The organism is Stenotrophomonas sp. 62841_Sma (genome assembly GCF_056482945.1).
In genome coordinates this window covers 1,491,466-1,548,794 of the sequence record NZ_CM151224.1, presented here as the reverse complement: position 1 = coordinate 1,548,794, position 57,329 = coordinate 1,491,466, and the positions used below count along the sequence as shown (strand labels likewise).

Here is a 57,329-nt window from a genome sequence, read left to right as displayed (position 1 = left end):
ATCGATGGTGGCATCGTCGTAACCCCGCTCGCGCACCAGCGCGCGCACGCTGTCACGCGCTTCGGCCACGCGCTCGGCCGCCGGCACCGGGTGTTCCAGCCCCTCGCGCAGCGCGCGCCGGGTGGCGAAGTACAGGTCGGCCAGCAGCCGGTCCTTCCATGCATTCCACAGCTTGGGGCTGGTGCCGGCGATGTCGGCGCAGGTCAGCAGGTAAAGGTAGTCCAGGCGGTCGCGGCTGCCGACCAGGGTGGCGAAGCGATGGATCACTTCCGGATCGGCGATGTCCTGCTTCTGCGCGGTCACCGACATGCGCAGGTGCTGTTCGACCAGCCACGCCACCAGTTCGGTATCGGACGTGCTCAGCGCATGCGCCTGGCAGAACGCGCGCGCGTCCACCGCGCCCAGCTCCGAATGGTCGCCGCCACGGCCCTTGGCGATGTCATGGAACAGGCCGGCCAGCAGCAGCAGTTCGGGCTTGCGCAGGCGCGGCCACACTTCGTGCGCGATCGAGAAGCGCTCGTCGGCGCGACTGCTGGCAAACAGGCCGATATTGCGCAGGACCATCAGCGTGTGCTGGTCGACGGTGTAGACATGGAACAGATCGAACTGCATGCGCCCGCTGACCTGGGCAAAAGCGGGAATCCACTGGCCAAGCACGCCCAGCCGTGCCATGCGCGAGAGCGTATCGACCGGGCGCTGGCCGCGCAGCAGCGCCAGGAACTGCTCGCGTGCATCGGCATCAGCCTGGTCGTAGGCCGGCAGCAGTGGCAGCGCTTCGGCCAGCGCACGCGCGGTCAGCGAATGCAGGCCGCGCACCTGCGGGTTGTTGGCCCAGCTGGCAAACAGCGCGAACACCTGGCCGATGTCGCCGCGCGGCCAGTCGGCTTCGTTGGCCGCCAGGTAACCACGGCGCAGGGAAAAACCCACGGTCAGCGGCTCCGGCTGCGCCTCGCCATCGAACTGTTCCTCGAAGCGCTGCAGCAGGCGGTCGCTGATCCGGCGCACGACCAGCGCGGCGCGGTAGAAGCCCTGCATCATCTTCTCGACACCGAGGTTCTCGGCATCGTCTTCAAAGCCCAGGCGTGCCGCCAGGGTCTTCTGGTAATCAAAACGCAGGCGCTCTTCCGGGCGACGCGCGACAAGATGCAGGCCAAAGCGCAGCCGCGCCAGCACCGCACGTTCGCGCTTCAGTGCTGCCGCTTCGTCTGCGCCCAGATGGCCGAGCCCGACCAGCGCCTCCAGGTCACGCACGCCGAACGCACGCAGTGCCATCCAGCCCAGCGTGTTGAGATCGCGCAGCCCACCGGGGCCATCCTTCAAATCCGGCTCCAGGTTGTCGGCGGTGTCGCCGAAGCGCTGGTGTCGGTTGCGCAGCTCTTCCAGCTTGGCCAGGAAGAAGGTGCGCGCCGGCCACAGTTCACGATCGTCGACGGCCTCGCGCAGCGCGCGGCGCGCCACATCATCGGCCAGGATCGGGCGCGCCTCGATCAGCGCGGTCAGCACGGTCTGGTCCGCTGCCGCCTCGCGGCACTGCGATGCAGAACGCACCGCATGGCTGACGGCCAATCCGCAGTCCCACAGCAGCGCGAACAGGCGCGCCAGCGCCGCCTCATGGGCCAGCTGTGCCGGCGGATCGCCGAACACCAGCAGGTCGATGTCCGAACGCGGAAACAGTTCACCGCGGCCATAGCCGCCGACCGCGAACAGCGACAGCCCGCTGTCGGCCGGCAGGCAGCGCTGCCAGGCCAGGCGGATCAGATGGTCGGCAGCGCGCGCCCGCAGCGCCAGCAGGCGCTCGATGTTGTCGCCCTGGTCGAAGCGGCGGTACAGGCGCGCGTCGGCCTGCTGCAGCGCCTGGCGCGCGGCAGCAGCCCAGTCCGGGTCGTTGAGCGACGCGGCCGGCGTGTCCAGCAGCGAACTCGCCGGCAGCATCCTCAGGAGACCTGCGACTCGCCCGGCGACAGGGTCAGCACGTCCACGCCGGTCTCGGTGACCGCGATCATGTGCTCCCACTGTGCCGACAGCTTGCGGTCCTTGGTCACCACGGTCCAGCCATCCGGCAGCACCTTGTTGTAGCGGGTGCCCTCGTTGATCATCGGCTCGATGGTGAAGGTCATGCCAGGCTGCAGCACCAGGCCCTGGCCCGGGCGGCCGTAATGCACCACCTGCGGCTCATCGTGGTAGACCTTGCCGATGCCGTGGCCGCAGTACTCGCGCACCACGCTGAAACGCTCGCCTTCGGCATAGCTCTGGATGGCATGGCCAATGTCGCCCAGGGTCGCGCCCGGACGCACCGCGCGGATGCCGCGCCACATGGCTTCGTAGGTGGTTTCCACCAGGCGGCGGGCCATCACCGACGGGGTGCCGACGAAGTACATGCGGCTGGTGTCGCCGTGCCAGCCATCCTTGATGACGGTGACGTCGATGTTGATGATGTCGCCATCCTTGAGCACCTTCCCTTCGCTGGGGATGCCATGGCAGATGACGTTGTTGACCGAGGTGCACACGGTCTTCGGGAAGCCGCGGTAGCCGACGTTGGCCGGAACGGCGCCCTGCACGTTCACGATGTGGTCGTGGCAGATGCGGTCCAGTTCCTCGGTGGTGACACCGGGCTTGACGTGGGGGGTGACGATGTCGAGCACTTCGCTGGCCATGCGGCCGGCGATTCGCATCATCTCGATTTCCTGCGGGGTTTTCAGATTCACGCTCATGGCCCCCATTATCGCCGATCCGGCCGCAATCTGAACGAACGCCACCCAACTGGCGATCCGGGCCATGCACGGTTCCGGCAAGGAAAGTGAAAGCGTGATCGTCGCCACCCTTTCGCCTCACTGTTTATCACGGAATACAGACACTTACGCCACCTAAGCTGGGGTCACCGTCGCCGAAGCGGTGCCGAACGTGCCGCCTTCGCCTTGTTCAACGGACCTTCGGGTCAGGGAGGTTGTCCATGCGATCCGCGCTTCGTTCCCCGCTTGCCTGGGCCCTGGCCGGGGTCCTGCTGTCCGGCCCGGCCCTGGCCGCAGACACCACCACCTTCAATGTCACCCTGGTGGTGACCAAGGCCTGCACGATCACGGCTGCTGCCGCCACCAACGTTGACTTCGGCACGGCGGCCTCGACCACCGCGACCCCCACCCTGGGTCAGGGCACGGTGACCGCCCAGTGCTCGGCACTGACCCCGTACACGATTTCACTGAATGCGGGTGCCAATGCCAGCACCGCCAATGACGTCACCACTCGCCGGATGAAGAACACCAACGCCGCGGTGACCGCCAACAACTACGTCGGCTACCAGCTCTACCAGGACGCCGCGCACACCCTGGTCTGGGGTGCCACCTCCGGCACCAACACCCAGGCTGGCATCGGCACCGGCCTGGCCGTGCCCTACATCGTCTACGGCCAGATCCTGAACCTGAGCACCAACAACCCGGCGACCGGCAACTACCTGGATACGGTTACCGCCACGATCACCTATTGATGGAGCACGCCCGCATGGCCGGACCCCGCCCGTGGCGCGCCACCGGCGTGGCGCTGCTCGTCCTGAGCCTGGTATTCGCCGCCCCGGTCGAAGCCACCAGCCTGCAGGTCGCCCCGACCAGCCTGCAGCTGGAAGCGCGCCAGCGTGCCGGCGAGCTTTGGCTGACCAACAGTGGCACCTCGCCGGTGAAGCTGCAGGTTCGGGTGTTCCGCTGGGTGCAGCAGGACGGCCAGGAGCAACTGTTGCCCACCGATGAACTGGTGGTCACCCCGCCGATGCAGGAACTGGCTGCCGGGCAGCAGCAACTGGTCCGGGTGATGCGTCCGGACAGGACGCCACCGCCGGCACAGCAGTACTACAGGCTGATTGTCGACGAGGTGCCCGACCTGGCCACCCGCGCCGACGGCATGCAGTTCGTGCTGCGCTATTCGATACCGGTGTTCGTGCAGCCCGCCGCCGGCAAGCTTGCGCCGCAGCTGCAGGCCCGCCTGGTGCAGTTGCCCGATGGCCGCAACGGCGTCGAGGTGGCCAACGCAGGCAACAGCTATGCGCAGATCGCCGATCTTGCGCTGGGCAGCCCCACGCGCCCACGCATCGTGCATCCCGGACTGCTGGGTTACGTGCTGCCCGGGCAGGTGATGCGCTGGCCGATCGAGCGCACGGCGATCGACCGCGACAACGACCAGATCACGGCCAAGCTCAATGGCGAGTCGGAACAGACGCCGCTGTCGCCCCCATCGGCTCGCTGAGGCGTTGATGGGCGCGCTGCTTGCTGCCCTGGCTCCTGCGGCGACCCAAGCCGCCGATGTGTCCGGTGCAGCGGCTACCGCCACCGCCGATGTATCAGGCATCTCCGTCGATGCGATGCTGCCACCGCCCACACCGTTGACCGCCAACCAGACGCTGTACCTGGACGTTTCGCTCAACAGCACCCCACGCGGACTGCTGCCTTTCATCGAGAACCGTGGCCGCCTGCAGGCCAGCCCCGACGTACTGCGCCAGCTCGGCTTCAACGCCCACGGCGATGCACCGGTGTACCTGGACCAGATCAGCGGCGCGGTGGTGCGCTATGACGCACGCCTGCAGACCCTGGCGCTGGACGTGCCACTGGACCAGCTGACCCTGCCAACCACCGTGCTCAGCCGCCCGCAGACACGCGCGCCCGCAGGCAGTGCCTCACCCGGACTGCTGCTCAACTACGACGTGTATGGCAGCCGGGTGGATACGCTGGGCAACCTCAGCCTGAGCTCCGAACTGCGCCTGTTCGGCGTCGGCAACGGCACCTTCGAAAACACCGCGGTCAGCAGGCGCTACCAGCAGCCTGGCGACCGTCGCTGGCGTGGTGAGAGCGTGCGCCTGGATACGCGCTGGAGCCTGGATTTCCCCGACCAGGCGATGACGCTGGAGGTCGGCGATTTCTACAGCGGCTTCGTCGACTGGACCCGTCCGGTGCGCCTGGGTGGCCTGCAGATCGGTCGCAACTACGGCCTGCAGCCCTATCGCGTGCTGACCCCCACGCCCAGTTTCCTCGGCCAGGCGGTGGTGCCGTCCACGGTCGAGCTGTACGTCGATGGCCTGCGCCAGTACAGCGGCCAGGTCCCGGTCGGCCCGTTCCAGCTGGCCGCACAGCCGGGGATCAGCGGCACCGGCAGCGCACAGGTGGTGGTGACCGATGCGTTCGGCCGCATGCAGACCCTGGATTTCAGCTTCTATGGCACCCAGCAGCTGCTGGCCAAGGGCCTGTCGGACTGGTCCGCCGGCATCGGCCACCTGCGTGAGGACTTCGGCCAACGCTCCTTCGCCTACGACGACCGCACCGTGGCCAGTGCCAGCTGGCGCGGTGGCATCAGTGACACGTTCACCGGCGAGGCTCATGCCGAAGGCGGTGGTGGCCTGGCCCAGGCCGGCATCGGCGGCTGGTGGCTGCTGGGTGGCGCGGGCGTGTTCAACGCCGCCTATGCGCACAGTGACTATCACGGCCTGCAGGGCGGGCAATGGGCACTGGGCTACAGCTGGAACAACCGCCGACTCAACGTCAATCTGCGCACCGTGCGCAGCCATGGTGATTACCGCGACCTGGGCGCACTGCAGGGCAACCTGCCGCCGAGCATCAGCGAACAGGCCACGGTCGGCGCCGACCTGCTGCGGCTGGGCACGCTCAGCGCCAGCTACCTGCGCCTGCGCTACCCCGATGGCGAAGACAACCGCTACGCCAGCCTGTTCTGGTCGCGGACCTGGAGCCAGCGCTGGTCAGCCTACCTCTCGGTGAACCAGAACCTGGACCAGAGTGATGACCGCAGCATCTATCTGTCGGTAACCGCCAGCCTGGGCAACAACCGCCAGGCCAGCCTGTCCAGCCAGCGCAATGGCGACAGCCAGACCTGGGTGGCCGACGTCACCCAGCCGGTGCCCGGCGATGGCAGTGCAGGCGGCATCGGTTGGCGCGCGCAGGTGCGCCACGGCGAGGACGGCAGTGGCGGCCTGGCCGAAGTCGGCATCCTCAATGACGTCGGCCGCTACTCCTTCGGGGCCTCGCGCCAGGGCGGGCTCAACTATGCCTACGGCAGCGCCAGTGGCAGCCTGGTCTGGATGGGCGGGCACGCGTTCGCCACCCGCGAGGTCTCCGATGCATTCGCGGTGATCAGCACCAATGGTGTCGGTGGCGTGCCGGTACGGCTGGAGAACCGCCTGATCGGCGTCACCGATGATCGTGGCCTGTTGCTGGTCAGCCCGCTGCTGTCCTGGCAGCGCAACCGGGTCTCGATCGACACCCTGGACCTGCCCGAGGACATGCGTGCCGACCGCATCGAGGACTGGGTGACGCCGCGCCAGCGCGCTGGGACCCACGTGACATTCCAGTTGCGCTCGCGGCCCTCTCTGAGCCTGACGCTGCAGAGCATGGACGGGCAGCCGCTGGAAGTGGGCAGCGAAGTGCAGTTGCCCGGCGGACGCCAGGCCACGGTGGGCTATGACGGCCTGCTGTATCTGGAAGACGTCGCTGCCGGCAGCGTGCTGTACATCACCACCAGCCGCGGCCAGTGCCGGGTGAAGGTACCCGAGCCGCCCAAGGTAGTGGCGTCCGGCGCCCGGCCGAAGCCGGCACCGCTGCCGTGCATCCCGGAGGTGGCGCCATGAGAGTGCTGCTGCTCGGCATGCTGCTGTTCGCCGGCCTGCTCGCGGCACTACCGGCCCAGGCGACAGCGGTCTGCACGGCAACCGCGAACCCGACCCTGCCGTTCGGCAACATCAACAGCAACGCTCCCGGCCCTACGGCGGCGACGCTGAACATCACGGTGACCTGCACCACCGCCGCACTGAGCCTGCTGGCCACCACCGGCGTCCGCGTCTGCGTGGGTGTCGGCGCAGGCAGTGGCGGCGGCAGCAGCTCCACCTTCCGCACGATGTCCACCTCCACCAGCGACACCATGAATTTCCAGCTCTACAACAACGCCAGCTACGGCCAGGTCACCGGCCTGGTGCCACGCGGCACGCCGCCGGCGCAGGAACTGACCATGAGCTACAACGTGCCGCTGCTGACCGGCGGCAGCGGTGCGCAGTCCGTGCAGCTGTTCGCGCAGATCCCCGCCAACCAGATCCTCGCTTCGGGTGCTTACAGCAGCACCTTCAGTGGCGCCAACGTGGTGCTCACCTGGGCCTGGAACGAAGTCCTGCTCGGCAACGCCACCGTGCCGGCCGCCTGCAACGGCGGCGCAACCGGCACCAACAGCGCCAGTGCGGCCTTCAGCTTCACTGCCACTGCCAACGTGCTGCCGCAATGCGGCAGCTACGTCACCACCAACATGGACTTCGGCAACGTCACCGGCAGCATTCCCGCCAACATCGACCGGACCGCCACGCTCACGCTGACCTGCCTGAAGAACACCGCCTACCAGATCAGCCTCAACAACGGCCAGAACAACCCCGCCGCCTCCACCACCCGGCGCATGGCCACCACCATTGGCAGCGGCACCTACTACCTCCCCTATGAGCTGTACCGCGACGCCGCGCGCAGCCTGCGCTGGGGCAATACCCTCAACGTCGATACCGTTGGCGGCACCGGAAGTGGCAGCGCGCAGCAGCTGACCATCCATGGCCGGGTGCCGCCGGTCACCGGCCAGCCCCCGGCCGGTACCTACAACGATCTGGTGCAGGTGACGATCACTTACTGACCTGTGTGCCGACCAACGGTCGGCATCCACCGGGATGGATTGGAATGGCCGGCACCCACCGGCGTGGGTTTGGAATCGTCGGCATCCACCGGGATGGGTTCCGGTAGATCCACGCCGTGCGTGGATGCGCGCATCCCTCCTGCGCCAGGACCAGTCGACTGGCAGTCGAGCCTACAGATTCGGCCGATCCGGCCGATACCGCGCAACGGGTCCTACAGTACGGTGGATGGCAGGTGGTTCGCGCACTTCTGATCGGGGCGATGCTGGTCGCCAGTACGCCCGCGTGGGCCGATCCCGGCAGCACCTCCCTGCAGATCCGGCTGACTGTGGTCGAGGGCTGCAGCAGTGATGCCGGCAACACCCGATGCACGGCACCGCACCGGCGCAGCGACGCGCCCGAGCTTCCGCAACAGATCCGCGACCTCGCGCCGCCGGCCGACAGCGACGACGCGGCGCCTGCCGTGACCCTCATCTACTGATGCGCATCCTGCTGAGCCTGCTGGCACTGCTGCTGGCACTGCCCGCTGCGGCGCTGGACCTGGTGCCCACCACCCTGCAGCTGCCCGCCGAAGGGGGGCACGGCGAGCTGTGGCTGTACAACCCCGGGCCCGGCCGCTGGCAGGGCGAGGTCCGGATCCTGGCTTGGGAACAGCAGGTCGATGCGGAAAAGCTGCGGCCCAGCGACCAGATCCTGGCCAGCCCCTCCCGGCTCGACCTCCCGCCCGGCACCCGTCAACGCATCTGGCTGCTGCCTCGGGAGACGTCGCCCGTTGCCGTCGAGCAGGCCTACCGGGTGATCCTGAGCCCCAGCGGACCGGGCCTGCCACGCTACTCGCTGCCCTTGTTCCGGGGGCATGCGACGCCCCTGGCGCGGCCGGACCTGCATGCCGGGATCGAGCCCGGCACGTCGCAGCCTCTTCTGCGACTGCGCAACGCAGGTTCCGTTCACGCCCGCCTGCACGATCTTGCGTTCGTCGCCGGCGATGGACGCCGCACCCTGCTGCTGCCGGGACTGGCCGGCTACCTGCTGGCGGGCCGGGAACGCCGCTGGGCCCTCCCCGTCCATGCCGACGGCTATGCCGGTGGCCATTTCCAGGCCCGGCTGCAGGACGGCCGCGTGGTCGATCTGACCGCGCCGGCCCCGGCAATTGCAGCGAGCGCCCCCAGCGGGCTATAATCGACCGGATTCCTGCCGCCTGCGTGCGCGGGAGACCGTCCACACCGGACGTCACCGGTGAATCCACACCTGCTGCCCCCATCCGTGCCGGGGTGCTCCGCAAGGAGTTCGGCCACGGAGGCAACAGGGAAGCCCAACCCCGGAACCATCCGCGCTTCCACGCGTCCCGCATACCTATCCCGCGGGCGGAATCGCCGGTTCCATATCAGGAGTATTGCAATGCCCCAGGTCACCATGCGTCAGATGCTGGAAGCCGGCGTCCACTTCGGCCACCAGACCCGCTACTGGAACCCGAAGATGGCTCCGTACATCTTCGGCGCCCGCGGCAAGATCCACATCATCAACCTGGAAAAGACCGTCCCGCTGTTCAACGATGCGATGAACTTCATCTCGTCGGTTGCCCAGAAGCGCGGCACCGTCCTGTTCCTGGGCACCAAGCGCAGCGCCCGCGAAACCATCAAGGAAGAAGCCGAGCGTTGTGGCATGCCGTTCATGAACCAGCGTTGGCTGGGCGGCACCCTGACCAACTTCCGTACCGTCAAGCAGTCGGTTGCCCGCCTGAAGGAACTGGAAGCAGGTGAAACCGACGGCACCTTCGAGAAGCTGGTCAAGCACGAAGTGCTGGGCCTGCGTCGCGAGCGCGACAAGCTGGAAGCCTCGCTGGGCGGCATCAAGGACATGAACCGTCTGCCGGACGCCATCTTCGTGATCGACATCGGCCACGAAGACATCGCGATCAAGGAAGCCAAGAAGCTGGGCATCCCGGTCATCGCCGTGGTCGACACCAACTACAACCCGGAACTGGTGGACTACGCCATCCCGGGCAACGACGACGCCATCCGCGCTGTGCAGCTGTACGCCCGCGCCGCTGCCGACGCCGTGCTGGAAGGCAAGGCTGCTGCGCCGCACGCTGCTTCGGTGCGTGAGGAAGAGTTCGCCGAAGCTGCTGCTGAAGGCGAAGAGAAGCCGGCCCGCCGCGCTCCGGCCAAGAAGGCTGCCAAGAAGGGCGACGACGCCCAGGCCTGATCCAGGCCCCGGGGTGGACGCCCGGCGTCCACCCTCCCTGCGCGCAGCCTTTGGCGCGTGACAGGACCGTGTCACACGGGCCGGCCACCATGCCGGCCCAACCCCTTTCTTTCGTGAGGTAATCCCGTGGAAATCACTGCTTCCCTGGTCAAGGAACTGCGCGAGCGCACCGGCGCCGGCATGATGGAATGCAAGAAGGCTCTCACCGAAGCCAACGGCGACATCAACGCTGCTGCTGAAGCCATGCGCAAGTCCGGCGCTGCCAAGGCCGACAAGAAGGCTGACCGCGTGGCCGCCGAAGGCCGTCTGGGCCTGGCCCAGGATGGCGGCAAGGCCGTGCTGGTCGAAGTCAACTCGGAAACCGACTTCGTCGCCAACGATGACAACTTCAAGTCCTTCGTCAATGCCGTCGCCGCTGCCGCCCTGGCATCGGGCGCCAACGACGTCGAAGCCGTGAAGGCTGCCAAGCTGGCCGATGGCCGCACCGTTGAAGAAGCCCGCGCCACCGCCGTGCAGACCCTGGGTGAAAACATCCAGATCCGTCGCATGGTGAAGGTTGATGGCAACAACACCATCGGCGCCTACGTCCACACCAACGGCAAGGTTGGCGTGCTGGTCGACCTGGTCGGCGGCGACGTCGAGCTGGCCCGTGGCCTGGCCATGCACGTGGCAGCCCTGAAGCCGCCGCACAACAAGGCTGCGGACGTCCCGGCCGAGTTCGTCGAGAAGGAAAAGGAAATCGAGCTGGCCAAGATGTCCGAAAAGGACAAGGCCAAGCCGGCCGAGATCCTGGAAAAGATCATCAGCGGCAAGATCAACAAGATCGTCAGCGACGTGACCCTGTACGGCCAGACCTACGTGCTGGGCGACACCACCGTCGAGCAGGTGGTCAAGGCCGCTGGCGCCGACGTGGCTGGCTTCAAGCTGCTGATCGTCGGCGAAGGCATCGAGAAGGTGGTGGAAGACTACGCCGCTGAAGTTGCCAAGGCGATGCAGGTCTGATTCCAGCCTTCCGGCTGTGAAGCGACCAGAAGGAGCCGCGGGAAACCGCGGCTCTTTTTTTATGTATGGGCCAAGGGATGAACCCATGCCCCATCGGCCGGTGCGCACCGTTGGTGCGCACAACCGGCACCTTTGCGTTGCGCGCGAATCAAGCCGATACTCGGCGCAGGGAATCCACAGTCACATAGCAGGAACGAAAATCGCGGACTGTGATGCATTCCTAGGTATTCTTGTCCCAATGGAATTGAACGACCCGACATGCCTCCCGAGCTGACAGCTGCCCTGGCGCTCTGCCGCAACCTGCCCTCGCCACCCGGTATTGCCCTGCGCATCATCGAGCTGGCCCAGGACCCGGAAGCGGATATCGCCACCGCCGCCGACATCATCGCCATCGACATGGCGCTGAGCGCTCGCATGCTGCGCATCGCCAATTCGCCGCTGTACGCCAGCCGCCGCCGCATCGAGAACCTCGGCCAGGCGCTGACCATGCTCGGCCTGAATGCCACGATCAGCCTCGCCCTCGGCTTCACCGTCACCCAGGGCCTGACCGGTGGCGGCGGTGCCGACCACGACCTGCGCCAGCGCGCGTGGAAGCGCAGCATTCTCAGCGCCCTGGCCGCCAGCCAGCTGGGCCAGGCGCGCGGCCTGCGCCGGCTGGAGGAACTGATGCTGGCCGGGCTGCTGCAGGACCTGGGCGTGCTGTGCTTGGCCCAGGCCGAATCGGAGCGCTACCTGCCACTGCTGCGCGAAGCCCGTGACAATACCGATCTGGTCGCACGCGAGCGCGAGGAACTGGGCTGCAGCCACGCCGATGTCGGCGCCTGGGTGGCCGAACAGTGGGGCCTGCCGCGCTACCTGGTGGAGAGCATCAGCCACAGCGAGGACGACGACGCTGCCGATTCGCCGTTCCAGGCCTGCGTGCAGCTGTCCGGCGCTGTCGCCGACATCTGGCTGGACGAAGACGCCGATGCCGCCCGCGAACGCGCCCTGCACCAGGTGCATGACCGGCTGGAACTCGACAGCGCCCGTTTCGACCAGGTGCTGACCCGCATCAGCGATGCCCTGCCGGATATCGCCAGCCTGTTCGAGGCCGGCCTGAACTCGCCCTCGCGGGTCCGGGAGCTGATCGACCACGCGCAGGAACTGGCCACCCTGCGCAACCTGCGCGAGCTGCAGGATGCCGATCAGGCACGCCGCCGCGCCGACGAATTCGAGGCGCGGGCCAAGCGCTTGGCCGACCAGGCCCACCGCGACGCCCTGACCGGCGTGCTCAACCGCCGCCAGCTGGAGGCGGTGCTGGAACAGGAGTTCCTGCGCGCCGGGCGCCAGGGCTGGCCGCTGTCGGTGGCCTTCATCGACCTGGACGACTTCAAGAAGATCAATGATGCCCACGGCCACCTGACCGGCGACGAGGTGCTGCGCGCCTTTGCCGGCAAGCTGCAGGGCCAGCTGCGCAACAGCGACACCGTGGCCCGCTTCGGTGGCGAGGAATTCGTCGCGCTGCTGCCCAACACCAGTGAATCGGTGGCGCTGGACGTGATCCGGCGTGTGCTGGCCAACATCGTCGCCACGCCGATGGCCGAGCTGGAGGGAGGCCCGCTGTTCGTCACCTTCTCCGCCGGCGTGGCCACCCAGGGCGGCTACGAACGCTTTGCCGACGTGCAGGACCTGCTGCGCGCAGCCGACGATGTGCTGTACCGCTCGAAGAACCTGGGCCGCAACCGGGTGATCGCCCGCTCCCCCGGCGCCCTCGGCCACGACGAGCTTTCAGCCACCGCCGGCGCCGAGCTGGGCTGAACGGGACGCCCCGCGTGAGCGGGGCGGACGGCAGGATTTCGCGCCGCAGTGCACAAAACACTTTGGCCCAACGCCGCATGCGCGTAGAATCGCCCGCGATTTCCACGCACCCGAGGTCCCCATGTCCAAGCTCGCCTATCGTCGCATCCTTCTGAAACTGTCCGGGGAGGCGCTGATGGGAGATGAGGACTACGGCATCGACCCGAAGATCATCAATCGCCTGGCCCGTGAGGTCATCGAAGCCCAGCAGGCCGGTGCCGAAGTGGCGCTGGTGATCGGCGGCGGCAACATCTTCCGCGGCGCCGGCCTGGCCGCTGGCGGCATGGACCGGGTCACCGGCGACCAGATGGGCATGCTGGCCACGGTCATCAACGCCCTGGCCATGCAGGACGCCCTGGAAAAGCTGGGCGCCAAGGCCCGCGTGATGAGCGCGATCAAGATCAACGACGTGTGCGAGGACTACATCCGCCGCCGCGCCATCCGCCACCTGGAAAAGGGCCGCCTGGTGATTTTCGCCGCCGGCGTCGGCAGCCCGTTCTTCACCACCGACTCCGGCGCCGCGCTGCGTGCGATCGAGATCGGTGCCGACCTGCTGCTGAAGGCCACCAAGGTCGATGGCGTGTACGACAAGGACCCGAACAAGCACAGCGACGCGGTCCGTTTCGACAGCCTGAGCTACGACGAAGTGATCCGCCGCGGCCTGGAAGTGATGGATACCGCGGCCTTCGCACTGGCCCGCGACAGCGACCTGCCGATGCGCGTGTTCGACATGGGCCAGCCGGGCGAGCTGCTGAAGATCCTCAGCGGCGAGAACATCGGCACCCTGGTCCAGGGCCGCGACCCGGCCTGAGCCTGAGCGCCAGGCGAGCTCCGGGCCGATTCTGGCCCGGCAGCGTCCCGTATTCGCCTATAATCGCCCGATTCCAGTTACACCCAGGACCGGGCGATGCTCAACGACATCAAGAACAACGCGCAGACGCGCATGGCCAAGAGCATCGACGCTCTGAAGCACACCCTCACCTCGATCCGCACCGGCCGCGCCACCCCGGCCCTGCTGGACCGCGTCACGGTCAGCGCCTATGGCAACGCCAGCACCCCGCTGAACCAGGTCGCATCGATCTCCAACGCCGACGCCCACTCGCTGCTGGTCACGCCGTTCGACAAGAGCATGATCAAGGAGATCGAAAAGGGTCTCTACAACGCCGAGTTCACCCCGAACACCCTGGGCACCGCGATCCGCATCAACATGCCGCCGCCGACCGAAGAGCGCCGCAAGGAGCTGGCCAAGCAGGTGCAGAAGGAAGGCGAAGGCGCCAAGATCGCGATCCGCAACATCCGTCAGGACGCGAACAAGGAAATCGCCAAGCTGGTCAAGGACAAGGCGATCAGCGAAGACGAGAAGAAGCGCGGTGAGGACGACATCCAGAAGTTGACCGACACCAACATCAAGGACGTCGACAAGGTCGTTGCCGACAAGGAAAAAGAACTGCTGTCGGTCTGAAGTCGATGCCTTCAGTCCCGCCTCCGTTGCCGGCCGCCCTGCCCCGCCACATTGCCATCATCATGGATGGCAATGGACGCTGGGCACAGCAGCGCCGTCGTCCGCGCGTGATCGGCCACCGGGCCGGCGCGCGTGCGGTCAACCGCACCATCGAGCGCTGCCTTGAGCTGGGCATTCCGGCGCTGACCCTGTTCGCGTTTTCCAGCGAGAACTGGGGCCGGCCGCAGGAAGAAGTCGATGCGTTGATGAAGCTGTTCCTCGGCGCGCTCGACCGCGAAGTGGACGAGCTGCATCGGCGTGGCGTGCGCGTGCGCTTCATCGGCGAGCGCGAACGCTTCGGTGCCGGGCTGGTCAGCCGCATGCAGCTGGCCGAGCAGCGCACCGCAGACAACACCACCCTGACCCTGTCGATCGCCGCCAGCTACGGTGGCCGCCAGGACATCGCCCGTGCCGCGCGCGCGCTGGCCGCTGAAGTCGCCGCCGGCCGCCTGCTGCCCGAACAGATCGACGAATCGCTGCTGGGCAGCCAGGTCGCCCTGGCCGACCTGCCGCCACCGGACCTGTTCATCCGCACCGGTGGCGACACCCGCATCAGCAACTTCCTGCTGTGGCAGCTGGCGTACACCGAGCTGTGGTTCACCGAGGCGCTGTGGCCAGACTTCGATCCCGCCCTGCTGCAGCAGGCGCTGGACGCCTACGGCAGCCGTGAGCGTCGTTTCGGCCTGACCAGCGCCCAGATCGCCGCACTGGCCACCGAGACTTCCAGCCCATGACCAAGACCCGAGTCCTTGCCGCGCTGATCATGGCGCCGGTCGCCATTGCCGCGATCCTGCTGCTGCCGACCCAATGGCTGGCAGCGGCGGCCGCTGCGGTGCTGCTGATCGGCCTGTGGGAGTGGCTGAAGCTGGCCGGCATCGAAGACACCCTGGCGCGCACCGTGCTGCTGGTACTGAACCTGCTGCTGATGGTGCTGCTGGTGTGGGCCGATGGCAGCACGCTGGTGCTGTTCCAGATCACCACATTGGCCGGTGTTGCCTGGTGGCTGGCGGCGCTGGTCTGGCTGCGCTTCTTCAATTTCGGCGCGCAGCCGTCGGCACCCTCGCGCATCGTGAAGATGCTGGCCGGTACGCTGGCCATCGTTCCGGCCTGGGCCGCGCTGGTGCTGATCCACGCCGGCGGAGATCCGCCGGGCAAGCAGGGCCACCTGTGGCTGCTGGCTGCGCTGGCACTGGTCTGGGCGGCCGATTCGGGCGCCTATTTCGCCGGCCGTCACTTCGGCAAGCACAAGCTGGCCCCGCGCATCAGCCCCAACAAGACCTGGGAAGGCCTGTTCGGCGGCCTGCTGGCCGGTGTCGCCGTGGCCGTCGGCCTGGGCTGGCTGGCCGGCATCGATACCGCACACCTGCCGGGCCTGCTGATCACTTCGGTGGTGGCGGTGTTCGCCTCGGTGCTGGGTGATCTGTTCGAAAGCCTGATCAAGCGCCACGCGGGCGCCAAGGACTCGGGCCACCTGATTCCGGGCCATGGTGGCGTACTCGACCGTGTCGACGGCGTCCTGGCTGCAGTGCCGGTGTTCGCACTCGGCAAGGAAATCTTCGGGTTCTGACCATGAATGCTGTCGCAGACCTGCGCCGGGTCGCCGTATTCGGCGCCACCGGCTCGATCGGTGCCTCCACGCTGGACGTGATCGCCCGCCACCCGCAGCGCTACCAGGCCACCGTGCTGGCCGCCGGTCGTCAGGTGCAGGCGTTGCTGGCACTGTGCCGCCAGCACCGGCCCGCGCACGCGGTGATCGCCGACGAATCGCTGTTCGCTGAGCTGCGCGATGGCCTGCGCGATGCCGGACTGGCCACCGAGGCGCATGCCGGCCATGCCGCGCTGGACCAACTGGCCGCCAGCGATGCCTGCGACACCGTGGTCGCCGCCATCGTCGGTGCGGCCGGGCTGTCTTCCACCCTGGCCGCCGCCGCCGCGGGCAAGCGCATCCTGCTGGCCAACAAGGAATCGCTGGTGCTGGCCGGTGAGCTGCTGACCCGCACCGCTGAACGCGCCGGCGCCGAGATCATCCCGATCGACAGCGAACACAGCGCGATCTTCCAGTGCCTGCGCTCGCGCGATGCCAGCGTCGATGGCGCCGGCGTGCGCCGCATCCTGCTGACCGCCTCCGGCGGCCCGTTCCGTGGCCGCAGCCGCGCCGAACTGGCCCAGGTCACCCCGGCCCAGGCCGTTGCCCACCCGAAGTGGTCGATGGGGCCGAAGATCTCGGTCGATTCGGCGACGTTGATGAACAAGGGCCTGGAAGTGATCGAGGCCCACCACCTGTTCGGCATCCCCGGTGAGCGCATCGAAGTGCTGGTGCACCCGCAGAGCCTGGTCCACTCGCTGGTCGAGTTCGTGGACGGCTCGACTCTGGCGCAGATGGGCCTGCCGGACATGCGCACCACACTGGCCGTTGGCCTGGGCTGGCCACAACGCATTGAATCGGGCGTATCCGGGCTGGATCTGCTGGCCCAGGGCCGGCTCGATTTCGAGGCCCCGGACACCGACGCCTTCCCCTGCCTGGCCCTGGCCTGGCAGGCGATGCAGGCCGGCGGCACCGCCCCGGCGGTGCTGAACGCTGCCAATGAAGAGGCGGTTTCAGCGTTTCTTCAGGGCCGGATCGGTTTCCTGACCATCCCGGGGCTGGTTGCTAACGCTCTTTCAACACTGCCGACCCAGCCAGCCGATACACTGGAGGTCCTGTTGTCCGCCGACCAGCGGGCACGCCAGCTGACCCTGAACGCCATCGACGCCGCCTGAACGACCGCCTCGCCCAGCATGACGACGCCGCCCCTGCCCGCCACTGTGAGCCTGCATGACTGACTTCATCGGATCGGTCTGGTGGATGATTGTCAGCCTCGGGCTGCTGGTCACGTTCCACGAGTTCGGGCATTACTGGGTCGGGCGCCTGTGCGGGGTCAAGATCCTGCGCTTCTCGGTCGGCTTCGGCCGGCCGCTGTGGTCGCGCCGGGACAGGCACGGCACCGAGTTCGCCATCGCCGCCATCCCGCTGGGCGGTTATGTGAAGTTCCTGGACGAGCGCGAGGTCGAAGTGCACCCGCACGAGCGCGGCCAGGCCTTCAACCACAAGACCGTCTGGCAGCGCATCGCCATCGTCGCCGCCGGACCGATCGCCAACCTGCTGCTGTGCATCCTGCTGCTGTGGGCGATGTTCGTGATCGGCAAGCAGGATTATTCGCCGACCATCGGCCGTGTCAGCGGCATCGCCGCCAGCGCCGGCCTGACCAGCGGCGACCGCGTGCTGCGCGTGGACGAGCGCCCGGTGGTCACCCTCGGCGAGGCCAGCATGGCGCTGACCGCCGCCGCGATGGACCGCCGCGACGTGAAGCTGGAAGTGCTGGACCCGGCCGACCAGGTGCGCGTGCGCAGCCTGCCGCTGTCGCAGCTGCCCCCCGGCTTCGATGAACGGCGCGTGCCGATCCTGGCTGGCCTGTACTGGCAGTCGTGGCTGCAACCGGCGCTGGTCGAGTCGCTCACCGCGGACTCCGTGGTGGCCGGGCAGCTGCAGCCGGGCGATCTGATCGTAGCGATCGACGGCCAGCGCATCGACGGCGCCGACCAGGTCATCGGCGAGATCCAGACGCTGGGCCGCGCCGGCGGCCCGGGCATGATCGAGGTCCTGCGGGGCGGCGAGCGCCTGGCGCTGGAAGTCACCCCGCGCCAGGGCAAGGATTCAAAGGGCGAGCCGATCTGGCAGATCGGCGTGCAGTTCCCGACCTCGTTCAGCCCTCCCTACGACACCCTGCTGCGCTATGGTCCGCTCGACGCGGTCACCGTCGCCGTGCGCGAAACCGGCCGCCTGGCGGCCGATTCGCTGGGCATGATGGGCCGCATCGTCACCGGCAAAGCCTCGCTGCAGAACGTTTCCGGGCCCGTCACCATCGCCCGGGTAGCCAACATCTCGGCCAAACGCGGCCTGGACTGGTTCCTGCAGTTCCTTGCCCTGCTGTCACTCAGCCTGTGCATCATCAACCTGTTGCCGATCCCGATCTTGGACGGCGGCCACCTGCTGTATTACCTTATCGAGTTGGTCAAGGGCAGCCCGCTGAGCGAGCGTGCCATCGCCGCCGGCCAGTACATCGGCCTGGCGTTGCTGGCCGGGCTGATGGGGTTGGCGTTCTACAACGACATCCTCGGCCTGGTCCCGCGATGAACTTTTCCACGTTGTTGCCGTCTACAGCGTCGGCATCCCGCACCAATGAAATCGACCTTCCTACCGGACGTGACATGACGCGACTCCCCAATCGCCGCCTGCTGGCCCTCGCCCTCGCCGCCGTCACCGGCGCTCCCGCCCTGGCCCAGGCAGCCGAGCCCTTCACTGTCAGCGACATCCGCGTGGATGGCCTGCAGCGCATCAGCTCGGGCACGGTATTCACCTACCTGCCGGTGGAGCGTGGCGAGACGGTCACCGACAACAAGGTCGGCGAGACCATCCGCGCCCTGTACAAGACCGGCTTCTTCGAAGACGTGCAGCTGGACCGCCAGGGCAGCATCCTGGTGGTGACCGTCAAGGAACGCCCGGCGATCAACAAGCTGACCGTGACCGGCAACAAGGACATCAAGTCCGAGCAGCTGCTCAAGGGCCTGTCCGACATCGGCCTGACCGAGGGCGGCACCTTCGATCGCCTGAGCCTGGACCGCGTGACCCAGGAACTGCGCCGCCAGTACAACGACCGCGGCAAGTACAACGTCGAGATCACCCCGACGGTGAGCCCGCTGGACCGCAACCGCGTGGACATCGCGATCGCCATCAAGGAAGGCAAGGCGGCCAAGATCCGTCACGTCAACCTGGTCGGCACCGAGAAGTTCGAGAGCAAGGACATCCTGGAGACCTGGGAGTCCAAGGAGCACAACTGGGCATCGTGGTACCGCCGTGACGACCAGTACTCCAAGGAAAAGCTGTCCGGCGACCTGGAAAAGCTCAATTCCTGGTACCTCGACCGCGGCTATGTCGACTTCAGCATTGATTCGACCCAGGTGTCGATCAGCCCCGACAAGCGCGACATGTTCCTCACCGCCGGCGTGACCGAAGGTGCGCAGTACAAGATCTCCGAGATCAAGGTCAGCGGCGACACGATCCTTCCGCAGGAGGACGTCGAGCGCATGGTGATCCAGAAGTCCGGCGACACGTTCTCGCGTGCGCTGCTGGAATTCAGCTCGGACACCATCACCAACTCGCTGTCCAACATCGGCTATGCGTTCGCCAAGGTGAACCCGATCCCGACCACCAACCGCCCCGAGCAGACCGTGGCGATCAACATGCAGGTCGTGCCCGGCCCGCGCGTGTCGGTGCGTCGCATCCTGTTCCGTGGCAACACGCGTACGTCCGACGAAGTGATGCGTCGCGAAATGCGCCAGTTCGAGAACAGCTGGTACTCGCAGGCCGCGATCGACCGCTCCAAGATCCGCCTGCAGCGCCTGGGCTACTTCGAGTCGGTGGACGTTGAAACCCCGGCCGTGAGCGGCAGCAACGACCAGGTCGACGTCGTCTACAACGTCAAGGAAACCACGTCCGGCAGCTTCGTGTTCGGCCTGGGCTACTCGCAGTCCTACGGCATGACCACCTCGGTGCAGCTGTCGCAGAACAACTTCCTCGGCGGCGGCAACCGCGTGTCGGTCGAAGCCTCGCGCAGCAGCTACCTGCAGCGCTACGGCTTCAGCTACACCAACCCGTACTTCACCGATGACGGCGTGTCGCTGGGCTACAACCTGTCCTGGCGCGAACTGGACTACTCCGACTTCAACACCGCGCAGTACAACAGCACCAATGGTTCGGCGCAGGTGGTGTTCGGCGTGCCGATCACCGAGACCGATACCGTCTCGCTGATGTTCGGCATCGACAGCAACCAGATCACCACCTACCAGGGCTCGACCCCGCAGTCGATCATCGACTACATCAACGCCGTCGGTAAGCGCACGTTCCATGCATGGCGCACCGAGCTGGGCTGGGCGCGCGACTCGCGCAACGACTACTTCATGCCGACCCGCGGTACCTACCAGCGCATCGGCCTGGAAACCACGCTGCCGGGTTCGACCATCGAGTACTACAAGCTGAACTACCAGATCAGCAAGTACTGGCCGATCATGCCGTCGCTGGTGATCAACACCCGTGCCGAAGTGGGCTACGGCGATGCCTATGGCAACGACTACACCCGCACGCTGACCAACCCGGACGGCACCACCCGTACGGTGACCGCCAGCGGCCTGCCGTTCTTCGAGAACTTCTACGCCGGCGGTACCAACTCGGTGCGCGGCTTCGAAGACAACACCCTCGGCCCGCGCGAAGTCACCAACGGCTACCCGGAAGGCCAGCCGCTGGGTGGTTCGCTGAAGACCGTCGGTTCGGTCGAAGCCTACTTCCCGCGCCTGTTCGACAGCCCGTCGGCACGCGTGTCCGCCTTCGTCGACTTCGGTAACGTCTACAACGGCACCAAGAACTTCAAGGCCAACGAACTGCGCGTGTCCACCGGTGTGGCCCTGCTGTGGCGCGCCCCGGTCGGCCCGATCTCGATCAGCTACGCCTTCCCGCTGAAGAAGGAAGACGATGACAAGATCGAACGTCTGCAATTCACGTTCGGTGGCCAGTTCTGAGGAACGTCGTTCCTCAGAACTGATCCACCTCCGGTGAATTGCCCGCGCATTTCACCTATCCCCCGCGCCGTTGGCGCGCCCCCCTTAACAGAAGGGGGGCTCTCCACCAGACGGGATGCGAAGCGCCGGGCATTGCCCGGCGTTTTCGTTTTTCAGATGACACTCCACGGCACGGGCTTTTGGCCGCGCTCGCGGGAAATTGTCCAGAGGCGGCGGGTGGCCCTGGACAGGACCGTTGGCGCCATGGATGGCGCCATCGAGCACCATGGAGGGGCTTTTGCGTGTCCTGGCCAGGGCCACCCGCCGCCTCCCGCCCGTACCAGGCAGGCGCCAAGCCCTGCCCCCGCATGACCGCAATGCCGTCACACGTTAAACTCCCGCCGTGAATACTCCCACCTACACCGCCCAGCAACTCGCCGAGCAGTTCGGCCTGCAGGTCCATGGCGACCCCGCCACCGCCATCCATGGCGTGGCCACCCTCGCCCATGCCGGTCCTGGCCAGCTGACCTTCCTCGCCAACCCGCGCTACCGCGCCCAGCTGGCCGACAGCCAGGCCTCGCTGGTGGTCCTGCGTGCCGACGACGCCGAGGCCGCCCCCGGCGCCGCGCTCGTGGCCAAGGACCCGTACACCACCTTCGCCAAGATCGCCGCGCTGTTCGACATCGCGCCGACGCGGCCGCCGGGCATCCACCCCAGCGCCGTCATCGATCCCAGCGCGCAGGTCGCCGCCAGCGCGCATATCGGCCCGTTCGTCTCCGTCGGCGCACGCAGCGTGGTCGGCGAAAACTGCATCATCGGCACCGGCAGCGTGATCGGCGAAGACTGCAGCCTGGACAACGGCTGCGAACTGATCGCGCGGGTCACCCTGGTCACCCGGGTCAAGCTCGGCAAGCGGGTTCGTGTGCATCCCGGTGCCGTGCTCGGCGCCGATGGCTTCGGCCTGGCCATGGACGCCGGCAAGTGGATCAAGGTGCCGCAGCTCGGCGGCGTGCGCATCGGCGATGACTGCGAGATCGGCGCCAATACCTGCGTCGACCGTGGTGCGCTGGAAGACACCGTGCTGGACGAAGACGTGCGCCTGGACAACCTGGTGCAGATCGCGCACAACGTGCAGATCGGCGCGCACTCGGCCATCGCCGGCTGCACCGGCATCGCCGGCAGCGCCAAGATCGGCCGCTACTGCCTGCTCGGCGGCCACGTCGGCGTGGTCGGCCACCTCGAGATCTGCGACAAGGTCGTGATCACCGGCAAGTCCGTGGTCCGCAATTCCATCCATGAGCCGGGCGAGTACTCGTCCGGCACCCCGTTGACCGACAACCGCACGTGGCGCAAGAACGCCGCGCGCTTCAAGCAGCTGGACGCATTGGCTCGCCGCGTCCTGGCTGCTGGCAAGGAGAAAGAATGAACGACACGCTGCAGCTTCCGATCGACGTCTGCCAGATCCAGGAACTGCTCCCGCACCGCTACCCGTTCCTGCTGGTGGACCGGGTGCTTGAGCTCGACATCGACGCCAAGCGCATCCTTGCGCAGAAGAACGTCAGCATCAACGAGCCGTTCTTCCAGGGCCACTTCCCGGGGCGCCCGATCATGCCCGGCGTGCTGATCATCGAAGCGCTGGCGCAGGCCGGTGGCGTGATGACCCAGCTCACGCTCGGCCGTGACTCGCAGTCCAAGCTGTTCTACATGGTCAAGGTGGAAAACGCCCGCTTCAACAAGCAGGTCGTTCCCGGCGACGTGCTGATGCTGGATGTGCAGATGAAGCGCCTGATCCGCAACATGGGCTGGTACTACGGCGAAGCCAAGGTCAACGGTGAAGTCGTTGCCTCGGCCGAAGTCATGTGCGCCGGCGCCAAGGGCTGATCCACTGGAGGCAGGAATGACTGACAACGCACCGCGGATCCACCCGACCGCCGTCATCGACCCGGCCGCGCGCCTGGCCGATGACGTCCAGGTGGGCGCGTTCACCCTGATCGGTGCCGATGTGGAAATCGGTGCCGGCACGGTGATCGGCCCCCACTGCAGCATCCACGGCCCGACGAAGATCGGCCGCGACAACCGCTTCATCGGCCACGCAGCCGTCGGTGGCGAACCGCAGGACAAGAAGTATGCAGGGGAGCGCACCGAGCTGGTGATCGGCGACCGCAATGTGTTCCGCGAGTTCGTCACGCTGAACCGCGGCACCGGCGGCGGCGGCGGCATCACCACCATCGGCGACGACAACTGGATGCTGGCCTACACGCACGTGGCGCATGACTGCCATGTCGGCAACTTCTGCGTGTTCTCCAACAACACCACCCTGGCCGGCCACGTGACCGTGGGTGACTACGTGATCATCAGCGGCTTCGCCGGGGCCCACCAGTTCTGCCGGATCGGCGCGCATGCCTTCCTCGGCATGGGCGCGCTGACCAATGGCGATGTTCCGCCGTTCACCATGGTCGGCACCGATTCGTTGGGCCGCCCGCGCGGCATCAACAGCGAAGGCCTGAAACGCCGCGGCTTCGACGCCGAGCGCATTTCCGCCATCAAGCGTGCCTACCGCACGCTGTACGTGGCGGGCCTGCCACTGGCCGAAGCCAAGGTGCAGCTGACCGAACAGGCGCGCGACAGCGATGACGTGAAGGCCATGCTGGACTTCATCGAGCACGCCGAGAGGCCCTTGCTGCGATGAGCAGCACGACCGGCCAGGCGCCGGCCGGCGCCGCCGTGATTCCGCTGGCCTCGATGGCCGGCAGCGTCCCCGCGCAGCGGGTGCTCAGCGAGCGCCCGTTGCGGATCGCGCTGGTGGCCGGTGAGGCCTCCGGTGATCTGCTGGGTGCGGGCCTGGTGCGCGAACTGAAGGCACGCTTTCCAAATGCCGAATTCGCCGGCATCGGTGGCGATGCCATGCGCAGCGCCGGCTGCCTGACCTGGCACGATGCCAGCGAGCTGGCGGTGATGGGCCTGACCGAAGTACTGCGCCACCTGCCACGCCTGCTCAAACTGCGTTCCGCGTTCCGCCAGCGTGCACTGGAATGGCAGCCGGACGTGTTCATCGGCATCGACGCGCCCGACTTCAACCTGGGCATCGAACGCTGGCTGAAGCAGCGCGGCGTGCGCACCGTGCATTACGTGAGCCCCTCGGTCTGGGCCTGGCGCGAGAAGCGCGCCGAGAAGATCGGCAGCAGCGCCGACCTGGTGCTGTGCCTGTTCCCGATGGAACCGCCCATCTATGCCAAGCACGGCATCGACGCGCGTTTCGTTGGCCATCCGATGGCCGATGACATCCCCCTGCAGGGCAACCGCGAGGAAGCGCGCGCCGCGCTTGGCCTGCCGACGTCGGCCAAGGTGCTGGCGGTGTTGCCAGGCAGCCGCCTGGGCGAAATCTCGCGCCTCGGTGAACCCTTCTTCGAAGCCGCCTGGCAGGTCTCCGAGCGCATCCCCGGCCTGCACGTGGTGGTGCCTGCCGCCAACCCCGCCTGCAAGCGGCTGATCGAAGAGCAGCTGTCGCGCTCGGCGCTGCCGGTCGCGTACTCGCATGTGCTCGACGGCCAGGCGCGCAACGCCATGATCGCGGCCGACGTGGTGGTGCTGGCGTCCGGTACCGCGACCCTGGAGGCCATGCTGGTGAAGCGGCCGATGGTGGTCGGCTACCGTGTCAACGAGCTGACCTACCGTCTGGTCAAGGCATTCGGCCTGATCAAGGTCGACCGCTTCGCCCTGCCCAACATCCTGGCCGGCCAGGACCTGGCACCGGAGCTGATGCAGCATGACTGCACGCCGGACAAGCTGGCTGCGGCCATCCAGCAATGGTTCGACCACCCGCAGCGGGTGACCGACCTGCAGGACACCTATGCCCGCCTGCATGAGCGCCTGCGCCGCAATGCGTCGGCACGTGCCGCCGACGCCGTCGGCGAGCTGCTGATGCGCGACCAGGCACAGGCATGAGCCGCCGCCATGCCGCAGCGGCCAGCCTGACCCTGTTCGATGGCGCGGCGGTGGTCGAGCCGGAGCGCCTGGTCGCCGGCGTCGACGAAGCCGGTCGTGGCCCGCTGGCCGGGCCGGTCGCGGTGGCGGCCGTGGTGTTCGACCCGGCACGGCCGCGCATCAACGGCCTGGACGATTCCAAGCAGCTGACCGCGGCGCGCCGCGAGCAGCTGCATGACCGCATCATCGAGCGCGCCCTGGCCTGGCATGTGGTGCTGGTGGACGTGGACACCATCGACCGTCTGAACATCTACCAGGCCACCCTGCAGGGCATGCGCGACGTGGTCGCAGCGGTCGCCCACGTGGCCGGCTTCGCGCGCATCGATGGCAACGTGGTGCCCAAGGGGCTGGTACTGCCGGCGCAGGCGCTGGTCGGCGGCGATGGCATCGACCGCGCGATCATGGCCGCCTCGATCCTGGCCAAGGTCTCGCGGGACCGTTACATGCAGGAGGTGCATGCCCGCCATCCGCAGTACGGCTTCGAGCAGCACAAGGGCTACGGCACCCCGGCCCACCTGGCCGCCCTGCGCGAGCACGGCCCCTGCGTGGAGCACCGGCGCAGCTTCGCCCCGGTGCGCGAGTGCCTGGAAACAGCGCCAGCCCCCGCGATCACAGCCATCGCTTGAACAACGGCTGCCGGGTATCGTCCGGCGCTTTCACGGCAATGTGAACGCCTCCGCTGGCGCCGGGCCATGCCCGGCGACATTCGCGCAATCGGCGCACCGTCAAGTCCTTGTCGCTTCCCCCTGCCCTCGCTACCCTGACCGGGCACTCCAGCGCATCCCGACCCCGGCGACGATCTTCCGTCAGCACCCGGGGCCCGCGCGCTCCAACCTGGTCCGGCATGTCCAACTCCCGCTTCGTACATCTCCACGTCCACACCGAGTTCTCGCTGGCGGACTCGACCATCCGCGTGCCGGCCAAGCCCGACCAGGCGGACCCGAAGAAGGCCAAGCAGGCCAACCTGCTGTCGCGCTCGGTCGAGCTCGGGCTGCCCGCGCTGGCGGTGACCGACCTCAACAACCTGTTCGCGCTGGTCAAGTTCTACAAGGCCGCCGAAGGCGTGGGCATCAAGCCGATCGCCGGCGCCGACGTGCTGATCGCCGAGGAAGGCCAGGACCCGTGGCGGATGACCCTGCTGTGCCGCGACCGTGAGGGCTACCTGAGCCTGTCGCGCCTGCTGACCCGCGCCTGGATGGAAGGCCATCGCCCGGAAGGCGGCGTGGCAATCCACCCGGACTGGCTGAAGGCCGGCAACGCCAACCTTTTCGCGCTGGCCGGCCGGCAGAGCCTGGCCGGGCGCCTGGCGTTGGACGGCAAGCATGAACTGGCCGAGCAGCAGCTGGCCGACTGGCAACGCGTGTTCGGCGACGGCCTGCACCTGGAGCTGACCCGCACCGGCCGCGAGGGCGAAGAAACCTTCAACCAGTTCGCGCTGATGGCCGCAGGCCAGCGTGGCCTGCCGGTGGTGGCCAGCAACGACGTACGCTTCCTGTCGCCGACGGATTTCAGCGCGCACGAAGCGCGCGTATGCATTTCCACCGGCCGCGTGCTGGACGATCCCAAGCGCCCGCGCGAGTACAGCGACCAGCAGTACCTGAAGTCGGCCGAGGAGATGTGTGCGCTGTTCGCCGACATCCCCGATGCGATCGACAACACGCTGGCGCTGGCCGAGCGCTGCAACATCGAGATGCGGCTGGGCACCTACTTCCTGCCCAACTACCCGGTGCCGGACGACGAGACCCTGGACACCTGGATCCAGAAGATGTCGCGCGATGGCCTGGAAGAGCGCCTGGAGAAGAATCCACTGGCGCCGGGCAAGACCCGCGAAGAGTATTTCGAGCGCCTGGAGTTCGAGCTCAACACCATCATCAAGATGGGCTTCCCGGGCTACTTCCTGATCGTGGCCGACTTCATCCAGTGGGGCAAGAACCAGGGCATTCCGATCGGCCCCGGCCGCGGTTCGGGTGCCGGTTCGCTGGTGGCCTGGGCGCTGAAGATCACCGATCTGGACCCGCTGCCGTACAACCTGCTGTTCGAGCGCTTCCTCAATCCCGAACGCGTGTCGATGCCCGACTTCGACATCGACTTCTGCATGGATCGCCGCGACGAAGTGATCGACTACGTCGCACGCAAGTACGGGCGCGAGCGCGTCAGCCAGATCATCACCTACGGCACCATGGCCGCCAAGGCGGTGGTGCGCGACTCCGGCCGCGTGCTCGGTTTCCCGTACGGCCTGGTCGACGGCGTCTCCAAGCTGATCCCGAACATCCTCGGCATCCACCTGAAGGATGCGCTGGGCAAGGGCAAGGAAGGCCCGGGCTCGGAAATGGCCTCGGCCGAACTGATCCAGCGCTACGAGACCGAGGACGATGTCCGCGACCTGATCGATCTGGCGCTGCAGCTGGAAGACCTGACCCGCAACGCCGGCAAGCACGCCGGTGGCGTGGTGATCGGGCCCGAACCGCTGAGCGAGTTCTGCCCGCTGTACGCCGAACACGACGAGAATGGCCTCGGCAAGAACCCGGTCACCCAGTTCGACAAGAACGACGTGGAAGAAGTGGGCCTGGTGAAGTTCGACTTCCTCGGCCTGCGCACGCTGACCATCATCGACTGGGCGGTGAAGGCGATCAACAAGCGCCATGAGCGCGCCGGCATTCCGCCGGTGGACATCGCCGCGATCCCGCTGGACGACACGCCCACCTACAAGGACATCTTTGCCAACGGCAATACCGGCGCGGTGTTCCAGTTCGAATCCTCGGGCATGCGCCGCCTGCTGAAGGACGCGCGCCCCGACCGTTTCGAAGACCTGATCGCGCTGGTGTCGCTGTACCGCCCCGGCCCGATGGACCTGATTCCGTCCTTCAACGCGCGTAAGCACGGCCAGGAAGAAATCATCTATCCCGATCCGCGCACCGAAGCGATCCTGAAGGACACCTACGGCATCATGGTGTACCAGGAGCAGGTGATGCAGATGGCGCAGATCGTCGGCGGCTACTCGCTGGGCGGCGCCGACCTGCTGCGCCGCGCGATGGGCAAGAAGGTGCCGGCCGAAATGGCCAAGCACCGCGAGATCTTCCGCGAAGGTGCGGCCAAGGACGGTGTGGACGAGGCCAAGGCCGACGCGATCTTCGACCTGATGGAGAAGTTCGCCGGCTACGGCTTCAACAAGTCGCACGCCGCTGCCTACGCGCTGGTCAGCTACCAGACCGCATGGCTGAAGCGCCATTACCCGGCCGAGTTCATGGCGGCCACGCTGTCCTCGGACCTGGACAACACCGAGAAGGTGGTCGGCTTCCTCGACGAGGTGCGCAACCTCGGCCTGACCGTGCTGCCGCCGAAGGTGAACCACTCCGCCTTCATGTTCGAAGCCGTGACCCCGGACACCATCCAGTACGGGCTTGGCGCGATCAAGGGCGTCGGCCAGGGTGCCTGCGAGGCCGTCGTGGACGAACGCCTGAAGGGTGGCGACTACAAGGACCTGCTCGACTTCTGCACCCGCGTCGGCTCGGCCAAGCTCAACCGGCGCACGCTGGAAGCGATGATCAACTGCGGCGCACTGGACGAGCTCGGCCACAACCGCGCGTCCCTGATGCTGCAACTGCCGGAAGTGATCAAGGCCACCGACCAGATGGCGCGCGAACGTGCGTCCGGGCAGAACTCGCTGTTCGGCGGCCCCGACCCGAGCGCGACCACGATCCAGCTGGATCTGCCTGAAGCCGAGGAATGGCCGCTGCTGCAGCGCCTGAACGGCGAGCGCGACACGCTGGGCTTCTACCTCAGCGGCCACCCGTTCGATCCCTGGCGCGACGATGTGCGCGACCTGGTCGGCAACGACCTGGGCTCGGTGGAGAAGATCTGGAGCGCCAACAGTGGCGGCGGCGGCGGCGGCGAGAAGCGCTGGCGCCCGGAAGTACAGACCGTGCTGGCCGGCCAGGTGGTCGGCGTGCGCCGCAAGGGCGAGAGCCAGATCTTCATCCAGCTCGAGGATGGCCGCGGCCGCGTCGAGTGCAGCGCATTCTCCGACGCGATGGCCGAGTTCGGCCACCTGATGACCAAGGACCGCATCCTGGTGGTCAAGGGCGGCCTGCGCGAGGACGAATTCAACGGCGGCTTCGCGCTGCGCATCCGCCAGTGCTGGGACTTCGACGAAGTCTGCGCCAACTACGCCACGCGCCTGTCGCTGCGCCTGGACCTGCGCCAGCAGCGCCCGGTCTGGGAGCGCATCGATGCGCTGCTCGACCGCCATCGCCCGGGGCGAACGCCACTGCGCCTGGACCTGCTGCTGAAGGGACCGCACGGCGGTGTCGCCGGCATGCTCGATGTCTCCGGGCAGAGCGCGGTACGCATCGACTCCAAGCTGATGGAGGCGCTGCGCGCCGACCCGGCCGTGCGCACCCTGAAGGTGCGCTACAGCCCGCCGTGGGCCAGCTGAAGCTGGCTCCCTAGTTTTGCTGAAACCCCTGCTTTCCCGTTCCATGTATCAAGGACGATTGCCGATGAAGACCCTGCTGTTCCCGTTCGCCGCCGCGCTGGCCCTGGCCGCCTGTTCGCCCTCGAAGGTCGAGTTCCAGATCGACAACCCGACCGACACGCCGCTGGCACTGAGCATCGATGGCAAGGACCTGCCGGTGGCCGCACAGGGCTCGCGCCCGATTTCGCTGGCCGTCGGCGAGCATCGCCTGCATACCGACAAGCTCGGTGATGTGCGCTTCATCGTCTACGTCGACGGTCGTGGTGGCCTGATCAACCCAACCCTGAGCGAGTACGTGATCGCCCGCGAGATCTACGTCACCGACGAGAGCAAGCTGAAGAACTTCGGCACCGGCAAGGCCGGCATCGAGCTGGGCGGCGTCGACTTCGAAGGCCCGTTCGAGAAGCGCCACGACCTGTTCATCGACAAGACCTGGACCTACGGCGTGCGCGAGCCCTTCCCGAAGGAAAAGGTGGTGGCCCACGTCGACGCCAGTGGTGGCCAGATCGTGGCCAAGGTGTTCACCGCGCCGGACTTCATCGCTTACGTGGAAGAAGGCATGGGCGAGCCCGGTGCGTTCAAGCGCGAGCAGCCGGCCGGCTACGTGGCCCCGGCGTTCAGCCTGGAACCGGCCCCGGCCAGCCTGCCGGCGCTGGTGCCGGCCTTCGAGGCGCATGCCGCGCCGCTGCGTGAGGTCTATGCGCGCTGGCTGAAGGCCACCACCGCCGATGAACAGAAGGCCCTGCGCAAGCAGGACTTCGCCGCGCAGATGGCCTTCACCTCGGCCACCGCCACCCTGGGCAGCGGGCTGGGCCGGGAGGCCAACGAGGCCTACAACGACTTCGTTTCCCAGCGCAGCCAGCTGATGGGCCGCAGCGCCCTGGTGGTGCCCTGAGCTGACTGGCGCCCCCTGCCCGGCTGCGCTACCGTCGCCTTCCAGACGAAGGCGTACGGGTGGTTTGCACGCATTCGGCTAGAATTCCCCTCTTCTTTACACGACGGCTTCCGATGAATCCGAACTACCTCGACTTCGAGCAACCCATCGCCGACCTGGAAGCCAAGATCCAGGAACTGCGCAACGCCAGTGCCGGGCCGGCGGTCAATGTCGAGGCGGAAGTGCACGCGCTGCAGGACAAGCTGCGCATGCGCACCGCGCAGATCTTCCGCAACCTGACCTCGTGGCAGGTGCTGCAGCTGGCCCGTCATCCGTCGCGCCCGTACACCGCAGACTACCTCCGCGTCATGTTCGATGAGTTCCAGGAGCTGGCCGGCGACCGTGCCTTCGCCGACGACAAGGCGATCATGGGCGGCCTGGCACGCATCAACGGCCGTGCGGTGATGGTGATCGGCCACCAGAAGGGCCGTGACACCAAGGAAAAGATCAAGCGCAACTTCGGCATGCCCAAGCCGGAGGGCTACCGCAAGGCCCTGCGCCTGATGAAGATGGCCGAGCGCTTCGGCCTGCCGGTGCTGACCCTGATCGACACCGCCGGCGCCTGGCCGGGCATCGATGCCGAATCGCGTGGTCAGTCCGAAGCGATCGCACGCAACCTGATCGAGATGGCCGAACTGAAGGTGCCGATCATCTGCACCGTGATCGGTGAAGGTGGCTCCGGCGGCGCGCTGGCGCTGGGCGTGGGCGACCGCACCGTGATGCTGGAGTACTCGGTGTACTCGACCATCACCCCGGAAGGCTGCGCCTCGATCCTGTGGAAGGATGCCGGCAAGGCCAAGGATGCCGCCGAACAGCTGGGCCTGACCGCCCCGCGCCTGAAGAGCCTGGGCCTGGTCGACAAGGTCGTGCGCGAGCCGACCGGCGGCGCCCACCGCAACCCGACGCAGATGGCCAAGCGCCTGAAGGCGGTGCTGCTGAACGAGCTGGACGCGCTGGACAAGCTGTCCACCGAGCAGCTGCTGGAACAGCGCTACGCCCGCCTGCGCAGCTACGGCACGTACGAAGCGGCCTGATTCATCGGCTTGTTACTTTCTTGCTCGTGCAAGAAAGTAACCAAAGAACACGCCGCCGAACGCGAGCCGGTGCCTTGCACCGGTTCCCTGCGCTTCTCGGTGAATCAGGGGACGGCGCCGAACTCGCTGCGCTCAAACATCGGCGCCTCTTCGCCCCTGTTTCACCTGCGATGCTCGGCTCGCTCATGGCGGACCTGAACATCAAAAGCCACAGCTGCACCCAGTAGATCCACGCCACGCGTGGATGCCTCTGCTTTGGCGAAGAATCACGCGAACCCGTAGAGCCAAGCATGGCTCTACGGATAGCGGGATCTCAGAACGGCTTGGCCAGCACCAGCCACACGATCGGGATGAAGGCCAGCAGCGGGATCTCATTGATCCAGCGCAGCGCGCGCGACGACGGCAGCGCCCTGCCCTGGGCCACGCCCTTGAGCAGGCGCCCGATCCAGCTGAAGTACACCAGCAGCAGCACCACCAGCCCCAGCTTGGCATGCAGCCAACCGGCACCGCCCGAGGCAACCATCGTCGGGAAATCCGGAATGACCTTGTAGCCCAGCCACAGCACCAGGCCCAGCAGGAACGCCAGGCCGAACATCGAGTGGCCGAAACGGTACAGGCGCAGGCCCATCAGCTGCAGGCGCTCGGTCACCGCCGGTTGGCCTGCGGTCTCGGCCAGATTCACCAGGATGCGCGGCAGGTAGAACACCGTGGCCATCCACGCCACCACGAACACGATGTGGAAGGTCTTGACCCAGTAGTAGCTCTGCATGCGCTCGCTCCGGCGGCTGGCGTAGGTTGGCGGCCATTCTCGCATGCCGTGGCAAGGCCGCCGCAGGCACGCACGCCGCGACACATCGACGCATGGCACGCCGCAACGCCGTACGATAAGCGCCGTTTTCCCCGATCGTGCACCGCCCCATGGACAAGACCTACGACGCCGCCTACTTCCAACGCTGGTACCGACGTGCCGACATCGGTGGCAGCGCCCGCCTGGCACGCAAGGTGGCATTGGCTGTGGCCAGCGCCGAGTACTACCTGGAGCGACCGATCCGCAGCGTGCTGGATATCGGCTGCGGCGAAGGCGCCTGGCGCGCGCCGCTGCTGAAGCTGCGTCCGAAGGTCGAATACCTCGGCTTCGACAGCAGCGAGTACGCTGTGCGCCGCTACGGCCGCACCCGCAACCTGCACCTGGCCCGCTTCGGTGATTTCGCCTGGCTGCGGCCCTGCGCCCCGGTCGACCTGCTGATCTGCTCGGACGTGATGCACTACGTGCCCGACCGTGAGCTGCGTGCCGGACTGGCCGGCGTGGCGGAGCTGACCGGCGGCGTGGCCTTCCTGGAGACCTTCGCCGCCGAGGACGCGTTCGAGGGCGACCACGAGGGTTTCCAGGCCCGCCCGGCGCGCTGGTACCGGCGGACGCTGGCCCGGCACGGTCTGCAGCCGGTAGGGTCGCATTGCTGGCTCGGTCCCGCTCTGGCAGGCGATGCGGCCGCGCTGGAACGGATGTGAATCCGGATTCATTATTTTCAGCCAACTTAACCTGCGGGACACCCGGATGGGATATGCTGCGCGGCAACATATGACCATACATTTCGGTCGTCATGCTCTATCAACTGCACGAACTGACCCGCAACCTGCTCGCCCCCTGGGTGCACCAGGCCCAGGCCAACGCCAGGTTCTTCGCCAACCAGGGCCACTGGTGGTCGCAGATGCCCGGCGCTGATCGCCTGGCGGCGGTCAATGAACTCTTCCATCGCATCGGCAAGGATTACGAGAAGCCCGAGTGGGGCATCAACGAAATCGACGTCGAGGGCGAGCGCGTGCCGATCGTCGTGCACGAGGAAGTGAGCAAGCCGTTCTGCAAGCTGCTGCGCTTCAAGCGCCACAGCAATGAAGCCGACCAGCTGCACACCATGCTCAACCAGCCGTTCGTGCTGGTGGTGGCGCCGCTGTCCGGCCACCACGCCACGCTGCTGCGCGATACCGTGCGCACCCTGCTGCGCGACCACCGCGTGTACGTCACCGACTGGGTCGATGCGCGCATGGTGCCGTCCAGCGAAGGCGAGTTCGGCCTGGACGACTACATTGCCTACATCCAGGAGTTCATCCGCCACCTCGGCGTGGAGCGCCTGCACGTGGTCAGCGTGTGCCAGCCGACCGTGCCGGTGCTGGCGGCAGTTTCGCTGATGGCCAGCCGTGGCGAACCGACGCCGCGCACGCTGGTGATGATGGGTGGCCCGATCGATGCACGCTGCAGCCCGACCGCAGTGAACAACCTGGCCACGCAGAACCCGCTGTCGTGGTTCGAGAACAACGTCATCCACACCGTGCCGGCCAGCTATCCCGGCGCCGGCCGTCGCGTGTACCCGGGCTTCCTGCAGCACGCCGGGTTCCTGTCGATGAACCCGAGCCGCCACTTCAGCTCGCACTGGGATTTCTACACCGACCTGGTCAAGGGCGACCTGGAAGACGCCGACGCGCACCGTCGTTTCTACGACGAGTACAACGCGGTGCTGGACATGCCGGCCAAGTACTACCTGGATACCATTTCCGTGGTGTTCCAGGACTTCCTGCTGCCGCGTGGCGAGTGGGTGGTCAACGGTGAGAAGGTCGATCCGTCGGCGATCCGCGACACCGCGCTGCTGAGCATCGAGGGTGAGCTGGACGACATCGCCGGCCTCGGCCAAACCGAAGCGGCGCAGGCGCTGTGCACCGGCATCGACGCGGACCGTCGCGAGCATTTCATCGTTGAAGGCGCCGGCCACTACGGCATCTTCAGCGGCCGTCGCTGGCGCGAAGTGGTGTACCCGAAGGTGCGCGATTTCTTCGCCGCGCATGCCGAAGCACCGGCGGCGAAGGTCACGAAGAAGAAGAGCAACGTCACCCCGTTGCGGCGAAAGGCGGGGTAACTCGGCCCTGGTGGGCACCGACCTTGGTCGGTACGCCCTGGTAGATGCCAACCTTGGTTGGCGCTCTACCATGAATCCCGGTATCTGAAGGATTGTGCCAACCAAGGTTGGCACCTACCAGAGCGAAGCCTACCGAAGCGTGGATTCCCGCTTACAGCCGTACGAGCAGGTTCTTGGCGATCAGCCCGTGCAGCTTGCCGATGCCGCGTGCCAGGTGCATCGTCAGCACCAGCAGCAGCGCGCCCGCCGCAGCAACCGCGATTGCCACCAGCGGCGAGGCCGCCATCGGCAGTACGTTCACGTCGTTGATGTACACGCCGGGGATGTCGCCACTGAAGATCGCCGCGACCGGCGCCCAGATCAGGCTCAGCGACAGCGACAGCAGCGTCACCGCGATGGTGAAGTAGATCACGCCCAGCGGCAGCATCAGCACGAAGTACAGCAGGGTCAGCCAGGTGCGGCCGTCGGTGAACATGTCGCCGATGCGCTGCAGCCACGTGCGGCTGCGGTCGGTGTAACGCGGACGACGTGGCATGCGCTCGCCCAGCAGCGCTTCCACCAGCCGCCCTTCCAGCAGCGCCAGCCCGCGCACCGAACCGAAGAACAGCACGGTCAGCGGGATGCCGATGATCAGGATCAGCAGGCCCAGCGACAGCGACAGGCCGGTCACCACCCAGGTGAAGAAGAAGGTGCCGGTGGCCAGCGACAGCAGCATGTAGAACAGCGCGCCGTAGGTATGTGGATCGGTCACCACACCGAAGAGGCGCGTCAGCAGCGAGCGCGGCACCGGCACCGGCGGCGGTGCGGCCGGCTCGACGCCACTGGCTTCCGCCGCAGCACGCAGCACCGGCGCGGTATCCGCACGTGGTGTGCGCAACGCGCGATTCACCGTCACTTCGGTCTCGCGGTAGATCTCGGCCACTTCGTCCGGCGCGCCATAGCTGCCGGCGACGTCAGCGATCACCTCGGCCTCGCTGCGGCCGGGCTGCGCGGCCAACTCCGAACGCAGGTACTCCTCGGCGTCGTACAGCGCGTCCTGCACCATCGCCGGGTCGGCGCCTTCCAGCGCCGCGCGCAGCTGCGCCAGGTACTGCGGGATGGTCGTGGGCAGGGCTCGGCCTGCCAGGCTCGGGTCGTTCATTGTGGTACCCCCTCCAACACGGAATCGACGGAATCGCGTGTGGCCTGCCAGGCCTGGCGCCATTGCGCCAACACCTCGCGGCCACGTTCATTGATGCGGTAGTAGCGCCGCGGCGGCCCGCTGCTGGACGGCTCCACATGGCTTTCCAGCAGGCCAGCGCCCTCCAGATTGCGCAGCACCGGGTACAGCGCGCTCTGCTTGCCGCTCAGCACGCCCTCGCCCACCCGCTCCAGCTCCTTGGCGATCAGGTAGCCGTACAGCGGCTCCCCGGCCCGGGCCAGCACCGCCAGCAGGGCCAGCGACACCGTTCCGGCGCTGAGCTCCTTCTGGAACTTCTTCAGCTGGACATCGTCCTCGGACATGACCGGCCCTCCACTACGTTGAAGTCCACAGTAGTGCGAAGTTCGGTATAGCGAATGTGTCGTTAGTCACTCTGCCGGTTGGGGGCGTTGGATCCCATTGGCTAGCCCTCCTTTCCCGTCCGCTTGCCCCGGCGCGAATGCGAGCATACGGTCGCCTGCCGACAGTGCAGCAGCTGACCGAGCTTCTGTAAGCGCCACCATAAACCGAAGCATTCACCCATGACTGAGCTCCACTATTGCGACTCTTGGTTCGCCGCGAAGAAGTTCGCACAGAACATAATCAGTGAACCCCAAGCCAGGTTGAGGCATGAAAAGCGTGCCTCGTACACCGTTCTCATTGGCTCGCCAATCACCCCATCAGCGTTTATTGAAGTGCTGCTGGACAAAGAAATGATTGGCGTCGACTTTCTTGATGAACATCTAAGGGAACGCCTGACCTACCAGTTCCACGAGGTAAAGCCAGGAATGCTCTTCCTGAGCATGGCCGTGTACCGGGAGTTCGCTGAAACGAGTGACAACGTTGTTGAAGGAACCAGCTATCACTTCAAAGAAGATGGTCGACTTACCATAATCAAGGAGACTTTCTCCCCACATCATCTGGAAGAGTCTTCAAGCGTTTTTGACCCTGCCAGCAACTACGAACCGGTTCCATCCTTTGGTTGTTACTCTAGTCTGATCTCGGAAGAACGATAGATGCTTCTGATAAGTCGATGAGATCGCTCGGCAGGCGGTGCGCAGACTGACGCAATTGTCCTGTAGTGCCGCTTTGCGATTCGGTGTGTCGTCACGCAGAATCGAAGCCTCGTTCATGTTCCGGGGTTCCCATGCCGCACCGCCGTCGCCTTGCCCTGACCGCCCTCGCCCTGTCCTGCCTGCTGCCCGTCCTGGCCGGCGCGGCCACGCCCTACCGCAGTCCGCAGCAGATTCTTGATGCTTCGGCGGCCAGCGACTGGCGCACCCCGGACCCGGCCAACCTGCTGTACATGGACCTGCCGACCGGTCGGGTGATCATCGAGCTGGCGCCGCAGTTCGCCCCACGCCATGTCGCCAACATCCAGACTTTCGCCCACGAGCACTTCTGGAACGGCACCAGCATCTACCGTTCGCAGGACAACTTCGTGGTGCAGTTCGGCGATGCCGACGCCGATGATGCGGCCAAGGCAAAGCCGTTCGGCAGTGCCGCGCGCAAGCTGCCGGCCGAGTTCGAACGTGCCAGTGCCGGCCTGAAGGTCAGCGTGCTGCCGGACCGCGATGGCTGGGCCGCGCAGACCGGTTTCGTCGACGGCTTCCCGGTCGGCCAGGACCCACAGGCCGGCAAGGCCTGGCTGGCGCACTGCTACGGCATGCTCGGCGCGGGCCGCAGCAACGAGGAAGACAGCAGCATCGGCGCCGAACTGTACGTGGTGACCGGCCAGTCGCCGCGCCAGCTGGACCGCAACATCACCCTGGTCGGTCGCGTGTTGAAGGGCATGGAACTGCTCAGTGCAACCCCGCGCGGCCCGGCGCCGATGGGCTTCTACACCGACCCGAAGCTGCGTACGCCGATCGTGTCGATCCGCCGCGCCAGCGACGTGCCGGCGGCCGAGCGCACGCCGATCCAGGTGCTGCGCACTGATTCAAAGACGTTCGCCGATACGGTCGAAGCGCGACGCAATCGTGTGGACGATTTCTACAAGCGCCCGGCGGGGCATATCGATCTTTGCAATATTCCGGTGCCGGTGCGGTGATGGTTTCCGCACGTTACGCGTGCTGAAGGCGCTTCATCGTTCATGGGCGTTACTTTTCTTTGTACGCAAAGAAAAGTAACCAAAAGAAACGTTCCGCCGGCCGCGAGCCGGTGCTACGCACCGGTGCCCTGCGCTCCTCGGCCCGTCGAGGGACGGCGCGGGAACTCGCTGCGCTCAGACACCCGCGCCTCTTCGCCCTCGCCGGACCTGCGGTGCTCGGCTCGCTCAAGGCGGACTGGAAGGTCAAGATCAACGGCAAAGGCATCCACGCATGGCGTGGATCTACTGGGTGCAGCTGCGGTCTTTGATCTTGGGTCCGCCTTGAGCGAGCCGAGCATCGCAGGGGAATCAGGGGCGAAGAGGTGCCGATGTCTGAGCGCAGCGAGTTCGGCACCGTCCCCTGATTCACCGAGAAGCGCAGGGGACCGACGTGCGAAGCACGGCGGCTCGCGACCTGGCGGCGCGTTTCTTTTGGTTACTTTTCTTTTCGCGCGAAAAGAAAAGTGACGCCCATGAACGATGAAGCACCTTCAGCACGCGCCACGCGCAAAACGCCAACGCATCAGCCCTTCTGACTCACCGCCACACTACCCAGAATCAACGCACCCGCAATCAGCATCTGCAGCGTCACCGGCTCACCCAGGAACAACCACGCGAACGCCGCGCCGAACAGCGGAATCAGATAGGTCACGGTCGACGCACGCGACGGGCCGATACGGCCGATCAAACGATAGAACATCAGGAACGCCAGGCCGGTACAGGCCACGCCCAGGGCAATCGCCGCGCCCCACGCCTTGGCCGGAATCGCCGCCTGCGGCCAGTGGCTGACCGCCATCGGCAGCATCCACAGCGAAGCACAGGACAGCGTTGCCGCCGCAGCAGCCGCCGACGGCAGCCCGGTCATGTGCCGCTTCACCAGGTTCACGCCCAGGCCGTACAGCAGCGAGGCCGCCGCACCGGCCAGCACCGCGGTGCCGATGCTCAGGCCGGAGACCTTGGCCGTGGCCAGCACCACCACGCCGGCGAAGCCGACCAGCAGCGCGCCCGCACGGCGCATGCCGATCTTCTCGCCGAAGAACAGGAAGGCGATCAGCGCGGCGAACAGCACCGTCATGGCATTGCAGATCGCACCGATCGCGGCCGGTGCCTGTTCGGCGGCATAGGCGAACAGCACGAACGGCAGCGCCGAGTTGATCAGGCCGATCGGTGCCAGCCACAGCCAGCGCCGCGGCGGGAACTGCGCGCGGGCGCGCCACAGGAACGGCAGCAGCACCAGCGCGCCCAGCACCAGCCGCACCTCGACCAGCGCGAACGGGCCGAACGACGGCACCGCCACCCGCATGAACAGGAACGAGCAGCCCCAGATGGCGCCCAGCAGGGTCAATTCCAGCGGCGTGCGCCAGTCGCGCTCGGCCGCCTGTGGGACCGCATTCATGCCCTGCCTCCGTCCATCGTCTGTTCCTCGCCAAGGCAGACAGGATCGGCCGCAGACGCCCGCCGCACAAGCGCGTAGTATCGCTGCCAGCCACAAATATGGTTTGAGGCTGGACATGCAGCTACGCCCTTCCCTGCTCCCCGCACTGGCCGTGTTCGCGGTTGCAGCGCGCCACCAGAACTTCGCCCAGGCCGCCCAGGAGCTGCACCTGACCGCCAGCGCGGTCAGCCACCACGTGCGCCGGCTGGAGGAGGTGCTGGAAACCCGGCTGTTCCTGCGCCACGCCCGCGGCGTGCGCCTGACTGCCGAGGGCCGGCAGCTGGCCGACGCCGCCAGCGCCGCCTTCTCCGATGTCGCGGCCGTCGCCCATCACCTGCAGCCGGATGCCGACAGCGTGCCGCTGCGGATCACCACGCTGCGCTCGCTTTCCTACTGCTGGCTGCTGCCACGGCTGCCACGCTTCACCCAGGCCCATCCGCACATCCGCATCGAACTGCATACGGGCAGCGGGCTGGATCGCTACGACGACAACGGCCCGGAAGTCGGCATCCGCTATGGCCTGGGCCAGTGGCCGGGCCTGCGTGCACAGCACCTGATGGATGACTACCTGTTCCCGGTGGCCTCGCCGGCGCTGGCCGGGGTTGAAACGCTGGTCGATCCGGCGCGCATCGCCGACCTGCCGCTGCTGACCGATCTGTCGCCGCAGGGCTGGCGTGACTGGTTCCGCCATGCCGGCGTGCGCCCACCCTCGCCACTGCCGCCGATGCACACCTTCGCCGACAGTACCGATGCGATGCGTGCCGCGGTGTACGGCATGGGCGCGGTGCTGGCACGTACCCACATCGCGCAGCCCTACCTGCAGCGCTACGAAGTGGTACGCCTGCCCGGCCCGGCACTGAAAGCGCGCTATGCGTATCACGTGGTGCACGCCGAAGGGCAACCGCCGAGCCACGCCGCGCGCCTGTTCATTGACTGGTTGCTGGAGCAGGCGCAGGACGAACGCACGCCGATTCCCGCGTTGCCGGAAAGCCTGCTCGGGCGCCCGGCCACACGCGCCTGACTGCGCCCTCACCCGTTCTTTGCTTCGCGCTGGCTAGGCTGCAGGCAACCCCACACCGTATCGACGCCATGGCCATGCTGCGACTGCGCATCACCGGAACCGAAGACGACGCCCGTGCCATCAGCGACCTGCTGCTCGGCCTGGACGGCATCGAACATGTCGAGGAAACCGACGACCTGATGCCGCACATGGACGACGACGATTCCAGTTCGGCCGGGCTGTCCGATGACATCGGCCCAGGCATCCACGAACTGGAAGTGGAAGTCGGCAATGAAAGCACCGCGCAGAAGGTGCGTGATGCCGTGCAGGAACTGGCACTGGAGCTGGACGTGTTCGTCGAGTACGAGACCGACGAGGGCTGATGCCGGCGGGTTGCCGGCATCAACCTTCACCTCAGAGGCTGGGCGGCAGCTTGCGGCGTCGGCGACGCCACCACGCCCGCACACCCCAGGCCGCGATCAACGCCAGCACCGCTACCGGCAACAACGCGGCGGCAGCGCGGATCAGGAACGCAACGCTGGTACTGAGGATGCTGCCCGATTCGCTCAGGGCCTCGCCAATCTCGCTGCGGCTGCGCTGGCCCGAGGTGGTGTCGAAGTGGATCGTGACCAGCTGGGTATCGATGCGCCGGCGTTGCTGCGCCGAATCCTTGTTGGCCTGTTCGACGCCCGCTTCGATTTCCGACAGGCGCGTGGTGATCGCCATCAGGTCCTCGATCTTCAGGTCCTTGCGGTCCTGGTAGGACAGCAGCCGCGCGTGTTCCTTCTCCAGCCGCGCCTTGGTCAGTGCGGTGTCTGCTACCTCCTGCGCCAGGTCCTCGGCGCGCGTATTGCGCGACTGCAGCGTGCCCCCCTCACCGGCCAGAGCGATCAACGGCTCGGTGCCCTTCGGCGCAATGCGCACCTTGACCTCGCCGCTGGGCTGCTCGCCACTGCGCTGGTCGACCTGCAGCACCGCGCAGTCACCGAACTTCGCGCTCTGGCAGGCCTGCGCCACCTGCTGGATGCGCACAGCGATCTGCGCCGCTTCCAGCTGCACCTGCACGTCGTGTTCGTAGGCGAGGAACGCACCTTCCGGCGAAGCGACAGCAGCATCGGCAGCGGCCGCACCCGCCTCCTGCGCCCTCTCGCCGTTCTTGGCACAGGCCGCCAGCGCCAGCAGCAGCACCGGCATTGCCACCACACGCGTCCACGCGCGCAGCGGCGTCACAGTGCCGCTCCGTCGTAGGACATCACCGCCAGCGTGGCCAGGTCTACCTGCGGTACGCAGCGCACGTTCACCGCCACCATCGGCGTACCGGTGCGCGGGTCCACCGCTTCGCTGTAGGGGGCAACGCCGCACTCGCGGCAGTGGTGATGATCGATGTGGGCTTTGTTGAAGTGGTAGGTGGCCACGTCCGCGGGATTGGTGCTCAGCTGGAACGCCTCGCGCGGGGCAAACCACAGCAGGCTGCCGCGGCGACGGCACATCGAGCAGTTGCAGTCGATGACGTCGCTGATCGGCGCCTCGGCCTGTACGGTGAATGCGATCCTGCCGCAATGGCAGCTTCCCTGGTATTCCATGTCCTGTGCTCCGCTGGAGGGTCCTTGTCAGTGCCCATGGTAATCCTATGGCACGGGGACAAAGCAGCCCCGGGGCCCTATGCTCGGGGTTTGACCCTGTACAGGAACGCCGATGCGCCCGCATCTTCTTGCCCTCGCCCTGGTCGCCGCCCTGGCCGGTTGCCAGCCGGCCGACGCCCCGACCAACGCTTCCACCCCGGCCGCCAGCCAGCAGGCCGGCGACGCGGCGGTCGATGCCGCCTTCGCCGATCTTTCCAAGCGCGCCCTGGACACCTGGATGCAGCTGTCGCCGGTCAGCGCCACCCAGATCGGTGACCACCGCTACGACAGCGAACTGGATGACCTCAGTGCCGCCGGCCAGCAGAAGACCCTGGCCGCCTACAAGGCGCTTCTGGGCGAGCTGGACAAGATCGAGGTGGCCAAGCTGGGCCGCGAGAACCAGGTGGACGCGGCGATCCTGCGCAACCAGCTGCAGTCGGAAATCTGGAACGCCGAAGTGCTGCAGTCCGGCAAGTGGGACCCGCAGCTGTACAACGGCATTGCCGGCAGCGCGATCTACGGCCTGATGGCCCGCGAGTTCGCGCCGCTGCCGGAGCGCCTGAAGTCGGCCACCGCGCGTATGGAAAAGCTGCCGGCGATCTTCGCCCAGGCACGCGAGAACCTGGATCCGGCCCGCGTGCCGAAGATCCACGCCGAGACGGTGGCCAAGCAGAACAAGGGCATCCTCAGCATCGTCGATACCTTCATCACCCCGCACATCGGTGAACTGCCGCAGGCCGACCAGCAGCGCCTGCAGGCCGCCATCGACGGCCTGAAGAAGGCCGTGGACGAACAGCAGACCTGGCTGGACAAGACCCTGGTACCGAACGCCAAGGGCGACTTCCGCATCGGTGCGGAAAAGTACGACCAGAAGCTGAAGTTCGCGCTGAACTCGTCGCTGTCGCGCCAGGAGATCGGTGAGCGAGCACGCGCCGAACTCAAGCGCGTGCGCGAAGACATGTACGGCATCGCGCAGACCGTGCTGAAGGACAAGCCGGGCGCACCGGAGATGCCGGCACAGCCGACCGACGAGCAGCAGCAGAAGGCGATCGAGGCCGCGCTGGAGCTGGCCTACGCCGACAAGCCGGCGCGCGACAAGGTGGTCGACGATGCCAAGGCCGCATTGGAGCAGTCCACCGCATTCGTGCGCGAGCACGATCTGATGACCCTGCCCGACGCGCCGGTGGACATCATCCTGATGCCGGAATTCCAGCGTGGCGTGGCCGTGGCCTACTGCGATTCGCCGGGCCCGCTGGACAAGAACCTGAAGACCTTCTACGCCGTGTCGCCGATTCCGGACGACTGGAACGACAAGCAGGTCGACTCGTTCCTGCGTGAGTACAACTCGCGCATGATCCACCTGCTGAGCATCCACGAAGGTACTCCGGGCCACTACCTGGAAGGTTGGCATTCGGCCAAGTTCCCCTCCACCCTGCGTGCGGTGCTGCGTTCGGGCCTGTTCGCCGAAGGCTGGGCGGTCTACACCGAGCGCATGATGCAGGAGCAGGGTTACCTCAACAACGACCCGCTGTTCCACCTGGTGCAGCTGAAGTTCTACCTGCGCACGATCTCCAACGCGATCCTCGACCAGGGCGTGCACGTGGACAACTGGGATCGCGAAAAGGCGATGCACCTGATGACCCATGACGCCTTCCAGCAGGAAAGCGAAGCCTCGGGCAAGTGGGTGCGCGCGCAGCTGACCTCGGCACAGCTGCCGACCTACTTCGTCGGTGCGCAGGAACACTTCGACACCCGCAAGGCGATGCAGGACAAGCTGGGTGACAAGTTCAACCTCAAGGCCTATCACGACCAGATGCTGTCCTACGGCGCGCCGCCGGTGCGTTTCGCACGCCAGCTGATGCTGGACCAGCCGATCGAGTGATCGCGCAGGTGTGAGTTGGAAACGGAACGGCCCGGGGAAACCCGGGCCGTTTTCTGTTCGGCGTCCCGGGATGGACCCATCCACGCATGGCGTGGATCTACTACCCGCCTGCCAGTAGATCCACGCCATGCGTGGATGGCATTCAATTCACCGCGCGATGCAGCACGCTCTCGAACTGCACGTCACTGCATCCATTCTGCCCACACCCGGGAAGCGCGAGCTCCACCCGAACGGGTGGCTGTACATCGCTCAACGGCAGCGCATCTCGCAGTTGCGCGGTGGTCGGGTAGACGTAGGCCAGACGGAAACGCACTTCGCCGGCCCCACGATCACGCCAGCGTTCAAACTGCAGCAGGCCGCCGATCGGTGTCTTCTCATACTGGCCCGGCAACGTGTAGTCCGTGATTCCCAGCGCCGCCAGCACGGAACCGATGTTGGAATCGTGGCCGACCAGCAGGCTCACCTTCGGTGACGCCGGATCTTCGAACAGCCCGTTTATTCTTGCCAAAAGCGGCGCAGCCACGTCACGCGCCACCTCGGGTGTTCCGAACAGGATGTCCTGGTAGCGGTTGCGGACCTGCGCCAGCGCCTGCCATTGGTCCTCCGTGTTCAATCGGCCCCAGCCTTCGCCGGGAATGCCACTTCCCTGGTAGTGCTCCATCAACAAGGCATCGACCAACCCGCTTGCCAGGGCCAGCGAACCGGACGTACGCGGTTCTTTGCCCGGCTCTGCGCTGAAAATGGAATCGGCCGGCGTCAGGTGGCATTCACTGCGGCCTGCGCACGCAGCCGACTGCGGGTAGCGGGTGATCGCCTCCACCGCCGCCAGCGCCGGTGCCAGATCCGATGCGGCCTGCGCCTGTTGCATCGCCGACAGCGCACGCTCGCGGAAGAGCGTGTCTCTGTTGTGGATCACCGGATTGAACAAGGGATCCATCGTGCCCAGCGGCATGCGCTGTTCCACCGTCACGTGGCAGCCCGGGAACGCACCGGCAACGAAAAACTGCGCGGTGGCCTGGGTGCGCTGCAGGCTGTTGGCATGAACGTGGAAATCCGCCGGCTGCGGGCAGCCTGATACCGGCAGCAACCGTGCGTGGCGCAGCCACTGGCCGATGTAACGGCCCATGTAGACCTCCAGCACGCCGCCCTTGGTGGTCAGCTCGCCGGCGCCTACGTCCCAGCTCGGCCAGCGCTCCGGAGTCGCATTGGCCAACGCGCCCGATGCCACCACCGGTGCGCGCAGGTTGTGGCGGCTGAGAAGGATGACCTGCTCAAGGGCTTCGCCTTCCACTGATGGCGATGCAGCGGCTGCGGCAGTGGCGACCAGTGCCAGCACCAGCGCCAGCAGCAGGGGGCGTAGAGAACGAATCATGCGGGTCTCCGACCCCAGGGAATGCATCCACGCATGGCGTGGATCTACTGGTCTGCAGCCACAAAACCACCGGTCTGCCGCGCCCACAAGCGCGCGTACAGGCCACCGGCCGCAATCAGGTCCGCATGGGTGCCGGTCTCGACAATGCGGCCCTGGTCCATCACCACCAGCCGGTCCATGCGTGCGATGGTCGACAGCCGGTGCGCGATCGCGATCACCGTCTTGCCGCCCATCAGCTGGTCCAGGCTGTCCTGGATCGCCGCTTCCACTTCCGAGTCCAGTGCCGAGGTCGCCTCATCCAGCACCAGGATCGGTGCGTCCTTCAGCAGCACGCGGGCGATGGCGATGCGCTGGCGCTGGCCACCGGACAGCTTCACGCCGCGCTCGCCTACGTGCGCGTCGTAGCCACGCCGGCCCTGCCCGTCCACCAGCGTATCGATGAAGGCTGCGGCGCGCGCCTTGGCCACGGCGGCATGCAGCTGCTCGTCAGTGGCATCGGGGCGGCCATACAGCAGGTTGTCGCGGATCGAGCGATGCAGCAGCGAGGTGTCCTGGGTGACCACGCCGATCTGCTGGCGCAGGCTTTCCTGCGTAACGTACGCAATGTCCTGATCGTCGATCAGGATACGGCCGCTTTCCAGGTCGTACAGGCGCAGCAGCACGTTGACCAGGGTCGACTTGCCGGCACCGGAAGGACCGACCAGGCCGATCTTCTCGCCCGGCTTCACCACCAGGTCCAGTCCGGCAATCACACCGCCCTTCTTGCCGTAGTGGAAGTGGATGTCCTGGAAGTGCACGCCACCACGGGTCACCTGCAACGGGACCGCATCCTCGCGGTCCTGCACGGTCAGCGGCTGGGCAATGGTGGTGATGCCATCCTGCACCGTACCGATGTCCTCGAAGATGCCGTTGATGGTCCACATGATCCAGCCGGACATGTTGTGGATGCGGATCACCAGGCCGGTCGCCAGCGTGATCGCGCCAACAGTGATGTGGCCACCGTTCCACAGCCACAGCGCGAGCCCACAGGTACCGGCAATCAGGAAACCGTTGACGATGGCGATGGTCAGGTCCATGCCGGTGGTGATGCGGGTCTGCGCACGGTGCTTGACCGCCAGTTCCTGGATCGACTCGGCCACATAGGCCTGCTCGCGTCCGCCATGGGCGAACAGCTTCAACGTGGGAATGTTGGTGTAGCCATCAACGATGCGGCCCATCGCCTTGGAACGCGCTTCGGAGGCGATCCATGCGCGTTTCTTCGCGCGCGGAACGAAATAGGCCAGGATCACTGCATAGGCCAGCAGCCACAGGATCAACGGCACCATCAGCCGCCAGTCGGCCTGCGCGAACAGGTACAGCGCGGTGCCGGTGTAGACCACGATGTACCAGAGCGAGTCGACCATCTGCACTGCCGATTCGCGCAGCGAGGTACCGGTCTGCATCACCCGGTTGGCCACGCTGCCGGCGAAGTCGTTCTGGAAGAAGTTCAGGCTCTGCCGCACCACGTAGTTGTGCATCAGCCAGCGCGAGCGGTTGCTCAGGCCAGGCACGATGGCCTGGTTGACCAGCAGGTTGTGCAGGCCGACCAGGATCGGCCGCGCGATGACCGTGATGAACAGCATCCAGCCCAGCTCATTGGCATGGCGCTTGAAGAAATCGGCCCCCGGCTGCTCGGCGACCATGTCGACGATGCGGCCCAGGTAATCGAACATTGCCACTTCCACCAGCGCCAGCAGCAGGCCGGCGATCAGGGTGGCCAGCAGCACCGGCCACACCGGGCGCAGGTAGTGCAGGTAGAACGGCACCACCTTGCGCGGCGGCATGCGCCCGTCCACGGGCGGAAACACCGGGATCAGGGATTCAAACCAACGGAACATCGCATTCCCTCGCCATCAATAGCCGGCGGAGTATCCCACGCCGCGTGTGTACGCCAGCCGATGATCACCGCGGTTCCGGCAGCGCCGGGCCACGCCCGGCGACGTCATTTCACCGGGGTGAACAGCAGGTCCTGGAAATCGAAGCTGAAATCGGTCAGGTCGGAGATCGACTGCATGCGCACCTCGCGCACCTTGCCGTCCGGATCCAGGCTGAAGTTCACGAACGCGTCGGCGTTGAGCGAACGGTCGTCCCAGCGCACGATGAAGGTGTCATGCTGCCAATGCTCCAGGCGCCCGCTCAGCTGCGCGGTCTTCATGAAGCGCAGGCGCAGGCCCTTGCCCTCCGCACTGACCTGCATGTCGCCATACCAGCGGTCGCGGAACGTGCCGGTGTAGCCGGCCAGTGCCAGCGATGGCTTGCTGCCCTTGTCACGCGCGCTCTGGTGCTTGGCCCAGGCCTCGTCGGCCTTGTCCTGGCCCTTGGCCACGGCCTTGGCATAGGCATCCACCCAGTCGTGCTTCTCACCGCCCAGGTAAGCATCAAGCACGCTCAGGGTGATCGCGTTGAACGCCGCGCCCACTTCCTGGTTGGTCAGCACCACCACGCCCAGCTTCTCGCCTGGCACCAGGGTCAAACGCGAGACCATGCCCGGCCAGCCACCGGTATGCCAGACCAGTTTCTGGCCGCGGTAGTCGCTCAGGCTCCAGCCTTCGCCGTAGCCGGCAAAGTTGGCCCGCGCCGGCGCCAGCTCCGGCACGCTCGGCGCCGGAATCGACTGCGGCGTGATCATCCGCCACATCTGCTGCTGGCTCTTGTCGCTGAACAGCGCGGTGCCATCGGCCAGCTTGCCTTCGTCCAGCTGCACCTGCATCCAGCGCGCCATGTCGTGCGCACTGGAATAGATGCCACCGGCGCCGGCATTGTTCGACCAGGTCAGCGGTGCAACGGTACGCAGGTCCTTGAAATCGTACTTGGCGTGGCCGACCGCGGCCTTGTCGCCCGGCTTCAGGTGATCGGCGTTGTAGCGTGTGCCGGCCATGCCCACCTTGTCGAAGATGCGGGTCTGCAGGAACTGCCGGTAGCTCATGGCGGAGACATGCTCGATCACCTGCTGGGCAACCGCGTACAGGATGTTGTCGTACGCATAGCTCTCGCGGAAACCGCCCTTCAGCGGCACCTTGCCCAGCCGCTCCACCACTTCGGCATTGCTGTAGGAGGTGGTCGGCCAGAACAGCAGGTCACCTGCGCCCAGGCTCAGCCCGCTGCGATGCGACAGCAGGTCGCGGATCGTCATCTGCCCGGTCACGAACGGATCGGACATGCGGAACGACGGCAGGTGGTCGATCACCTTGTCGTCCATCTTCAGTTTGCCGTCCTCGGCCAGCAGGTTCAGTGAGGTGGCGGTGAACGCTTTGGTGTTGGAAGCAATAGCGAACAGCGTATCGGCCTGCACCGGTTCCGGCTTGCCCTGCTCGCGCACGCCCCAGCCGCGTTCCAGCACCACCTCGCCATCCTTGACCACGGCCACGGCAATGCCGGGCACGTCGAACTGCGCGCGCACGCGCTCGACGGTCGCATCCAGGTCCTGCAGCTGCGCCGGGGTGGCAGCACTCGCCATGGTCGTGCACGCCAGCAGCACGGCTCCTCCAATCCAGGGTTTCATCCAGCACGATCTCCGAACAGGGGTGGCGGCCATGTGCAGGCCGTCACCGGGGTTTCGCGCGATGGTAACGGTCTGCGGCGCACCCTGCCCTGTGCCATAGGAGGGGTGTCATGGGCGGGAACGGCCAACCGAGCAACGGCTCCACCATCATTCCATGCCTGCGCTATCGCGACGCGCAGGCCGCCATCGACTGGCTGCAGCGCGCCTTCGGCTTCCATGCCCAGGCCGTCTACGCCGATGGCGATACGGTGTTCCATGCACAGCTGACCTTCGGCACCGGCATGATCATGCTCGGCTCGGCCGACAAGGAAAGCGAGTGGAGCCAGCATGCGGCGATGCCTGATGAGGTCGGCGGCCGCCAGACCCAGAACGCCTGCGTGATCGTCACGGATGCCGATGCGCACTATGCACGGGCCAAGGCCGCCGGTGCCCGCATTGTCATCGACATCGCCGACCAGGACTATGGCGGACGCGGTTACGCCTGCGCCGACCCGGAAGGCTATCTGTGGTGGTTCGGCAGCTACGACCCGTGGCGCTCGGACCACGGCCAGTGACCGCGACCGCCCGTCCAGCGGAGATCCGCTGCGGCATCGGTGGCTGGGTGTTTCCCGAATGGCGCGGCGGCGTTTTCTACCCGGTTGGCCTGCCGCAGCGTGAAGAACTGGCCCATGCCAGCCGTGCCCTGCGTTGCATCGAAATCAACGGCACCTTCTACCGCACGCCCACCGCGGCGCAGTGCGCGCAGTGGGCCGCACAGACGCCGGAAGGCTTCCAGTTTTCGATGAAGGCGCCACGGTACCTGGTACCGCGCCGAGACCTGTCCAGCACGGTGGAAGCGGCCGCGCCCTTCCTGCAGGCGGCGATTGCACTCGGTGACCGGCTCGGGCCGTTGCTGTGGCAGTTCGATCCGCGCCATCCGGCCGATGCCGATGCATTGGGTGCCCTGATGGCGCAGCTGCCGAAGCAATTGGAAGGGGTGACGCTGCAGCATGCGCTGGAGGTCCGCAACGCCGAGGCACATGGCCCGGCACTGGTTGCTGCCGCCCGTCGACACGGCGTGGCGCTGGTGATCGAGGACAGCGACGAGGCGCCACTACACGGCGATGTCAGTGCCGGCTTCGTCTACGCCAGGATCAAGCGCAGCCAGGCCCGCTTGAACGAGGGTCTGCCGGCCCCGGTGCAGCAGCGCTGGGCGGAGCGCGCACGACGCTGGTCACGCGGCGAGCCGGTGGACGACCTGCCCTGCCTGGCCGCGCCGGCACCGTCAGAGCCGCGCGAGGTCTACCTGCTGTGCATTGGTGCGGGCAAGGCACGCAACCCGGCGGCGGCGATGGCCCTGCAGCGGCGGGTGGATGGGGCCAGCAATTCCTCACGCGGATAGCGCTGCGGTCATCGCCTTGCCTCACAATAGGCGGATGAGCACACCCGACACCCGCAAAGCGCTGTGGCAGATCCACTTCTGTGTCCTGCTGTGGGGCGTCACCGCCATCCTCGGCAAGCTGATCACCCTGCCCGCACTGCCGCTGGTGTGGTGGCGCATGCTGCTGGTGACAGCGATGCTGGCGCTGCTGCCGCGGGTCTGGCGCGGATTGCGCACCCTGCCACTGCGCCTGGTGGCGGGCTACGCCGGCATCGGCGCGCTGGTCGCCCTGCACTGGCTGACGTTCTACGGCGCGGTGAAGCTGGCCAACGCCTCGGTGGCCGCCACCTGCATCGCGCTGGCGCCGGTATTCACCTCGATCATCGAACCGTGGGTAGCCAAGCGACCGTTCCAGCTGCGTGAACTCGCCTTCGGCCTGGCCGTGCTGCCGGGTGTTGCACTGGTGGTCGGTGGCGTGCCCGATGGCATGCGCCTGGGTGTACTGATCGGCGCGATATCGGCGCTGCTGGTGGCGGTGTTTGGCTCGCTCAACAAGCGCATGGTCAGCCACGCCGATCCGCTTACGGTCACCGCACTGGAGCTGGGCGCCGGCACCCTCACCCTGACCCTGCTGGCGCCACTGATGCCCTACCTGCTGCCGGCGCTGGCCAGCCCGCTATGGGTGGTTCCGGACCTGCACGACGGCATCCTGCTGCTGGTACTGGCCGGGTTCTGCACGCTGCTGCCGTTCGCCCTGGCCCTGGTCGCGCTACGCCACCTGAGCGCCTACACGGTGCAGCTGGTGACCAACCTGGAACCGGTCTACGCGGTGGTGCTGGCGGTGGTGCTGCTGCGCGAGCAGCACGAGGTCACGCCGTGGTTCTATCTGGGCGTGGCGATCATCGTCGGCGCGGTGTTCCTGCATCCGTTGTTGAACCGCCGCAAGCCGGTGCAGCATCCGGAAATTCTTGGCACGGCCGAGGCGCGCAACATCGCCGATTGAGTGCCTCCGCGCAGGGTGCGAATCGCCTTGTCAACGCTGCGGCCAGTGCCATGCCGGTGCATCCAGCAGGCCCTGCCCGCTCAACAGCGTGCGGCCCTGTTCCTTGTGCAGGTGCAGCGAATGACAGCCGGGCGCCTGCTCCAGTGCTGCGATCAGTCGGCTGGCGTGTGAGACCACCCACACCTGGCTGCGCGCACTGGCCGCGATGATCAGCCGCGCCAGCGCCGGCAGCAGGTCAGGATGCAGGCTGGTCTCCGGTTCGTTGAGCACCAGCAGCGGCGGCGGGCGCGGCGTGTGCAGTGCCGCGGCCAGCAGCAGGAAGCGCAGCGTGCCGTCGGACAGCTCGGCCATCGACAACGGCCGCAGCAGCCCCGGCTGGTGGAAGCGCAGGGCCAGCCGGCCATCCAGTTCCTCGAACCCCACCGTGGCGCCCGGGAACGCATCGTCCACGCTGCGCGCCAGTGCGCCCGGATCACCGATCTCGAGGATGGTCACCCAGGCCGCCGCCAGATCGCGACCGTCGTGATGCAACACCGGCGTGCGCGTGGCCATCGCCGGTTGCCGTGCCGGGGCATCGGCGTCGCTGCGAAAATGGTCGTAGAAGCGCCAGCGACGGATGTACTCGCGCAGGGCGATGGTTTCCGGCATGCGCTGCGGATCGCCGACCTGGGTGAACAGACTGTCGAACAGCGACAACCGGTCATCGACCAGATCCCAGCCGCGCGCATGGCGTTGCCGCACCATTGCCCCACGTCGGTCGACCAGCAGGTTGGCGCTGCGAAGGAACGGCCCGGCCCAGATCGCCTCGGCCTTGATCTGCGGGTCCAGTGCGAAGGCCGAACGGCTGGGCGGTGGGTAGCCCAGGTCGATGGCATAGCCGAACTCGTCGGTGGTGAAGCCCAGCTTCAATCCCACCGATTCCTGCCGTGGGCCGCCCTGCAAGGGGATTTCACCGGCAGCAACCCGACGGTCCATTTTTTCCGGCCCCGCCCACAGCGCCGAACCGAGCCCACCTTCGCGGGCCAACACCGCCGCGACGCCGCCCTGCGCGGTCTCCGCCAGCAGGCGCAGCGCGCGGTACAGGCTGGATTTGCCACTGCCATTGTCGCCGGTCACCACATTCAACTGCTGCAGCGGCAGTACCAGCCCGTGCAGCGAGCGATAGTGGGCGATGGCCAGGGTCTGCAGCATGGTTGGCATCCGGGGAAACAGAGAGGTCATGCTGCCCGGTTCTGATCGCAGGAACTGCGACGCGATGTGAATCGGAAACTGCATCCACGCATGGCGTGGATCTACCTGGGGGTGCTTCAGCCCGCCCGTTCCACCCGGTTGCGACCATTGCCCTTGGCCCGGTACAGCGCCTTGTCGGCGCGCGCCAGCATGTCATCCACGCTTTCACCTGGCTGGTGCTGGGCAACACCGATGCTGATCGTGACCGGGAATCCAAGCGGCAGGTCAGCCACGGCCAGGCGCAGGAACTCGCATTGCAGTTCGGCCGTGTGCAGGTCGGTGCCCGGCATTACCGCCACGAACTCCTCGCCGCCGTAGCGCGCAGCCATGCCGCGGCCGGCGAAGTGCGAGCGCAGCAGCACGCCCAGCTCGGCCAGCACTCGGTCGCCGGTGGCGTGGCCCTGGAAATCATTGATGTGCTTGAAATGATCGATGTCGAGCAACGCAACGCAGGCGACGCCCGGTTGCCCATCGATCTTCACCACCGCCTCTTCCAGTGCCGCCGCCATCGCGCGGCGGTTGGGCAGGCCGGTCAGCGCATCGGTGCGGCTCTGCTCAGCCAGGTCGGCATTCTGCGCCAGCAGCACGTCCTGGTACTCCGACAGCAGGCGCTCGTAGTCATCGCGTTCCAGCATGTGCTTCTGGATGTCGAGCGCGAAACGGCGCAGCTCCATCACCAGCATCACCTGCCGTGACAGTGCGGCCAGTGCCTCGGCCTTGTCGCTGGGCAGGTGCTGCGGATGTGCATCGAACACGCACAGCGTGCCCAGAGGCAGTCCATCGGAACTGATCAATGGCGCACCGGCGTAGAAGCGGATGTGCGGGTCGCCGGTCACTACCGGGTTGTCGTGGAAGCGGATGTCCTGCAACGCGTCCTCGACCACCATGATTTCCTGCGGCTGCAGGATGGCGTGGCCACACATCGATTCGCTGCGCAGGTTTTCCGCCGCGTCGATGCCCTGGATCGACTTGAACCACTGCCGTTCGACGTCGATCAGGGTCACCGCCGCCATCGAGGTACCGCAGACCGCCTTGGCGATCGCGACCAGGTCGTCGAAGGATTTCTCACGCTGCGAATCCAGGATCCGGTAGCGGTACAGCGCCTCGAGCCGCAGGGCTTCGTTGGCAGGCTTGTCGGGCTTGATCATGCAGCGTCACGTTCCGGCAGGTCACTGCGGAGTCTAGCTGATGCCGGTGCGCAATCCGCACAACGGGGAGTGCCGGCCGCTGGCCGGCATCCCGCGCTCATTCGATGCCTGGTGCAGCCGGCCAGCGGCCGGCGCTACCGCGCGTTACCAGTCCAGCTGCTTCGGCAGCAGGCCCTGCAGCTCCTGCTCGGTCAGGTTGCGCCACTGGCCCGGCTTCAGCGCACCGATCTTGATGTTGTCGATGCGCACGCGGCGCAGCTGGGTCACGCGATAGCCGAACTCGGCGGCCATCAGGCGGATCTGCCGGTTCAGTCCCTGCTGCAGGGTGATGCGGAATCCGAACTTGGCGATGCGCGAGGTCTTGCACGGCAGCGTCATCTGGTCGTGGATGCGCACGCCGCGCGCCATGCCACGCAGGAACTCGTCGGTGACCGGCTTGTTCACCGCCACCAGGTACTCCTTCTGGTGGCCGTTCTCGGCACGCAGGATCTGGTTGACGATGTCGCCGTTGCTGGTCATCAGGATCAGTCCCTCGGACTCCTTGTCCAGGCGCCCGATCGGGAAGATGCGCTGTTCGTGGCCGACGAAGTCGACGATGTTGCCCTTGACCGAGGTTTCGGTGGTGCAGGTGACGCCCACCGGCTTGTTCAGCGCGATGTAGACGTGGCGGCGGGCGCCGGGCTTGCGTGCCACGCGCGCGCGCAGCGGCTGGCCGTCGACCAGCACCTGGTCTTCCTCGCCCACCACCGCACCGGTGCCGGCCGCGTGGCCGTTGACGGTGACGCGGCGGGCGGCGATCAGGCGATCGGCCTCGCGGCGGGAGCAGAAGCCGGTGTCGGCGATATGTTTGTTGAGTCGGGTGGTCATCGGTCCATTATCCGGCATCGCCGCCCGCTGCGCTTCATGCCGGGGCCGGCGGATCGAGCTCTTCGCCGTCGAACACCCGGTTGCGACCCGCCCGCTTGGCCACGTACATGGCATGGTCGGCCCGCCGCAGCAGCCCGGCCAGGTCATCCTCACCCGGCCGCCACTGCGCCAGTCCGATGCTGGCGGTCACTTCCAGGCCCGGCACCTGCAGGGCCTGGCCGGCTTCGGTGATGCGCTGGCGCAGGCGGTCCAGGCGCGCCGACGCCGCCTCGCGCGGCATGCCCGGCATCAGCAGCAGGAACTCCTCGCCGCCCATCCGCACCACTTCGTCCTGGCTGCGGACTGCCGTGCGCAGGGCACGCGCTACCGCCACCAGCACCTGGTCGCCCACCGCGTGGCCATGGCGGTCGTTGATGTCCTTGAACAGGTCGATGTCGAGAAAGCCGATCACCAGCGGGCCGCGCTCACGGTCGACCTGTGCCAGGTGACGGGCCAGCTGCTGCAGGCCGGCCCGGCGGTTGGGCAGCCCGGTCAGGCCATCGGTTTCGGCCAGCTGGCGCAGTTCATCGCGCTGCTGGCGCAGCCGGCCCAGCCGCTGGTTCATGGCATAGGCGGCCATCATCAGCAGCCAGGTCACCGACAGCTGCAGTGCTTCCACCCGGTACTCCAGCAGCCACCCCGCACTGCTGGCATCGGCTGTGATCATCACCAGCAGTGGCACCAGCGCCGCCAGGCCCGCCAACGCCCAGCAGTCACCGCGCAACCAGGCACGCATGCCAGCGGCCAGTGACAACAGGCAACCGAGGATGAAGGTCAGCTGCAGGCTCTGCGCGACCAGCGCCAGGGTGTCCCAGCGCAGCCACGGCACCAGCGCGGCCAGTCCCATCAGGCCCCACAGCACAGCCTGCTGTGCCGGCCGCGAGCGTGGCAGCAAGCGGTCCCCGCCGTTGAGGCGCCACAGAGCGGGCAGTACCAGCGCCTGGGTCGCGGCGGTCAGCGCCAGCAGCCACCATGCGCCGCGCTCGCCCACCGGCAGCCACGGTTCGGGATAACCGCTCAAGCCGCCAAGAACCGCCTGCCACACCACCACCACGATCGTCGCGCCGATGTAGACCAGGAAGCTGCGGTCACGGGTGGTCAGGTAGGCCATCAATGCCGACAGCGCCAGCGCGATCGCCACCGCGATGCAGGCCGCGCGCACCAGCAGGCGGGCGGTATCGTTCTGCTGGACCGGACTGGGCGCCCCCAGCCGCAAGGTTGGCACCCAGCGCGCTTTCAGCGGCGCCTGCCACGACACCAGGAACGGCTCATGGCTGCCTGCCGCTGGCACCGCCACCAGGCCGATGCCGGCGCGGAAGCGCGAATCACGGGTGCGCGCATCGTGCATGTTGCCGCAGATCTCGCGGTCACCATGCTGTACGCGGACTTCGCCAGCGAACACGTTGAACACATCCAGCGCCTGGGGTTGCCCCGACCAGCCCCCGGGCGGCGCCGGTACCTCTACCTGCTCGCGCGGCCCGGCCAGCATCGCGGGCGTACAGCCACGATGGGGTGTCGGTTCGTCCGTCGGTGCGCCAACCAGCAGGAAATCCCGGCCGGCCTCGGCCAGGCGCGCGTGCACCAGACCGGGAAGCAACACTCCCATCAGCAGGACGACCAGCAGCGCCCCTGTTTCGTACCGCCACTGCCTGACGCCCACGCCACATCCTGTTCCTGCTTACGTCCGCGCCCACTGCGCGTCGCCCCTGGCGCGCATTATCGCAGCCGGGCACGCCGCGCATGTGTAGACCAAAGTCGCCGTGCGCCGTTCAGCCAGCGGCCGGAGGCCCCTTCACCGCCACCAGGCGGACCGGCCTCAGGTCACTCAGGGTCATCCGTTCCAGCGGCTGCGGCCGCTCGATCGCGTAGCCCTGCAGGCCCTGCACGCCGAGCCGGGTCAGTGCGCCAGCCACCTCGGCGGTTTCCACCCATTCGGCCACCACCTCCATCTGCAGTTCCCGCCCGAGCTCGCTGATCGCCCGCACCGTGGCGTGGCTGACCGGGTCGGTGTCCATGTCACGCACGAAGGTGCCGTCGATCTTCAGGATGTCCGCAGGCAGCTGGCGCAGATAGCCGAACGAGGACAGGCCGGAACCGAAGTCATCCAGTGCCATCCGGCAGCCACGCGCTTTGACCGCATCGATGAAAGCGCGTGCCTGGCTGAGGTTGCTGATCGCCGCGGTCTCGGTGATCTCGAAACACAGTTTCGAGGCCAGCGCACGGTTGCGCTCGAGCAGGTCGCAGACGAAGGCGAGGAATCCCGGCTCGGCGATCGACTGCGCCGAAACGTTGACGTTGCACAGGCCCAGCTGGCGCACGTGTGCCGGGCAGACCTGCAGGTGGCGGAACAACAGCCCGAGCACGTGCCGATCCAGCGCCACCGCCATGCCGTATCGCTCCACCGCCGGCATGAACTGACCGGGCAGATGCAGGCTGCCATCGGTACCACGCATGCGCACCAGCACCTCGTAATGCAGGTAGGACGGATCGCCCACGCGGGCGATGCGCTGCGCGTACAGCAGCATGCGATTCTCCGCCATGGCCAGGCTGACACCCTGCAGACGCTCGGCCTCCTGCCGCCGCTCCTCCAGCGCCATGCGGTTCTCGTTGAAGCAGTGCACACGGTTGCGACCGGCCTGCTTGGCCGCATAGCAGGCGCTGTCGGCGGCGCTCATCAACCAGTTCGCGTCCGGCGCCTCGGCACTGACCTCGACCACGCCGATGCTGCAGCTCAACTGCGGGCTGCCCTCGCTGATCGGGAACGTGGCCTGGCCCAGGTTGCGGATCACCCGCTGCAGTACCCGCTTGGCTTCATCCTGGCCGGCGTGGGCGAGAAACACCGCGAACTCATCGGCCCCCAGGCGGCCGACCCAATCGCCATCACGCACCGCCGCCACCAGATAGTCGGCGAAACCGCGCAGCATCTGGTCGCCGGCGGCATGACCGAAGCTGTCGTTGACCAGCTTGAAGTGGTCCAGGTTGATGTAGCACAGCGCATGCGTACCACCGTCCGTCCGGACCTGCAGCAGCGCGCGTTCCAGCAGGCGTTCGATCTCGCGGCGGTTGATCAGGCCGGTCAGCGGATCGTGGCTGGCGTGATGCTCGATCTCGCGCGCCAGTGCATGGTTCTGGCTGACATCCTCGATGATCGCGAACACCGACAATCCTCCGCCCGAGCTGCGAACCGCGGTACCGCTCCAGCGTCCCCAGACGAGGCTGCCATCGCGCCGGCGGAAACGCAGCTCGCTCGGCCGCAGCTGCCGGTCCCAGTCGATGCGGCCGACACCGTCGAGGACCAGTTCCCCCTCCATCAGCAGGTCACCCAGCAGCATCTGCAGCAGCACATCGCGCCGGTAGTCGAGGATATCCGCCATCGCCTGGTTGGCCTCGACCACGCGGCCATCGGTGTCGAGCTTCAGCATGCCGACATTGGCCTGGTAGAA

50 protein-coding genes (2 of these 50 only partly in view) are annotated in these 57,329 nt (G+C 66.9%); 34 read left to right on the top strand and 16 right to left on the bottom strand.

All coding sequences use genetic code 11. From position 1 onward, the window contains the following. Together ACZK5G_RS07240 and map are read right to left on the bottom strand one after the other, a co-directional pair. Positions 1-1,914, bottom strand: partial view of a [protein-PII] uridylyltransferase gene (locus tag ACZK5G_RS07240; protein ID WP_478057913.1) — the 5' portion only. 696 nt of this gene lie to the left of the window's left edge; 1,914 of the gene's 2,610 nt are visible here — the first part of the coding sequence; it begins with the start codon at positions 1,912-1,914; its stop codon lies off the left edge, out of view. A 20-nt stretch (positions 1,915-1,934) separates the two neighbouring features. Beyond that, positions 1,935-2,777 carry a type I methionyl aminopeptidase gene (map, locus tag ACZK5G_RS07235; protein ID WP_080291753.1) on the bottom strand — a complete coding sequence of 281 codons (843 nt, stop codon included), beginning with the start codon at positions 2,775-2,777 and terminating at the stop codon, positions 1,935-1,937. 173 nt (positions 2,778-2,950) lie between these two features. Between map and ACZK5G_RS07230 the strand changes: the two genes are divergently transcribed. From ACZK5G_RS07230 to ACZK5G_RS07115, 24 genes are all read left to right on the top strand, one after another. Next, positions 2,951-3,481: a Csu type fimbrial protein gene (locus ACZK5G_RS07230; RefSeq protein WP_032127934.1), complete on the top strand. Its 531-nt coding sequence runs from the start codon at positions 2,951-2,953 to the stop codon at positions 3,479-3,481. Continuing rightward, entirely contained in the window at positions 3,481-4,230 is a 750-nt protein-coding gene (locus tag ACZK5G_RS07225) for a fimbrial biogenesis chaperone (protein ID WP_049399527.1), read from the top strand. Before ACZK5G_RS07230 ends, ACZK5G_RS07225 begins: the two co-directional genes overlap by 1 nt. 7 nt (positions 4,231-4,237) lie before the next feature. Beyond that, the gene (locus ACZK5G_RS07220; protein WP_478465851.1) at positions 4,238-6,616 is read left to right on the top strand and encodes a fimbria/pilus outer membrane usher protein; all 2,379 of its coding nucleotides are present in this window, start codon (positions 4,238-4,240) and stop codon (positions 6,614-6,616) included. Then, the gene (locus tag ACZK5G_RS07215) at positions 6,613-7,650 is read left to right on the top strand and encodes a Csu type fimbrial protein (protein WP_121503843.1); all 1,038 of its coding nucleotides are present in this window, start codon (positions 6,613-6,615) and stop codon (positions 7,648-7,650) included. Before ACZK5G_RS07220 ends, ACZK5G_RS07215 begins: the two co-directional genes overlap by 4 nt. A gap of 260 nt (positions 7,651-7,910) precedes the next feature. Continuing rightward, entirely contained in the window at positions 7,911-8,129 is a 219-nt protein-coding gene (locus ACZK5G_RS07210) for a hypothetical protein (RefSeq protein WP_049399532.1), read from the top strand. Beyond that, positions 8,129-8,827: a fimbrial biogenesis chaperone gene (locus ACZK5G_RS07205; protein ID WP_478465849.1), complete on the top strand. Its 699-nt coding sequence runs from the start codon at positions 8,129-8,131 to the stop codon at positions 8,825-8,827. Before ACZK5G_RS07210 ends, ACZK5G_RS07205 begins: the two co-directional genes overlap by 1 nt. A 219-nt stretch (positions 8,828-9,046) precedes the next feature. Then, the gene (gene rpsB, locus ACZK5G_RS07200; protein WP_005408748.1) at positions 9,047-9,853 is read left to right on the top strand and encodes a 30S ribosomal protein S2; all 807 of its coding nucleotides are present in this window, start codon (positions 9,047-9,049) and stop codon (positions 9,851-9,853) included. 126 nt (positions 9,854-9,979) lie between these two features. Then, complete coding sequence (gene tsf, locus ACZK5G_RS07195; RefSeq protein WP_032127939.1) at positions 9,980-10,855, top strand: translation elongation factor Ts; 876 nt, start codon at positions 9,980-9,982, stop codon at positions 10,853-10,855. Positions 10,856-11,113: 258 nt separating this feature from the next. Continuing rightward, positions 11,114-12,652, top strand: a complete 1,539-nt coding sequence (locus tag ACZK5G_RS07190; RefSeq protein ID WP_049399536.1) for a GGDEF domain-containing protein — start codon at positions 11,114-11,116, stop codon at positions 12,650-12,652. Between the two features lie 121 nt (positions 12,653-12,773). After that, positions 12,774-13,502, top strand: a complete 729-nt coding sequence (gene pyrH, locus ACZK5G_RS07185; protein ID WP_010486325.1) for a UMP kinase — start codon at positions 12,774-12,776, stop codon at positions 13,500-13,502. Between the two features lie 96 nt (positions 13,503-13,598). After that, the gene (frr, locus tag ACZK5G_RS07180) at positions 13,599-14,153 is read left to right on the top strand and encodes a ribosome recycling factor (protein ID WP_032127942.1); all 555 of its coding nucleotides are present in this window, start codon (positions 13,599-13,601) and stop codon (positions 14,151-14,153) included. A gap of 5 nt (positions 14,154-14,158) precedes the next feature. Further along, on the top strand, positions 14,159-14,926 hold the full coding sequence (uppS, locus tag ACZK5G_RS07175; RefSeq protein ID WP_032127943.1) for a polyprenyl diphosphate synthase: 768 nt from the start codon (positions 14,159-14,161) through the stop codon (positions 14,924-14,926). Then, on the top strand, positions 14,923-15,759 hold the full coding sequence (locus ACZK5G_RS07170; protein WP_010486331.1) for a phosphatidate cytidylyltransferase: 837 nt from the start codon (positions 14,923-14,925) through the stop codon (positions 15,757-15,759). Before uppS ends, ACZK5G_RS07170 begins: the two co-directional genes overlap by 4 nt. A gap of 2 nt (positions 15,760-15,761) precedes the next feature. Beyond that, positions 15,762-16,952 carry a 1-deoxy-D-xylulose-5-phosphate reductoisomerase gene (locus tag ACZK5G_RS07165; RefSeq protein ID WP_478465847.1) on the top strand — a complete coding sequence of 397 codons (1,191 nt, stop codon included), beginning with the start codon at positions 15,762-15,764 and terminating at the stop codon, positions 16,950-16,952. A 55-nt stretch (positions 16,953-17,007) separates the two neighbouring features. After that, entirely contained in the window at positions 17,008-18,366 is a 1,359-nt protein-coding gene (rseP, locus tag ACZK5G_RS07160; RefSeq protein ID WP_032127946.1) for an RIP metalloprotease RseP, read from the top strand. Positions 18,367-18,440: 74 nt separating this feature from the next. After that, positions 18,441-20,804 (top strand): outer membrane protein assembly factor BamA, encoded by a 2,364-nt coding sequence (gene bamA / locus ACZK5G_RS07155; RefSeq protein ID WP_049436473.1) that lies wholly within the window; start codon positions 18,441-18,443, stop codon positions 20,802-20,804. A 382-nt stretch (positions 20,805-21,186) separates the two neighbouring features. Next, complete coding sequence (gene lpxD / locus ACZK5G_RS07150) at positions 21,187-22,209, top strand: UDP-3-O-(3-hydroxymyristoyl)glucosamine N-acyltransferase (RefSeq protein WP_010486339.1); 1,023 nt, start codon at positions 21,187-21,189, stop codon at positions 22,207-22,209. Next, entirely contained in the window at positions 22,206-22,664 is a 459-nt protein-coding gene (gene fabZ, locus ACZK5G_RS07145) for a 3-hydroxyacyl-ACP dehydratase FabZ (protein WP_032128326.1), read from the top strand. The genes lpxD and fabZ overlap by 4 nt, the downstream gene beginning before the upstream one ends. A 16-nt stretch (positions 22,665-22,680) precedes the next feature. Beyond that, the gene (lpxA, locus tag ACZK5G_RS07140; protein WP_032128327.1) at positions 22,681-23,472 is read left to right on the top strand and encodes an acyl-ACP--UDP-N-acetylglucosamine O-acyltransferase; all 792 of its coding nucleotides are present in this window, start codon (positions 22,681-22,683) and stop codon (positions 23,470-23,472) included. 53 nt (positions 23,473-23,525) lie between these two features. Further along, on the top strand, positions 23,526-24,728 hold the full coding sequence (gene lpxB / locus ACZK5G_RS07135) for a lipid-A-disaccharide synthase (protein WP_100437555.1): 1,203 nt from the start codon (positions 23,526-23,528) through the stop codon (positions 24,726-24,728). After that, positions 24,725-25,393 carry a ribonuclease HII gene (locus tag ACZK5G_RS07130; RefSeq protein ID WP_049461544.1) on the top strand — a complete coding sequence of 223 codons (669 nt, stop codon included), beginning with the start codon at positions 24,725-24,727 and terminating at the stop codon, positions 25,391-25,393. The genes lpxB and ACZK5G_RS07130 overlap by 4 nt, the downstream gene beginning before the upstream one ends. Before the next feature lie 218 nt (positions 25,394-25,611). Beyond that, entirely contained in the window at positions 25,612-29,202 is a 3,591-nt protein-coding gene (gene dnaE / locus ACZK5G_RS07125) for a DNA polymerase III subunit alpha (protein WP_478465845.1), read from the top strand. Positions 29,203-29,266: 64 nt separating this feature from the next. Further along, positions 29,267-30,136: a hypothetical protein gene (locus ACZK5G_RS07120; protein WP_478465844.1), complete on the top strand. Its 870-nt coding sequence runs from the start codon at positions 29,267-29,269 to the stop codon at positions 30,134-30,136. 113 nt (positions 30,137-30,249) lie between these two features. Beyond that, a complete protein-coding gene (locus ACZK5G_RS07115) occupies positions 30,250-31,209 on the top strand; it encodes an acetyl-CoA carboxylase carboxyltransferase subunit alpha (RefSeq protein ID WP_032128332.1) in 960 nt (319 codons plus the stop codon). A 313-nt stretch (positions 31,210-31,522) separates the two neighbouring features. On the opposite strand, the gene ACZK5G_RS07110 is transcribed toward ACZK5G_RS07115, so the two are convergent. Continuing rightward, on the bottom strand, positions 31,523-31,978 hold the full coding sequence (locus ACZK5G_RS07110; RefSeq protein WP_478465842.1) for a CopD family protein: 456 nt from the start codon (positions 31,976-31,978) through the stop codon (positions 31,523-31,525). A gap of 149 nt (positions 31,979-32,127) precedes the next feature. Here ACZK5G_RS07110 and ACZK5G_RS07105 point away from each other — a divergent pair, with 149 nt between their 5' ends. Both ACZK5G_RS07105 and ACZK5G_RS07100 read left to right on the top strand, forming a co-directional pair. Continuing rightward, entirely contained in the window at positions 32,128-32,718 is a 591-nt protein-coding gene (locus ACZK5G_RS07105; RefSeq protein ID WP_032128334.1) for a class I SAM-dependent DNA methyltransferase, read from the top strand. A gap of 92 nt (positions 32,719-32,810) precedes the next feature. Continuing rightward, a complete protein-coding gene (locus ACZK5G_RS07100) occupies positions 32,811-34,118 on the top strand; it encodes a polyhydroxyalkanoate depolymerase (protein ID WP_478465840.1) in 1,308 nt (435 codons plus the stop codon). 151 nt (positions 34,119-34,269) lie between these two features. Here the strand turns inward: ACZK5G_RS07100 and ACZK5G_RS07095 are convergent, their stop codons facing one another. Together ACZK5G_RS07095 and ACZK5G_RS07090 are read right to left on the bottom strand one after the other, a co-directional pair. Next, positions 34,270-35,259 (bottom strand): sensor domain-containing protein, encoded by a 990-nt coding sequence (locus ACZK5G_RS07095; protein ID WP_478465838.1) that lies wholly within the window; start codon positions 35,257-35,259, stop codon positions 34,270-34,272. Then, a complete protein-coding gene (locus ACZK5G_RS07090; RefSeq protein ID WP_032128337.1) occupies positions 35,256-35,621 on the bottom strand; it encodes a PadR family transcriptional regulator in 366 nt (121 codons plus the stop codon). Before ACZK5G_RS07090 ends, ACZK5G_RS07095 begins: the two co-directional genes overlap by 4 nt. Positions 35,622-35,840: 219 nt before the next feature. Here ACZK5G_RS07090 and ACZK5G_RS07085 point away from each other — a divergent pair, with 219 nt between their 5' ends. Then, entirely contained in the window at positions 35,841-36,314 is a 474-nt protein-coding gene (locus ACZK5G_RS07085; protein WP_369352683.1) for a hypothetical protein, read from the top strand. Positions 36,315-36,445: 131 nt separating this feature from the next. Then, on the top strand, positions 36,446-37,348 hold the full coding sequence (locus ACZK5G_RS07080; RefSeq protein WP_478465836.1) for a peptidylprolyl isomerase: 903 nt from the start codon (positions 36,446-36,448) through the stop codon (positions 37,346-37,348). 562 nt (positions 37,349-37,910) lie between these two features. Here ACZK5G_RS07080 and ACZK5G_RS07075 read toward each other — a convergent pair. After that, positions 37,911-38,783, bottom strand: coding sequence for a DMT family transporter (locus ACZK5G_RS07075; RefSeq protein ID WP_032128339.1), 873 nt, complete (start codon positions 38,781-38,783; stop codon positions 37,911-37,913). A 115-nt stretch (positions 38,784-38,898) separates the two neighbouring features. Between ACZK5G_RS07075 and ACZK5G_RS07070 the strand changes: the two genes are divergently transcribed. Further along, positions 38,899-39,843: a LysR substrate-binding domain-containing protein gene (locus ACZK5G_RS07070; RefSeq protein ID WP_032128340.1), complete on the top strand. Its 945-nt coding sequence runs from the start codon at positions 38,899-38,901 to the stop codon at positions 39,841-39,843. Positions 39,844-39,911: 68 nt separating this feature from the next. Then, positions 39,912-40,205, top strand: coding sequence for a hypothetical protein (locus ACZK5G_RS07065; RefSeq protein ID WP_005415831.1), 294 nt, complete (start codon positions 39,912-39,914; stop codon positions 40,203-40,205). 31 nt (positions 40,206-40,236) lie between these two features. On the opposite strand, the gene ACZK5G_RS07060 is transcribed toward ACZK5G_RS07065, so the two are convergent. Together ACZK5G_RS07060 and ACZK5G_RS07055 are read right to left on the bottom strand one after the other, a co-directional pair. Further along, entirely contained in the window at positions 40,237-41,016 is a 780-nt protein-coding gene (locus tag ACZK5G_RS07060) for a DUF4349 domain-containing protein (protein WP_478466500.1), read from the bottom strand. Between the two features lie 32 nt (positions 41,017-41,048). Next, positions 41,049-41,405, bottom strand: a complete 357-nt coding sequence (locus tag ACZK5G_RS07055) for a GFA family protein (protein ID WP_046983156.1) — start codon at positions 41,403-41,405, stop codon at positions 41,049-41,051. 112 nt (positions 41,406-41,517) lie between these two features. On the opposite strand from ACZK5G_RS07055, the gene ACZK5G_RS07050 reads away from it, so the two are divergent. After that, complete coding sequence (locus ACZK5G_RS07050) at positions 41,518-43,326, top strand: DUF885 domain-containing protein (RefSeq protein WP_317218410.1); 1,809 nt, start codon at positions 41,518-41,520, stop codon at positions 43,324-43,326. Between the two features lie 142 nt (positions 43,327-43,468). Here the strand turns inward: ACZK5G_RS07050 and agp are convergent, their stop codons facing one another. The 3 genes from agp to ACZK5G_RS07035 all read right to left on the bottom strand — a co-directional run bounded on the left by agp (position 43,469) and on the right by ACZK5G_RS07035 (position 48,239). Continuing rightward, positions 43,469-44,698, bottom strand: coding sequence for a bifunctional glucose-1-phosphatase/inositol phosphatase (gene agp, locus ACZK5G_RS07045; protein WP_478465834.1), 1,230 nt, complete (start codon positions 44,696-44,698; stop codon positions 43,469-43,471). Positions 44,699-44,742: 44 nt separating this feature from the next. Continuing rightward, complete coding sequence (smrA, locus tag ACZK5G_RS07040) at positions 44,743-46,575, bottom strand: multidrug efflux ABC transporter SmrA (RefSeq protein WP_478465832.1); 1,833 nt, start codon at positions 46,573-46,575, stop codon at positions 44,743-44,745. Between the two features lie 104 nt (positions 46,576-46,679). Beyond that, a complete protein-coding gene (locus tag ACZK5G_RS07035; protein WP_478465830.1) occupies positions 46,680-48,239 on the bottom strand; it encodes a serine hydrolase in 1,560 nt (519 codons plus the stop codon). 110 nt (positions 48,240-48,349) lie between these two features. On the opposite strand from ACZK5G_RS07035, the gene ACZK5G_RS07030 reads away from it, so the two are divergent. Genes ACZK5G_RS07030 through ACZK5G_RS07020 form a run of 3 tightly spaced genes read left to right on the top strand, consistent with a single transcriptional unit; the run spans position 48,350 to position 50,602 of the window. Beyond that, positions 48,350-48,793, top strand: coding sequence for a VOC family protein (locus ACZK5G_RS07030; protein ID WP_478465828.1), 444 nt, complete (start codon positions 48,350-48,352; stop codon positions 48,791-48,793). Continuing rightward, positions 48,790-49,620: a DUF72 domain-containing protein gene (locus ACZK5G_RS07025; RefSeq protein WP_478465826.1), complete on the top strand. Its 831-nt coding sequence runs from the start codon at positions 48,790-48,792 to the stop codon at positions 49,618-49,620. The genes ACZK5G_RS07030 and ACZK5G_RS07025 overlap by 4 nt, the downstream gene beginning before the upstream one ends. Before the next feature lie 34 nt (positions 49,621-49,654). Continuing rightward, positions 49,655-50,602: a DMT family transporter gene (locus ACZK5G_RS07020; RefSeq protein WP_032128349.1), complete on the top strand. Its 948-nt coding sequence runs from the start codon at positions 49,655-49,657 to the stop codon at positions 50,600-50,602. Between the two features lie 30 nt (positions 50,603-50,632). Here the strand turns inward: ACZK5G_RS07020 and ACZK5G_RS07015 are convergent, their stop codons facing one another. The 5 genes from ACZK5G_RS07015 to ACZK5G_RS06995 form a co-directional block, all read right to left on the bottom strand. After that, positions 50,633-51,793 carry an AAA family ATPase gene (locus ACZK5G_RS07015; protein WP_180844844.1) on the bottom strand — a complete coding sequence of 387 codons (1,161 nt, stop codon included), beginning with the start codon at positions 51,791-51,793 and terminating at the stop codon, positions 50,633-50,635. Between the two features lie 116 nt (positions 51,794-51,909). Beyond that, positions 51,910-52,980 carry a sensor domain-containing diguanylate cyclase gene (locus ACZK5G_RS07010; protein ID WP_121503861.1) on the bottom strand — a complete coding sequence of 357 codons (1,071 nt, stop codon included), beginning with the start codon at positions 52,978-52,980 and terminating at the stop codon, positions 51,910-51,912. Between the two features lie 144 nt (positions 52,981-53,124). Continuing rightward, positions 53,125-53,847 carry a pseudouridine synthase gene (locus ACZK5G_RS07005; RefSeq protein ID WP_049424580.1) on the bottom strand — a complete coding sequence of 241 codons (723 nt, stop codon included), beginning with the start codon at positions 53,845-53,847 and terminating at the stop codon, positions 53,125-53,127. Positions 53,848-53,881: 34 nt separating this feature from the next. After that, on the bottom strand, positions 53,882-55,546 hold the full coding sequence (locus ACZK5G_RS07000; protein WP_478465824.1) for a sensor domain-containing diguanylate cyclase: 1,665 nt from the start codon (positions 55,544-55,546) through the stop codon (positions 53,882-53,884). 109 nt (positions 55,547-55,655) lie between these two features. Beyond that, positions 55,656-57,329, bottom strand: partial view of a putative bifunctional diguanylate cyclase/phosphodiesterase gene (locus ACZK5G_RS06995; protein WP_478465822.1) — the 3' portion only. Its footprint extends 750 nt past the window's final position; the window shows 1,674 of its 2,424 coding nt (coding positions 751-2,424); the start codon falls outside the window, past its right edge; its stop codon occupies positions 55,656-55,658.

Bases quoted from the DNA above. Each gene is read 5' to 3' on its own strand.
- map (WP_080291753.1), bottom strand. From the start codon at position 2,777: ATGGCCCGGATCGCCAGTTGGGTGGCGTTCGTTCAGATTGCGGCCGGA.
- ACZK5G_RS07230 (WP_032127934.1), top strand. From the start codon at position 2,951: ATGCGATCCGCGCTTCGTTCCCCGCTTGCCTGGGCCCTGGCCGGGGTC.
- ACZK5G_RS07225 (WP_049399527.1), top strand. From the start codon at position 3,481: ATGGAGCACGCCCGCATGGCCGGACCCCGCCCGTGGCGCGCCACCGGC.
- ACZK5G_RS07220 (WP_478465851.1), top strand. From the start codon at position 4,238: ATGGGCGCGCTGCTTGCTGCCCTGGCTCCTGCGGCGACCCAAGCCGCC.
- ACZK5G_RS07215 (WP_121503843.1), top strand. From the start codon at position 6,613: ATGAGAGTGCTGCTGCTCGGCATGCTGCTGTTCGCCGGCCTGCTCGCG.
- ACZK5G_RS07210 (WP_049399532.1), top strand. From the start codon at position 7,911: ATGCTGGTCGCCAGTACGCCCGCGTGGGCCGATCCCGGCAGCACCTCC.
- ACZK5G_RS07205 (WP_478465849.1), top strand. From the start codon at position 8,129: ATGCGCATCCTGCTGAGCCTGCTGGCACTGCTGCTGGCACTGCCCGCT.
- rpsB (WP_005408748.1), top strand. From the start codon at position 9,047: ATGCCCCAGGTCACCATGCGTCAGATGCTGGAAGCCGGCGTCCACTTC.
- ACZK5G_RS07190 (WP_049399536.1), top strand. From the start codon at position 11,114: ATGCCTCCCGAGCTGACAGCTGCCCTGGCGCTCTGCCGCAACCTGCCC.
- pyrH (WP_010486325.1), top strand. From the start codon at position 12,774: ATGTCCAAGCTCGCCTATCGTCGCATCCTTCTGAAACTGTCCGGGGAG.
- frr (WP_032127942.1), top strand. From the start codon at position 13,599: ATGCTCAACGACATCAAGAACAACGCGCAGACGCGCATGGCCAAGAGC.
- uppS (WP_032127943.1), top strand. From the start codon at position 14,159: ATGCCTTCAGTCCCGCCTCCGTTGCCGGCCGCCCTGCCCCGCCACATT.
- ACZK5G_RS07170 (WP_010486331.1), top strand. From the start codon at position 14,923: ATGACCAAGACCCGAGTCCTTGCCGCGCTGATCATGGCGCCGGTCGCC.
- ACZK5G_RS07165 (WP_478465847.1), top strand. From the start codon at position 15,762: ATGAATGCTGTCGCAGACCTGCGCCGGGTCGCCGTATTCGGCGCCACC.
- rseP (WP_032127946.1), top strand. From the start codon at position 17,008: ATGACTGACTTCATCGGATCGGTCTGGTGGATGATTGTCAGCCTCGGG.
- bamA (WP_049436473.1), top strand. From the start codon at position 18,441: ATGACGCGACTCCCCAATCGCCGCCTGCTGGCCCTCGCCCTCGCCGCC.
- fabZ (WP_032128326.1), top strand. From the start codon at position 22,206: ATGAACGACACGCTGCAGCTTCCGATCGACGTCTGCCAGATCCAGGAA.
- lpxA (WP_032128327.1), top strand. From the start codon at position 22,681: ATGACTGACAACGCACCGCGGATCCACCCGACCGCCGTCATCGACCCG.
- lpxB (WP_100437555.1), top strand. From the start codon at position 23,526: ATGGCCGGCAGCGTCCCCGCGCAGCGGGTGCTCAGCGAGCGCCCGTTG.
- ACZK5G_RS07130 (WP_049461544.1), top strand. From the start codon at position 24,725: ATGAGCCGCCGCCATGCCGCAGCGGCCAGCCTGACCCTGTTCGATGGC.
- dnaE (WP_478465845.1), top strand. From the start codon at position 25,612: ATGTCCAACTCCCGCTTCGTACATCTCCACGTCCACACCGAGTTCTCG.
- ACZK5G_RS07120 (WP_478465844.1), top strand. From the start codon at position 29,267: ATGAAGACCCTGCTGTTCCCGTTCGCCGCCGCGCTGGCCCTGGCCGCC.
- ACZK5G_RS07115 (WP_032128332.1), top strand. From the start codon at position 30,250: ATGAATCCGAACTACCTCGACTTCGAGCAACCCATCGCCGACCTGGAA.
- ACZK5G_RS07110 (WP_478465842.1), bottom strand. From the start codon at position 31,978: ATGCAGAGCTACTACTGGGTCAAGACCTTCCACATCGTGTTCGTGGTG.
- ACZK5G_RS07105 (WP_032128334.1), top strand. From the start codon at position 32,128: ATGGACAAGACCTACGACGCCGCCTACTTCCAACGCTGGTACCGACGT.
- ACZK5G_RS07100 (WP_478465840.1), top strand. From the start codon at position 32,811: ATGCTCTATCAACTGCACGAACTGACCCGCAACCTGCTCGCCCCCTGG.
- ACZK5G_RS07095 (WP_478465838.1), bottom strand. From the start codon at position 35,259: ATGAACGACCCGAGCCTGGCAGGCCGAGCCCTGCCCACGACCATCCCG.
- ACZK5G_RS07090 (WP_032128337.1), bottom strand. From the start codon at position 35,621: ATGTCCGAGGACGATGTCCAGCTGAAGAAGTTCCAGAAGGAGCTCAGC.
- ACZK5G_RS07085 (WP_369352683.1), top strand. From the start codon at position 35,841: ATGACTGAGCTCCACTATTGCGACTCTTGGTTCGCCGCGAAGAAGTTC.
- ACZK5G_RS07080 (WP_478465836.1), top strand. From the start codon at position 36,446: ATGCCGCACCGCCGTCGCCTTGCCCTGACCGCCCTCGCCCTGTCCTGC.
- ACZK5G_RS07075 (WP_032128339.1), bottom strand. From the start codon at position 38,783: ATGAATGCGGTCCCACAGGCGGCCGAGCGCGACTGGCGCACGCCGCTG.
- ACZK5G_RS07070 (WP_032128340.1), top strand. From the start codon at position 38,899: ATGCAGCTACGCCCTTCCCTGCTCCCCGCACTGGCCGTGTTCGCGGTT.
- ACZK5G_RS07065 (WP_005415831.1), top strand. From the start codon at position 39,912: ATGGCCATGCTGCGACTGCGCATCACCGGAACCGAAGACGACGCCCGT.
- ACZK5G_RS07060 (WP_478466500.1), bottom strand. From the start codon at position 41,016: ATGCCGGTGCTGCTGCTGGCGCTGGCGGCCTGTGCCAAGAACGGCGAG.
- ACZK5G_RS07055 (WP_046983156.1), bottom strand. From the start codon at position 41,405: ATGGAATACCAGGGAAGCTGCCATTGCGGCAGGATCGCATTCACCGTA.
- ACZK5G_RS07050 (WP_317218410.1), top strand. From the start codon at position 41,518: ATGCGCCCGCATCTTCTTGCCCTCGCCCTGGTCGCCGCCCTGGCCGGT.
- agp (WP_478465834.1), bottom strand. From the start codon at position 44,698: ATGATTCGTTCTCTACGCCCCCTGCTGCTGGCGCTGGTGCTGGCACTG.
- smrA (WP_478465832.1), bottom strand. From the start codon at position 46,575: ATGTTCCGTTGGTTTGAATCCCTGATCCCGGTGTTTCCGCCCGTGGAC.
- ACZK5G_RS07035 (WP_478465830.1), bottom strand. From the start codon at position 48,239: ATGAAACCCTGGATTGGAGGAGCCGTGCTGCTGGCGTGCACGACCATG.
- ACZK5G_RS07030 (WP_478465828.1), top strand. From the start codon at position 48,350: ATGGGCGGGAACGGCCAACCGAGCAACGGCTCCACCATCATTCCATGC.
- ACZK5G_RS07020 (WP_032128349.1), top strand. From the start codon at position 49,655: ATGAGCACACCCGACACCCGCAAAGCGCTGTGGCAGATCCACTTCTGT.
- ACZK5G_RS07015 (WP_180844844.1), bottom strand. From the start codon at position 51,793: ATGCTGCAGACCCTGGCCATCGCCCACTATCGCTCGCTGCACGGGCTG.
- ACZK5G_RS07010 (WP_121503861.1), bottom strand. From the start codon at position 52,980: ATGATCAAGCCCGACAAGCCTGCCAACGAAGCCCTGCGGCTCGAGGCG.
- ACZK5G_RS07005 (WP_049424580.1), bottom strand. From the start codon at position 53,847: ATGACCACCCGACTCAACAAACATATCGCCGACACCGGCTTCTGCTCC.